We start from the raw sequence: 57,671 nt of genomic DNA on the forward strand, positions 1-57,671 counted from the left end.
TATGAAAATCAACACTTTAAACCAAAAAATAACATAAAAAAATATAAAAAATTTAAGCAAAATAAAAGGGCTGATCATTTTATTTATGATACAGCCCCTTTTTTTTAATATTCTATTGCTTAAGCTTTGTTTTTAGTATCCTGAACTTCCAAACGAATCGCTTGTGCTAAATTTTTTAAATCTTGCATACCTTTACGTATACGAGTTCCAGCTGCACTATTTCCTTTGTTATAAAACTTGTCTGCATCAGCTTCTAAAGCTGCAACCAAACTTTTTACTTCTTCAAATTTTTTCATTTTTTAGGGCTCCTATAATTTTAGGTTTTTAGTTTTAATTTTTTGTAAGTCTAATTTACAAGCGTTTACCTAAAAAAAAAACTTTTTAGAACACAAAAAACGGGCTCCAAACCGCTATTTTTCCACATTATGGGGGTTTATAAACATTAATGTTTGTAAATAAAAAAATAAATAACTGAAAATCAATAAATTAAAAATAACAAAAAACAAAAAAGCCCTTTAATTTATAATTAAAGAGCCTTTTAAAATATTATTAATTAAGCTATAGCGAATTGATTTTCTTTATAGTACCCGTTTTCTAGTTTTTCTGATACTTCACTAAAAGCATCCAATGTGCGTTGTACATCCTCAAGTGTATGAACAGCTGTAGGAATTAAACGTAATTCGATCATACCTTTAGGAATTACAGGATAAACTACGATTGAACAGAAAATACTGTAATTCTCACGTAAATCGAAAGTAATTGCTGTCGCATCTGTTAATTCACCCTTTAAGAAAACTGGTGTTACAACAGAATTTGTTACACCTAAATCGAAACCGCGTTCGCGTAGGCCTTTTTGAAGTGTAGTAGCAATTTCCCAAAGTTTATCCTTTAGTTGTGGTTGGCTTTTTAATAATTCCAAACGCTTTAACAAACCGATAACCATTGGCATTGGTAGTGCTTTGGCAAAAGTTTGAGAACGCATATTATATCTTAGGAAATTCGTAATTTCTTCAGTTGAAGCAACGAAAGCACCAATACCTGCCATAGATTTAGCAAAGGTTCCGAAATAAACATCAATACCTTCAATACAATCTTGCGCTTCGTGTGTTCCTGAACCAGTTTTACCCATAGTACCAAAACCATGCGCATCATCAACCAAAATACGGAATTCGAAATCCTTTTTTAGTTCGACAAGTTCTTTCAATTTACCTTGGGCACCGCTCATTCCGAAAACACCTTCAGTAATTAAAAGAATACCACCACCAGACTCCTTGGTTAACTTTGTAGCGCGTTCTAATTGTTTACGGGCACTATCGATATCATTGTGCTGGTAAACAAATCTTTTACCCATATGTAAGCGTAAACCATCAATAATGCAAGCGTGAGATTCTGCATCGTAAACAATTACATCATTTCTATCTACAAGTGTATCAATAATGGAAACCATACCCTGGTAGCCATAGTTTAATAAAAATGCATCAGGTTTACCTACAAAAACGGCTAGTTCTTGCTCCAATTGTTCGTGATATTTTGAATTCCCGCTCATCATCCTGGCACCCATAGGGTAAGCCATACCAAATTGTGCAGCAGCCTGCTCATCAGCCTTTCTAACTTCCGGGTGATTGGCTAAGCCTAAATAGTTATTTAAACTCCAAACCAAATGCTCTTTTCCTTTGAATTGCATGTGTGGTGCAATCTCTCCCTCTAATTTTGGAAATGAGAAATACCCATGAGACCATTTTTGGTGTTGACCAAGTGGGCCCATGTGCTTTGCTATTTTATCAAATATATCCAATGTATTATGTTTTATTGTACTAAAATTGTTGCGAATTTACGGTTTATTCGGCTTAAAATCAACAGGGTTAATGCTTTGCTTATCAATTAACTTTATTTAACAATCTAATTTTATGCCAAAAAAGCCCCAGATGTATAATCAGGGGCTTTAAAAAATTATATTTGGTTTATTTAATCAACATTATCATGTAAGAAAGAATTGTTTGGTCTGATTTCAGTACCACCATCCTGGTCATTACTTAAGGTAAATCGGCTAACCTGAGACTCTGAAGAATGCTGAACCTGCTGCAATTGCATTTGCTTACGTTTGTAAGCCGGTTCGTTTTCCAATTCTTGCAAGCCATTTGTGGTACGAAGTTTCATACTCAAATCTTTAAGGCGCATAATACGCTCTCTTGATTTTTTAAGCTGTTCTTCTACAGATTCATCGTTTTGATTATCATCTAAACCAACAACAGGCGTTTCTGGTTCTGGCATAGATTGCATTTCTGCAACAGGTGTTTCAAAAACAAATTCTGTTTCTGCAAGTTTAATCTCAAATTCAAATCCTGTTTCTGCAGGCGTTTCAGCTTGAGGCTCTTCTTCTACCAAAGTATGACGAATTACGTCATTTTCTGGCTCAGGATATTTCGGCGCTTCTGTTTTATTAAACATTCCACCAAATAAATCTGCCTGAGGAGTTTCATCTTTTGCCTTCATAACAGGCTCTAAAGACGGTACAGCTTTAGGTTGTATAAAAGAATTTACTGGCTCTACAACCCGAACCAGTGGTGCCTCTTCTGGGGTTAATAATGATATTTTCTTTTTATTTTTTTCTTCGTGAACGCGTTCTTCTGAAGTCTGAAAACCTGTAGCAATTATAGTTACAGATAATTTATCTTCCAAAGACTCATCCGTACAGTTACCCCAGATTAAATCAGCAGATAAACCTGCTTTTTCTTGGATATAATCTGTAATAATAGACACTTCATCCATTGTTACCTCACGTAAACCAGAACTAATGTTTAATAAAATATAACGTGCACCTTCAATTTCATTGTCTTTTAATAAAGGAGATGCCAAAGCGCCTTCAACTGCAAGTAAGGCACGTTCCTCACCATCTGCAGCGAAACTACCCATAATTGCAACGCCACTATCCTTCATTACCGTACGCACATCTTTAAAATCCACGTTTATGTAACCAGGAACAGTAATAATTTCGGCAATACCTTTTGCAGCAGTTGTTAAAATGTCATCGGCCTGCCCAAAAGCAGAGCCTAAAGTTAAGTTTCCGAAAATTTCACGCAATCTGTCGTTAGAAATTACAAGATAAGAATCTACGTATTTCTTCAGTTCTTCCATACCTTCATCAGCTTGCAACCTTCTTCTCTTTCCTTCGAAAGAAAACGGCGTAGTGATAATGGCTACTGTTAAAATGTCAAGCTCTTTAGCGGCTTTTGCAATAATCGGACTAGCACCTGTACCAGTACCTCCACCCATTCCTGCTGTAATAAAAAGCATTTTGGTTGTACTACCTAACATTGCTTTAATATCATCTATATTCTCTATAGCCGAATTTTTACCAACTTCAGGAATCGAACCAGCACCCATCCCCTCGGTTAAACTAGCACCTAATTGTACCTTGTTAGGTATAGGACTAGATTCCAAAGCCTGGGCATCGGTATTACAAATAATAAAATCCACACCAGTAATACCCGACAGGTACATATGGTTCACTGCGTTGCCGCCACCGCCTCCAACACCAATTACTTTGATGATTGATGACTTATCTTTTAACATTTCGAACTGCATATCTTTATGAATCAGTTGTTTAAAAATTCTTAAATTCTGTTCATTACTCAATGTAATATTAACACTTTTTCCACAGACGTTTTCCACAAGTGTTCATAATGTGGAAAACTCAGCTTTTGTGGAAAAAATTTAACTTTTCAAGTAATCTTCATCGCTAACATCCATATCATCCTGGATGAAAATTTTTGTTTTAGCAAGTAACTTATCGAATAAACCAGGGCCACGTTTTTCCTTTTCTTTTTGCGGTTTTGATTTATCAACAATTACAGTTCCTTTCTTAATTTCTACCTCCTGCTCTTCTGCACGTTGAATACCTTTTATTAGTAAACCAACACTGGTTGCATACATTGGACTTTTCAAATCATCGTAAATGGTTTTTGGCATGTCTTCATATTTGGATAAATGCTCGTTTGGATAACCAATACGACAATCTAAACCGGTTACATACTCTACCGCCTGAGATAAGTGTTTTAATAAAGCACCTCCACCAGTAATTACAATACCACCTATTAATTTTTTCTCATAACCTGAAGCTTTAATCTCATAATAAACATGCTCTATGATTTCTTCCATACGAGCCTGAATTACATAAGCAAGATTTTTAACCGAAATCTCTTTGGGCTCTCTACCACGTAGTCCTGGAACACAGATAATTTCATTCTCCTTATTTTCTTCGGCCAAAGCAGAACCGAAACGTGTTTTTAATAACTCAGCCTGGTTACGCATTACCGAACAACCTTCACGGATATCTTCTGTAACACTATTACCTCCGAAAGGAATAACAGCAGTATGACGAATAATCCCCTCGTGAAAAATTGCAATATCAGTTGTGCCACCACCTATATCAACCAAAGCAATACCAGCCTCTTTTTCTTCATCGCTCAACACCGATTCAGAAGAAGCCAAAGGCTCAAGAATTAAATCTTGAGTTTGAAGACCTGCATTGTTTACGCATTTAATAATATTTTTAACAGCCGTTACTTGTCCAGAAATGATGTGGAAGTTCGCTTCAAGACGCACACCAGCCATACCAATTGGATCTTTAATGCCCGGCTCGTTATCAATGGTAAATTCCTGTGGTAAAACATGAATAATCTCTTCTCCAGGAGGCATAACCAGCTTAAACATATCGTCAATTAACTTGTCGATATCCTTTTTTCCGATTTCGTTATTTAATTCTCTTCTGGTTAAAATGCCACGATGCTGCAAACTTTTGATATGCTGCCCCGCAATACCAACGTTAACCACCTGTATTTCTACGTTTGATTGTCCGCTGGCTATTTCTACAGCTTGAGCAATCCCCTGAACAGTTTTCTGAATGTTAGAAACTACCCCGCGGGTTACACCTGCTGATTCGGCTTTACCGATGCCTAAAACTTCGATTTTGCCATGTTGTGTTCTGCGACCTACGATAACACATATTTTTGTAGTACCGATATCCAGGCCGACTACAATTGGAGACTGACTGGTAAATTTTGCCTTGTCCATATTCGTTAATTTTGTTGAGTTATATATTTTGTTGTTGAAAAGGGATCTTATTTATTTTTTTTCTCTGCTGCCGTTTTTTGCTTTAGAGCACGTTCATCTGCCATTCTCTGGGCAAAAGTTTTTTCTTTTTTTTCCGCTGGCTTTTGTTCGGCAGTTTTAGGCTTTTCCTTCTTTGCCACCAGTTTTGATTCCGTTGTTTTTGCAGGCTCTTTCTTTACAGTTGTTTTGGAAGTTTCAGCTTTGGCTTTTTCCTTTTTTACTTCGACTTTTGGAGCAATTACTTTAGGTTTAACTATTGGTGTTGCTGGTTTAGGTTTAGCGGCAATAACAGGCTTTTCATCCCTTTTCTCTGGTTCACGATCATCTCGGATACCATCATTTTTCATTGCATCAGCTATAGAATTACGTATCAGAGAATCAGAAACCTTTCTGGTGATACTTAAACTATCTGCGGCCGAAAGTACTTTTGCATGCTTAGGTATTCCTGAGGAATCTCTTTTTTCGCAAACTATCTGATTTGTGTATTTAATATTAATAGTTCTGTAAGTTTCCCAGCCAACCTGGGGCATCGCTTTCTTATAAAAAATCAAAAGATTTTTCATCTTTTTATCCAACGAATCCGCAGTACCTAAAATAATACGTTGGTTCCCGACTCTCGGTATGAGTTCAATATCATTTTTTGCATCTACAATTATTTGTTCAATTTGGTTATCCCAGAGTGTATCCTTTTTAATATACTGAGCCGTTTTATATAAATCGCGAGCCATTTGTGTTCTCAGGGTATCAACACGTGTTCCGAATACTTCCTGAATATTACCAGTTGCAACAAGTACATTGGCGGTAAAGTTTGGCGAAATCGGCATTTTTAAACCATCATTATCAATATAAAAATCCTGACCCGTTAGATTTAAAACCCTAAGTATTGGCTGACGCTGTTTTATTTCAATATGCAACACACCATCCATATCCACAAAAACCTTAGCAAAGCCTATGTAAGGGTTTGCCTGTAATTTTTTCTCAATCTGATGAATATTGATTTTTTCCAGATTGCGCCCAATTAAAATACCCTGATCTTCTCTTAAAATTTGATCAATTTCTTCCCGTTCTATAAAATTGTCAGCCCCAGGAATTAATATCTTAACATTAGTACACTTTACAGTTTGTTTTTTAACGTTTATAAAACTTAACAGCACTACCAATCCTGCCAGGCTGATTAGCCAGGCAAAGCCAGTAAATATTGCGTTCCAGTTTATTCGTTTAAACATGGTTTAGTGTATTTTTTAAAGGTTCAATTAGTGTATCTATGTCTCCGGCACCAACTGTTAAAATCAATTCGGGTTTTGTTTTATCCACATGCTCAATCACGAAGTCTTTTCCACAAACTCTTTTATTAGTCATTGTTATTTTATCCAATAAAAACTGAGCATTCACCCCCTCTATTGGCAACTCCCTCGCCGGATAAATCTCCAATAACATCAATTCATCTGCTGTACTTAAAACTTTTGCAAATTCATCGGCAAAATCTCTGGTACGGGTAAATAAATGTGGTTGAAAAATAACGGTCAGTTTCTTTTCAGGATACAATTGTCTAACCGCATCAAAACAAGCTTTTAGTTCTTCAGGATGGTGTGCATAATCATCAATATAGATCTGCTTAGTATTATTTACAATGTATTCAAATCTGCGTTTAACGCCTTTAAAGTTTGCTACAGCTTGTTTAATTTTATCAGCATTTATTCCTAATTGCAGCGCTATTGCAATGGCAACAGTTGTATTCTCTACATTATGTTTACCTGGCAACATTAAGTTCAAATCTTTAATTTGAGTTGTACTATCCGCATAATCAAAAACAAATTTTGAACCTTCAACCCTTAAGTTTTCTGCCCTGGCAGTAGCCGTTTTGTTTGCAGCATAACTGATTGCATCTTTTATTGGCAAACCTTCACGAGCATATATCGTACCTTCTGCCTTGAGTTGATCAGCAAAAAGGTGAAAAGATTCTTCAAGCTGACTTTTATCACCATAAATATCGAGATGGTCTGCATCCATTGAGGTGATTACCGCAACATCGGGATGTAGGGTTAGAAACGACCTATCATACTCATCAGCCTCAACTACTACAACATTATTGGCACCAAATAAAACATTGCTATTGTAGTTACTTGTAATACCGCCCAAAAATGCAGTACAATCGTAACCTGTATCTTTTAAAATGTGAGCTATAATGGATGAAGTTGTTGTTTTACCATGAGTGCCAGCCACTGCGATGCAAAACATGCCTTTACTGATGATTCCTAAAACTTCAGAACGTTTTTTTAAGCTAAAATTTTTGTTTTTGAAGTGATTTAAAATTTTTGAATCTTTTGGAATAGCGGGCGTATAAACAATCAGCGTATCATCATGATTATCCAAAAATGCGCAAGGCAAAGTTCCAGGCTCATCCAAATAAGAAATCAAAATACCCTCAGTTTCTAATGTTTCAGTTAAATTGGTTCTGGTTTTATCATAACCACAAACTAACACACCTCTCTTCGCAAAATAACGGGCAAGCGCACTCATACCGATACCACCGATACCCACGAAATACACTCTAATTATTTTACTTAATTCCATTTTTTTAAGTTAAAAGCTGAAAGAGTTAAGCTTAAAGCTTTCCTTTCAACTGTAAATTCTATTTTTCTATATCGTAAAGATTGCTGCAATGACGGTTTGTAATTGCTTTGATCTTTCAGCGCTAGCTTTAAGCTATTATTAGTTTTAAAACTTCATTCGCAATAATTTCATCAGCAGCTGGCAATGCCATCTTTCCAATATTTTCAGAAAGTGTTTCTCCATAAGCCTTATCTTTTAATAATCTTAATGCCTCGGCAACTAAGGTATCTTCAGCAGAACGATCGTTAATTAAAACCGCTGCATTATTTTTTACTAATGCTAAAGCATTTTTAGTTTGATGATCTTCAGCTACATTGGGTGAAGGCACCAAAATAACCGGCTTTTTGATTAAGCAAAGCTCAGCTATTGTTCCAGCTCCTGCCCGGCTGATGATAACATCGGCAGCGGCATAAGCCAAATCCATTTTATTCAAAAACTCCAGAATGCGCACATTTGGGTGATAATCTAAACCCAATCTTTCTATAATTCCCTTATAATAAAACTTACCCGTTTGCCATATAACCTGAACATCCTGCTCAATAATATCTGGCAAATGCTTTTCAATACTTTTATTCAAAGTCCCTGCACCAAGGCTACCACCTGTTACCAGAATAGTTTTCTTTAGCGGATCTAGCTTTAAAAGTTCTGCACCTGAATAGTGTTTGCCTTTTATATCTACAACTTCTTGCCTTACAGGATTTCCTGTTTTTAATATTCTATCTGCGGGAAAAAACTGATCCATATCATCGAAAGCCACACAAATCTTCGATGCTTTTTTACCAAGCCATTTGTTCGTTACCCCGGCATAGGAGTTCTGTTCCTGTATTAAATATGGAATTCCTTTTAAAGAAGCCGCATATAGTAAAGGACCAGAAGCATAACCACCAACACCTACAACCGCATCAGGTTTAAAGTCATTAATCAATTGCATCGCTTTGCGAACACTGCCAAGAACTTTAAAAGGCAAAGCAAGATTCTTAACAATTGATCCGCGTTGAATACCACTGATATTTAAGCCAACAATCTTATATCCGGCCGCCGGAACTTTTTCCATTTCCATGCGACCAATTGCGCCCACAAATAAAATTTCACAGCCAGGCACAATGCGTTTTAATGCATTGGCAATGGCAACGGCGGGAAAAATGTGCCCGCCTGTGCCACCTCCTGATATGATAATTTTTGGGGAATTATTCATTTTATATTTAAGTTTAAAGCTAAAAGACCAAAGTCTAAAGCTTTCTTATTTCGTTTATTAATATTTAATTTTTGCTATGCTTTCAGCTTTAGACTTTAAGCTTTCTATCCCATCGCAGGAATTTCTCCAATAATAACTTTATTAGTTTTTTCTTTATCTGTTATACTTTTTCCAGCTACATTTTCTTCAACATCTCTGCTTACACTCAAAATAATACCAAAAGCAACGCTGGTAAAGATCATCGATGTTCCACCCATACTTACCAAGGGAAGCGGCACACCTGTAACTGGTCCTAGCCCTACAGCTACCGCCATGTTTGCAAAAGCCTGAATTGTTAAACTAAAGCTTAATCCGGCAGCCAGTAAAGCGCCAAATGCCTTTGGCGCTCTGGTTACAATTTTCACACATCGGTATAAAAGCACCAGGTAGAGTACCATAATCACAATTCCTCCAAAAGTTCCCCATTCTTCAATAATAATGGCGAAAATAAAATCAGAATAAGGGTGTGGAAGAAAATTACGCTGGGTACTATTTCCTGGCCCTTTACCGAAAACTCCTCCAGTAGCCAAAGCAATTTTTGCCTGGTCGGCCTGAAAAGTCTTGTCAGAGTGCTGCATCTCCGGATGTAGGAAAGTATTAATACGAGATTTGTAAGTCGCCCTTCTCGGACCTAGAAATCCAACAATTAACAATAAGACAAGGCCGCCCGCACAAACTATTGAAATTTGTTTAATGCTGATTCTTCCTATAATTAAAAGCAGAATACTAACCCCAAAAAGCATTAATGCTGTAGACATATTAGCCAAAGCTATCAACACGAAAACAGAGCATACAGAAGCCATAATAGGAATAAATGATTCCCTTAAATCTTTTATATTTTCTTGCTTCTTCGTTAACATTCGAGCGAGAAAAGTAATTAACGCTAATTTTGCCAAATCGGAAGTTTGAAAAGTTAATCCTATTACCGGTATTTTTACCCAACGTGATGCATCATTTAGGTTTGTTCCGAAAATTAAAGTATAAATTAGCAGTGGTATTGTTATTATCATCAGTATTTTGGATATACCGGCATAATAACGGTAATCCAATAAATGAGAAATATAAATCATCCCGATACCTAATAAAACAAAAATCAGGTGTTTGGTTAATAGTAACTTTTCAACTGCTTCTCCTTTTTTATACGCAAGTGTGCCTGTAGCACTATAAACTGCCATTACAGATATAAGCGAAAGCAGAATGATGATTAACCAAATCCATCTGTCGCCTTTTGTTTTGTTAAGTAAAGCTTGAAACATGTGTTAAACCTCCTTCTATAATTCTTTTACTGCCGCTTTAAACTGGTTACCGCGGTCTTCATAATTTTTAAACAAATCGAAACTTGCACAAGCCGGAGAAAGTAAAACTGCATCTCCGCGTTTTGCTAAATGAAAGGCAATTTGTGTCGCTTCATCAGCAGAGAATGTATTTACAATCACTTCTACATCATCCTCAAATGCATCGTGAATGCGTTTATTATCCTTTCCTAAACAAACAATTGCCTTCACCTTGCTCTTTATCAAATCTTTGAGCATGTTGTAATCATTTCCTTTATCTACTCCACCCATAATCAAAACCACATCACTTGTCATACTCTCCAAGGCATACCATGTAGAATTTACGTTTGTTGCTTTGCTATCATTAATAAAATCGATTCCAGAAATTTTGGCCACATGTTCTAATCTGTGCTCAATATTTTTGAAATTGCCCATGCTCTCGCGAATGGTCTCATTTCTTAACTCTAAAACTTTAGCAACAATGCCCGAAGCCATAGAATTATAAATGTTGTGCTTGCCTTGTAGGGCTAAATCTGAAATAGACATGGTTAGTTCGTTATTTGGTTCTGTGTGAATGTGTATTGTATCGTCTTGTAGGTATGCGCCAATCTCAATTTTTTTTACAATTGAAAAAGGGTATGTTTTTGCCATAGGTGATAAGCCTTTAAGCGCTTTTAAGCTTTCTTCATCATCAGCACAGTAAATAAATACATCTGCCGCTGTTTGATTTTGGATAATGCGCATTTTAGATGCAGCATAGTTTTCCAGCTTGTAATTGTAACGATCTAAATGATCGGGTGTAATATTTAATAAAACGGCTATATCTGCTTTAAACTGAAACATATCATCCAGCATGAAGCTCGAAATTTCTAATACGTACCAATCAAACTCACCATCGGCAACCTGCGCCGCAAAACTTTGCCCGATATTCCCTGCAAGCCCAACATTAACGCCTGCGTTTTTCAGAATATGGTAGGTAAGTAAACTCGTTGTAGATTTACCGTTCGAACCTGTAATACAAACTGTTTTGGCATTTGTATATCTTTTCGCAAACTCAATTTCAGAAATAACCGAAGTACCTTTGGCAATTAATTTTTTTATAATTGGAGCCGTTGCCGGAATTCCAGGGCTTTTTATTACCTCTGTTGCATTTAATATCAGCGCTTCAGTATGTCGCTCAGATTCAAAAGCAACACCCAATTTTTCAAGTGCAGCTTTGTATTTATCAGTTATTACACCATAATCTGAAACAAAAACATCAAAACCTTTTTGCTTGGCTAGCTTGGCCGCACCTACGCCGCTCTCACCTGCACCTAAAATTACTACACGGCTCGCCCCTGCCATTGCTGACTTAGGTTGAATTGGGTTTTGTGTAGTATGATTAGGTTGCATTTTTATTTAAATATTTTGTTATTACCTTAACTTTAAAGTCACTATAGTCATGATAGCTAGCATAATTCCAATAATCCAGAACCGGGTTACGATCTTCGCCTCATGGTATCCCTTTTTTTGATAATGATGATGTAAGGGTGCCATCAATAGAACCCGCTTGCCTTCTCCAAATCTTTTCTTAGTGTATTTGAAATAAGAAACCTGCATAATAACCGATACAAGTTCTACTAAAAATATACCGCATAGAATAGGAATTAAAAGTTCTTTGCGAATCATAATTGCAAACGATGCAATAATTCCGCCGATAGCCAAACTTCCTGTATCGCCCATAAAAACCTGAGCCGGATAGGAGTTGTACCATAAGAAACCTACACAGGCACCAACAAACGCACCAGCAAAAATCATTAGCTCTCCCGAATTCGGGATGTACATAATATTCAGATAATCGGCAAAGCCAACATTACCCGAAACGTATGCCAAAATTCCTAAGGTGGTTCCAATTACGGCCGAAGTTCCGGTAGCCAGTCCATCAATTCCATCTGTTATATTTGCCCCATTTGATACTGCGGTGATAATGAAAACGGTGAAGGCAAGGAAAACCAGAAATGCATATTTCTCATAACCATCACCTAAAAATTTAAGAACTTTAGCATAATCAAATTCATTATTCTTATAGAAAGGAATATTGGTTTTAGTTGATTTTACATCTTGAGTGTAGTAGAAAGTTTCGCCTTTTTGACGTAAAACCATGGGTGCATTAGAGGTCGTTTTCACGTTATCCTGAACTGTTTCTCTAACCACAATATTTGGATTAAAATACATTGTCCAGCCTACAATTAAACCTAAGCCCACCTGACCAACAACTTTGAAACGCCCTGCCAAGCCCTCTTTATTTTTTTTGAATACCTTAATGTAATCATCCAAAAAGCCAATAGCGCCCATCCAGATTGTTGTAATAATCATTAGAATTACATATACATTTGAAATATTAGCAAAAAGCAATGTCGGGATCAAAATGCCAAGCAAAATAATGATACCACCCATTGTTGGTGTACCTTGTTTTTGCATCTGGCCTTCTAAGCCTAAATTCCTCACTGTTTCGCCAACCTGTTTTTTATGTAAATAATCAATTAGTCTACGCCCGTAAACAGTTGTAATTATCAAGGATAAAATAATAGATACCGAGGCACGGAAAGTGATATATTGAAACAACCTTAATCCAGGTATATCATAATGCTTATGCAGGTATTCGAATAATAAATATAACATTAGCTGGCAGGGTTTAATTGTTCAAGTAAAATCTCTTTATCATCAAAATGGTTACGTACACCATTAATTTCCTGGTACTTTTCGTGGCCCTTACCCGCTATAAGAATAATATCTCCGCTTTTCGCTAAATGACAAGCTGTTTTTATAGCTTCTCTTCTATCCAAAATGGATATTGTTTTACGTTTATTTGTTGGTGAAACCCCTGCTTCCATTTCCGAAATAATAACTGCCGGGTCTTCAGTTCGTGGATTATCTGAAGTAAGAATAACTTTATCACTCCAATCGCAGGCTACCTGCGCCATAACCGGACGTTTGGTTTTATCTCTATCGCCCCCACATCCAATTACGGTAATCACTTGTTCAGTTCCTTTTCTGATATCTGCAATTGTTCCAAGCACATTCTGAACCGCATCAGGGGTGTGAGCATAATCTACAATACCAATAACTTTATCAGCCGAAACAATATAGTCAAAACGGCCCTCTGCGCCTGTTAAACGACTTAAAAGCGTTAAAACTTTTAATTTGTCCTGCTCCAAAAGAATAGCTGTACCATAAACAGCAAGTAAATTATATGCGTTAAACGAACCAATTAATTTGAAATAAACATCTTCATTATCGATATCTAGATGCAAGCCACTAAAACCATTTTCTGTAATTTTAGCTTTGAAATCAGCAAGCTGCTTCAATGCATAAGTCTTTTTATAGGCCTTGGTATTCTGCAACATCACCATACCGTTTTTATCATCGATATTAGTTAATGCAAAAGCTGTTTTCGGCAATACATCGAAAAATGCTTTCTTAGCCTTTAGGTAACTATCAAAAGTTTTGTGGAAATCTAAGTGATCATGAGTGAGGTTTGAAAAAACCCCTCCAGAAAAATTAAGCCCCTCAATTCTATGTTGCGACACCGCGTGGGAACTAACTTCCATAAAGCAATAATCACAGCCGGCATCAACCATATCCCTCAATAATGCATTTAATGCTAAAGGATTTGGAGTGGTGTGTGTTGCGGCAACAACAACATTATTTACATAATTTTCTACCGTTGATATTAGACCAGTTTTATAGCCTAAATCTTTAAATAGCTTAAATAAAATTGTTGCAATAGTAGTTTTACCGTTGGTGCCGGTAATTCCAATCAGCTTTAAATCATTAGATGGGTTTCCATAGAAATTGCCAGCCATAATACCTAAAGTAATAGAAGTATTTTCGACTTTTATATAAGTAACATCAAAATCATTAATTTCAGGCAGGTTTTCACAAATAATAGCTTTAGCTCCCTGAACTATAGTTTGTTCGATAAAAAGATGACCATCAGCAACTGTACCTGTTATCGCAAAGAAAACATCATTTTCAGTTACCTTACGCGAATCAAAGTTTAGGGTATTAACTTCCCTATCGGTTCTGCCAACCAACTCTTTTATCGTTACACCATATAGTAAATCCTGTAATTGCATATATTTTATTTTTGAATGAATGTCTTTGTTAATCTATCATCCGTTCAATCTTTAATTCAATAATTCATTTTAATCTAGTTGTATATCAACTGCTAATCCTTTACCCACTTTCGTCCCAGCTTGCACTGATTGCCGTATCACTCTTCCCGAGCCTGTTACTCTTGTTTTTAATCCTGCATTTCCCAATAGATATAGCGCATCCTTTAAACCCATTCCAGCCACATTTGGCATTACCCCTTTACGCTCGTTGTTTTCTTGAAAAATTGTTCCTGCGCTTGTATCTATGGTGTTATAATATTCTGATTTAGACGCAAAAAGTGGCTTAAATCCAAATGCCCTGTAAACTTTTTGGGTAGCCTTACTTTGTCCGGATTTTGTAGGAGGATTTCCTGTATTACCGACCAGTCGTTCAGGTACGTCGTTATACATTTGCATATCGCTAGCGTAAATTCTATCTGCAATCTCTCTGAAAACCGGACCAGAAACCAAAGCACCGTAGTAAGAACCCTTTGGATCATTAATAACTACAATAAGTGAGTACTTTGGCTTATCAGCAGGGAAATAACCCACAAAAGATGCCTGATACTGTTTATTTGCTTTATAGCCTTTGTTTGCATCTGCAACCTGTGCTGTACCTGTTTTACCCGCAATTTTATAAAGCGGATTGTAAACAATTTGCTTACCACTTCCTTCAGTAACCACACCCTCAAGCATCTTTTTAATTTTACTCAAAGTAACATCAGAGCATATTTGTTCGTTAATTACACGTGCTTTAAACTGTTCAATAGGGTTACCCAATCTTCTTATTTCCTTTACAAAAATTGGCGCCACATACTTACCGTTATTCGCAACAGCGTTATAAAATGACAACATTTTAAGCGGTGTAAGTTGCATTTCATAACCATAAGCCATTTGTGGTAAGGTCATATTTTTATTCCAACTTTTATTTTCCGGATTTTTAACAACTGGTTTTGCCTCCCCAGGAATTTGAAGTTGAAGCTTTTCGTTTAAATGCCACTCGTACAAATGATCTGTAAATTTTGATGGATTTTCTTTATAGTTACTATTTATCAGGTAAGCAATAGCGGCATTTGAAGATTGCTCGAATGCTTTTTTTACCGTAACCACCCCAATACTCCCGTGCGAATCCTTAATCAAGTGCCCAGGAATTTGATAATTCCCTGTCGCGACCATTGTATTGGTATCTACCTTTTTATCTTCTAGCAAAGCCATATATGAGGCCAATTTAAAAGTTGAACCAGGATCCTGATTTCCAGCGATGGCATAATTAAACTTTTCTTTATAAACACCTTCTTCCACTTTCGAAAAATTAGCAACTGCCCTGATTTCGCCAGTCGCAACTTCCATTAAAATAGCGGTACCGTGATCAGCTTTACTTGCAATTAATTGCTTTTCTAAAGCACTTTGGGTCAAATCCTGCATATTCACATCAATAGTAGAAATGATATCTGCTCCATCTTTTGGCGCTACTTCCTCTTCTTCATTAACCGGTACATAAACGCCACCAGCAATACGCTGCATTAACCTTCTGCCGGTTTCTCCGTTTATATATTGAGTGTAAGCTCCTTCTAAACCAACTCCATTTGCAACATTCGCATTTTTATAACCTATGGTACGTGCCGCTAAAGCCTTGAAAGGCAGAATGCGCTTATTTTGTTGCACGGCGATTAAACCACCACTAAACTTTCCGATATTATATAATGGAAAGGTTCTGATGGTTTTTAAATCTGCATAATTCACTTTACGTCGAATCAGCAGGTAACGTGCACTATCTTGACGACCACTCCGAAGCATTCTTGAGTACTCTTTTGCCGTTTTATCCTGAAATAACTGGGCAAGTTTAAAAGCCAAAGAATCTACCTTTTCGTTAAAGACCTTATCATCAGCAATACCGCCAGCGAACATATCCATATGCAATTCATATTCCGGAACTGACGTGGCAAGCAAGCTTCCATCATTAGAATAAATGTTTCCACGGGTAGCCTCAACGGCCATATATTTTGTAGAAAGACTATCTGCCATAGCTTTCCACTTATGCCCCTGCACAAACTGCACCTGCCCAAGACGTAAAAATACCGCCAAAGCAAAAAGCACGATTAAGCCAAATGCCAGATATACACGAAGCAATATATTTGCTCTAATATTCATCGCTTTTAACAATTAGTTTTTTTGGTGGTTCAATTAATTCTTTTATTCCAAGAGTATCTACTTTTTTGGCAACTTCGGTTAGTTTACTTTTAAACATCAGGTCTGCCTTTAAGGATTTATACTCCCATCTTAACTCTTTAACTTCTTTATTTAGCTTATCAATTCGGCGAACATTATTCACTGCAAAATGACTATTTGCGATATAAACCATGCACAAAAGCGCCAGAAAGCACAAAAACGGCAATGCATCTGTTGCCGCTTCTTTTGATATTACCCCTTCTGTAAAAAATTTTCCGATAAAAGTTTCACTAAACTTTTTATCATCTTCTGATTTTACTTTTTCAGTTTTAACCCTTTCGGATTTTATCTTCAATTCAGGTTCAGGGCTGAATTCCTCATCATCTATATCTTCTCTGAACTTGTTCATATCTTCTCCGCTATTCTTAATTTCGCACTGCGAGCCCTGTTATTTTGAGCAATCTCTTCATCAGAAGCGATTATTGCTTTGCGTGTAATAACATTAAACGGCTTCTGCTGATTGCCGAAAAAATCCTTTTCAACTTCCCCTTGAAATTTACCTTTCGCCATAAAATTTTTAACTGGTCTATCTTCTAAAGAATGATAAGACATCACCACTAAATGACCACCAGGTTTTAATACATCGGCAGCTTGCTGCAGAAAATCCTCAAGCACTTTTATTTCTGCGTTTACCTCGATTCTTAATGCCTGGAATACCTGTGCTAAATATTTATTCTCTTTTCCCTTTGGGATATATGCTGAAATAGCTGATTTGAAACTATCGATATCCGTGTAAGATTTCTCTAAACGAGCCGTCACCACCGCACGGGCTAAAGATTTTGCATTTTTAACCTCGCCATAGATTCCGAAAATTTTATGCAACTTATCTTCAGAATAAGTATTCAAAACCTCGGCAGCAGTTAAAGAGCCGTTTCTATCCATTCGCATATCTAAATCTGCATTGTGACGAATAGAAAATCCACGTTCGGCAACATCAAATTGATGAGAAGAAACACCTAAATCGGCTAAAATACCATCTACCTGCTTAAATCCTTTTAAACGAAGGTTGTTTTTAAGAAATCCAAAGTTCTGGTCGATAAAGATAAATCTGGGATCGGTAGGGATATTTTTTTGTGCATCCAAATCCTGATCAAAAGCAATCAGTCTGCCGTTTGGACCCAAATGTTTCAAAATTTCTTTCGAATGACCACCGCCACCAAAAGTTACATCAACATAAACACCATCCGGCTTGATATTCAATCCATCAATGCAAGGCTGAAGCATTACTGGTACATGATAATTACTCTCCATCAGTACCTCCTTTTTTAGGAACCATCACTTTTTGAGCTAATGCTGCAAAATTTGCTGGTGTGCTATCTAAAATATCTTCGTAAGCATTTTTATCCCAAACCTCTATACGATCGAGCTGGCAAGCAAGAACAATATCAGAACCTATACCAGCATATTCGCTAAGTGATTTTGGCAACAATACACGACCGGCAGCATCCAGAGAAAGCTCTGAAGCACCACGAGTAAAAGCCCGGATGAATTTTCTATTTTCCTCATCATACACATTAAGTGTACTTAGCTGAACAACAATACCATCCCAAACGCTTTTCGGATAAATAACAAGATTTTTTTCGAAACCCCGGTTTATAACTAAGCCCTCACGCTCAACATCAGGCAATTGTTTCTTAAGCGCAGCAGGTACCATAAGGCGTCCCTTTGCGTCAAGTTTACAATCGAATTCTCCCAAAAGTTGAGTCATAGTGGTATTTACACTTTTTATGTAGTGTAAAAGTAAATAGTTCTACCACTTTTTACCACTTTTTACCACAAAAAAGTTTTCCACATACTTTTTCTCCCACTTGGACTGCAAAAAGATAAGAAAAAAAAATCGTAAGAAATATAAGAAATCAGCTTAAACACTGATAAAAAGCGAGTTATATCAAAAAAATAAAATTTTTAAAAATCTATATCTCACTAAAAAAATAATTTATTCATTACCCAATAAAGAATTCAAATCTAAGCACATTGCATACATTTTAGCCAAAATTTTACTCACATTAGCAGGAATAAGAGCCAGCCGAACTTTTTATGTTATCTGCTAATCAGGATAAACAGATTAGCTATAAAAAAAACCCAAACCACACAAATCTAGTGACCTGCATGGGTTGGGTTTAAAAAAATTATTAAAATTATAGCTAGCCATCAATAAATAGCCGCTAATTTAGAATAGGCTTACCTATTATTCCTACCAGTAAACACTATAAAGCGCAACAATTAAACCTATAATAATTAATGCACCAACGGCAAAGCTTTTTGATGTTTTAAACATTTTAACATCAATTTCTAAGCCTTTCTCATTTACTCCTTTTTTACTCTCTATCATACTTATAATATACATTCCTATTATGCAGAAAATAAATACAAAGCCCATCCTATCAAGAAATGGAATTTCATACAACATCGTGCCGTTTTCTTGCTTAACAAGTTTAGAGAAGCCCATGCCTGATAACCAGGAAAGATCTGTTAGTTTAGGTAAGAACTTTAATAACAACGAGAGACCAAAACCCCCAATTGTGGCAAATAACGCCGCATTTGAAGTTGTTTTTTTCCAGAAAAAGCCCAGAATAAACATGGCAAAAATACCAGGAGAAACGAAACCAGTATATTCTTGAATATATTGAAAGCCGCCTTTTTTATCGATACCTAAATGAGGTGCAATTAACACGCCTAAAACCATGGCTACAACGATGGTAATTTTTCCGGTTAAAACAAGATTCTTCTCAGTCGCATCGGTTTTAAGAACTTTTTTATAAATATCTAAAGTAAAAATAGTTGCAATACTATTGGCTTTACCAGCTAAAGAAGCAACAACCGCTGCAGTTAAAGCTGCAAAAGACAAGCCTTTTAATCCGGCGGGCAATAAATTTAAAAGCACCGGATATGCCCTATCGGGATTTACCGAACCATCCTGCAACATCTCTGCCTGGAATGCACCGTCTTTATATAAAACATAAGCAGCTATACCAGGTAACACGACAATAATCGGCATTAAAAGTTTCAAAAACGCTGCAAATAAGATACCACTACGTGCAGTTTTTAGATCAGCACCTAAGGCCCTTTGAGTTATATACTGATTGCAACCCCAATAGTTTAGATTTACAATCCACATACCACCAACCAAAACACTCAAACCTGGTAAATCGATATAATTTTCGTTATCTGGTTTCAGAATCATGTGAAAATGTTCTGATGCTTTAGAAGTCATCAGGTTATAGCCTTCCAGGACTCCTTTTGTTCCATAATGATCGGAAACCAAATTTAAGGCCAGATAGGTTGTGGCAAGCCCACCTAAAATTAAAAAGAATACTTGTATAACGTCGGTATAGCCAATTACCTTCATTCCACCAAGGGTAATTATAATTGCAAAGCCAGCGATGGCATACATACAGAAATCAATATTGAAGCCTGAAATACTACTAACCGCCAGAGCACCTAAATACAGGATGGAAGTTAAATTTACGACAACATATAACAAAAGCCAGAACACAGCCATTATCATTGCCACGGTACCATTATAGCGCTGATGCAGAAATTGGGGCATTGTCGAAATCTTATTTTTCAGATATACTGGAATAAAAAATACGGCGACCACAATTAGCGTAGCTGCAGCCATCCATTCATAAGTTGCGATTGCCAATCCCATTTTAAAACCAGAGCCACTCATTCCAATAAACTGTTCTGCAGAAATATTTGAAGCAATTAAGGAAGCTCCAATTGCCCACCAGGTTAAAGAACCCTCGGCCAGAAAATAATCTTTTGAACCAGTTGAAGCAGATTTCTTTTTATTGTAAATGTAAAGCCCGTAAGCGGCAACAATGACGAAATACACCAAGAAGACGATGTAATCCTTTGTATCAAGTAAGTTATTTTTCATTAATTTATTTGGTTAGGTTTAATATGCCATATAATCAAATATAGATTATATGGCAATAAAAACTTTATAAAAGTTTTAAATATATCTGTTTATAATGTTCTCCAGATATTCCTGCTTTCCGCTAATCACTTTAGGCTCCCCGTTTTCGGCAGCATAATTTCTTAAATCTTCTAAAGTAAGTTTTCCTTGCTCAAAATTAGCCCCTTTACCACTATCAAATGAAGCATAACGATCTGTTCTTACTTTTTTATAATCTGATTTTTGAAGAATGGCATCGGCAGTAATCAGCGCTCTGGCAAAAATATCCATACCCCCAACATGTGCATAAAATAAATCCTGCGGATCAGTTGAATTACGTCTGATTTTTGCATCAAAATTAACACCACCGCCTTGTAAACCACCACCTTCTAAAATGATAAGCATGGCTTCTGTAAGTTCATTAATATCGTTTGGAAACTGATCAGTATCCCAGCCATTTTGGTAATCGCCACGATTTGCATCAATTGAACCTAATAAACCGCTATCAACAGCAACCTGAAGCTCATGCTGAAAAGTATGTCCAGCTAGCGTTGCATGATTGACCTCAAGATTAAGTTTAAAATCATTTAATAAATCATATTGCTGCAAAAATCCTTTCACTGTAGCCGCATCATAGTCATATTGATGCTTAGATGGCTCGCACGGTTTAGGTTCAATAAAAAAGGTACCCTTGAAACCTTGTTTGCGAGCATAATCTTTGGCGGTATGTAAAAATTTAGCCAAATGCTCTTGCTCGCGTTTCATATTAGTATTCAGCAAACTCATGTATCCTTCTCTGCCTCCCCAAAACACATAATTTTCTCCTCCTAATGCAATTGTTGCATCTAAAGCCGATTTAACCTGGGCAGCACCATGCGCTAATACATGAAAATCGGGGTTTGTAGATGCACCATTCATATATCTTTTATGGCTGAACAAATTTGCTGTTCCCCAAAGTAATTTCACACCACTTTCGGCTTGTTTTTCTTTAGCGTAATCAACCAGCATTTGTAATCTACGCTCGTTTTCTAAAACATTATCCCCATAATCTACAACATCCACATCGTGAAAACAATAATAAGGAATTTGCATTTTGGTAATGAATTCAAATGCAGCATCCATTTTATCTTTGGCACGTTCGACTGCATCTTTCTTTTCATCCCAAGGAAAAACATGAGTAGCACCTCCAAACGGATCGGCACCATTTCCGTTAAAAGAATGCCAATAGGCGCATGCAAATTTAAAATGTTCGGACATGGTTTTTCCTGCCACCGTTTTATCTGCATCATACCATCTGAATGCAAGAGGATTATCGCTTTGCAAACCCTCGAATTGAATCTGTTTTATTCCCTTAAAAAATTCAGTTGTTCCTGTTACTACTTTTGTCATTTTATTATCTTTTGTAATTATTTTAATGCTTTGATTAACAAATTTTTCCAATCGCTATAAACCTGTTCATATTCTAGTGAGTTTTTTGGCTCCAAATAGCGCAATACCTTATGTTGTGAAAATGCTTCCTGATTATTTTTAAAAATACCCGCTCCAATTCCTGCTCCAAGGGCAGCACCTACGCTCCCGTCGTTTTCATATAATTCTACAGGAACTCCTGTTACATCGACAAACGTTTGGGCGAATAAATCACTTAAAAAAAGATTTGCCAAGCCGGCCCGAATCACTTTTGGACGCATGCCATTTTCACGCAGAATATCTAAGCCGTAACGGAAAGAGAAAGCAATTCCTTCCTGAACACTCCGAAAAATATCTGAGCGACTATGCAGATTTAAGTCAATGCCATGCAGCTGTGCACCAGTATATTTATTATTTAACATGCGCTCCGCACCATTACCGAACGGCAACACCTTAATACCTTTACTACCTATGGGTGATGAGGCTGCAAGCTTGTTCAGCTCTGCATAAGATTGATTAGGCGCAAAATTCTCTTTAGCCCAGCGATACATACTGCCCGTTCCATTGATACAAAGTAAAACACCTGTATGTTTATCTTCATTTGAATAGGTGACATGAGCAAAGGTATTTACACGAGATTGCTCATCGTATGTTAATTCATCGCTAACACCGTAAATTACACCAGAAGTTCCGGCTGTTGCAGCAACTTCTCCAGGCTTTAGAACATTTAAAGACAATGCATTATTAGGCTGATCTCCTGACTTATAAGCAACCGGAATACCTTCAGTTAAGCCCAACAATCTGGCTATACCCGCACTTAAATAACCATGTTCAGAAAACAAGGGTTTAATATCGGGGAGGAGATTTTTATCCAGGCCATAAACTTTTAAAACATCCTCAGAAACTTCATTTTTTCTGAAATCCCAAAAAACACCTTCCGAAAGCGCCGCAATACTTGTAGTGATAGCGCCTGTGAACTTCATGGCAATGAAATCGCCAGGCAACATTATTTTATCTATTTTACTAAAGAGTTCGGGTTCGTTATTTTTAACCCAGGCCAGCTTTGATGCGGTAAAATTACCTGGCGAATTTAACAAACTATGTAAACATTTTTCATGTCCGATGGTGTCAAATGCTTTTTCGCCTAGTTCAACAGCCCTACTATCGCACCAAATTATACTATCGCGTAAAACATTCTGTTCTTTATCTACAACAACTAACCCATGCATTTGATAGGCGATGCCGATTGCAGTTATTTCTTTAGGGTTAAAAATTTCCAGGGCATTTAATTTCAATATCGCCTGCTGTGTATTGCGCCACCAATCCATCGGCGATTGCTCTGCCCAGCCAGGCTTAATTGATTTAATTTCGGTTTCAACTTCGGGATACTGAACAGTAGCCAAACACTTTTGCGTACCTGCATCAACAACTGATACTTTAATAGAAGAAGTGCCTATATCGATACCTAATAAATACATATATGGTTTAAATTTTAAATGGTTATGCAAACGGTTGCATAAAGATGGTTATTAATTTATAAACTCCAAATTTTTTATTAAAAAATCAAGAAATACTTTCTGTAGTTTATTCGTTCAGAGGCAAAATACTCACTTAAGCTTCTTCATAAATACTCGACCTTAAGACGAATTTACAAAGAAATAAAGAGCCTATTCGTTTGGTTAATGGCGATTATTAGAGTCTAAGTATATTAAGCTCTAATAAAACAGCAATGAGAATTAACTAGCAACCGATTGCACAAAATATTTTAATTTATGCTTTTAAAATTTTAAAAATGGTGTATTTTTAGCTGCTCAGATTCCATTAAGCTTAAAAAAAATTGATATGAAAATGATTGAAACCATGCGCTGGTATGGTCCCGAAGATATTGTTAGCTTAACCAACATTAAACAGGCAGGCTGTCAAGGCGTAGTAACTGCACTTCACCATGTCCCGGTTGGCGAAATTTGGACAATAACAGAGATTGAGAAAAGAAAAACTGAAATTGAAAAGCATGGTCTATTTTGGAGTGTTGTAGAAAGCTTACCAGTACACGAAGACATTAAAAAACGAGCCGGAGCATATCAAACATGGATAGAAAATTATAAAATTAGTCTTTATAACCTGGCTCATTGCGGGATTAAAGTAATCACTTATAATTTTATGCCTGTGTTAGATTGGATGCGAACAAACTTAAAATACGAAACAGAAACAGGTGCGTTAGCCTTACGCTTTGAAAAAGCTGCCTTTATTGCATTTGACATATTCTTATTAAAAAGAACAAATGCAAAAGATGATTATTCAAATGCAGAAATAGAAAAAGCAACCGCTTACTTTGAAGCCTTAAATGATACGCAACGAAACGAACTAATGGGAAACTGTTTGCAGGGCTTGCCTGGCAGCAAAGACCATTTCACTACCGAACAGGTTTTAACACTGCTCGATGGCTTTAAAGGAATAACTACCGATGTATTAAAAAATAATCTCATTCAATTTCTAAAAGAAATTACACCGGTAGCTGATGAACACGATATGCAAATGGCTATTCACCCAGATGACCCACCCTACCCTATCCTAGGCTTACCAAGAATAATGAGTACAGAAAATGATGCCAATTACATTATTGAACAGGTTCCCAATAAATCTAATGGCTTTTGTTTTTGTAGCGGCTCATTTGGTGCCAGACCAGATAATGATTTACCTGCAATGATGGAAAGATTAGGCTCCAGAATATACTTTCTGCATTTAAGAAGTACACAAAGAGATAGTGAAGGGAATTTTTATGAAGCAAATCATCTCGAAGGAAATGCAAATATGTTTTCTTTGGTTTCTAATGCAGTTAAATTAATGCACAAAGAAAATAGAGCAATACCGATGCGACCAGATCACGGGCATCAAATGCTAGATGATTTAAACAAGAATCCTTATCCGGGATATTCGGCAATTGGACGTTTAAAAGGTTTGGCAGAAATACGAGGACTAGAAATGGGTATAAGAAAAAGCCTTTTTAATGAATAAACTATTAAGTAAGAGATTACTCTTCATTGTCCCTATTGGCAATATTTATTAACCAGGAAGAGTTTTTGAAGTAGATTGTCTTTCAACCACAGTTGGATCTAGTACAATGTGTTCAATATTTTGGTAAGGATTTTCTTGCTGAATCATTTTTAAAAACATTTCTGCACATTCTTTACCAATCTGAGGTGCATGCTGATCTATCGTAGATAAATTAGGTGTAATGTATGCGGAGAACGCTTCGTTGGCAAAGCCTATCACACCAATTTCGGGCGGTGTTTCATCGATTTCTTTAAGCTTTTTAATTACGCCTAAAGCTGTAAAATCATCTCCCGCAACAATTGCATCAGGCTTATTTTCACTCCTCATCAACCGACCAGCACCAAACCTCCCATCTTTTATCGATAAACCACCAAAAATAATATGATCATCTAAAATCGGTAAATTATTTTCTGTTAGACATGCTTTATAGCCTTTAATCCTATCGTTAAAAATCTTTATTTGATGTACTGTAGTAATAAAAGCAATTTTTTTATAACCCCGGTCTATAAGATGTTGGGTGGCCATATAGCCCGCTTTAAAATCATCAAGCGTTACCGTTGGCACAATTAAATCTTCATGAACTCTGTCAAATAAAATTAATGGCTTGTTCTGCTTTACAATTTCGGCAAAATGTGAAACATCTTGCGTTTCCAAAGACATGGATGCCATAATTCCATCAACCTGCGCTTCTAATAAAGTTTTAACGCCATTAATTTCATTTTCCACCGATTCATTAGATTGATATATAATAACCCGATAGCCACTATCTTTTAATCCATCTTCGATACAATGAATAATTGAAGCAAAAAAGTGAGCTTGGACACTAGGCACTATAACGCCGATAATATGGGTTTTACCAGATTTTAATGCGGAAGCGAGTTTGTTAGGACTGTAATTTAGCTTTTTAGCCATCTCAACAACCGCTTTTTTCGTTGCATCGCTTATTGCCGGAAAATCACTAAGTGCTCTTGATACAGTAGAAACTGTAATATTTAACTCCCTCGCAATATCGTATATTGTTGTTTTCTTTTTCAAATTTTGACTTGGTGAATAAAGTTAATTACGAACTTAATAAAAGTTAGATTAACTTAACAAACTGTTCTGGAAATTTAGGGATTTAACTGAAATGATGATATTCTTTTTCCATGAAACGTAAAGGAATGGTTTTAAGATTAGAATAACTATAAAAGGTAAATTTTCTTAATGCAAATATTTATTAATCGCTTCGATTGCCGACGGGAAGATGTACCCATCTCCAAAAGATTGCGCTTTCAGGTTATGGTCAATACCGATAAAGAGTACTTGGCGGGCTTTAGATATATCGTTACCAAATATTTTGGACTATAGTGATATGGGCTACGGCGCCGGATTAACACTAAATTATTAACCTAATTAATCATCACATCATGAAACATACCTATAGAATAAACGGAATGAGCTGTCAGGGCTGCCGAACCAAGGTTGAAAATGCGTTGAATGGAATTGATGGCATTTCTGCGGAGGTCACTCTGGAACCTGCTGAAGCAATCATAACCATGGACAGGCATTTTCCGACTGGAAAGTTGCAGGAGGCATTATCAGCCGCGGGAAATTATGCTATTGAAATGGAAGCTCATGAGCCACAGGAAAATAAACCGATCCAAAACTCGTCCCGTCATTCACATCATGGACAAGGTCATGGTGAAGCTCAGTCAAAGGTGGGAAAGGAATATACCGGTGGGGTTTATTACTGTCCAATGCATTGTGAAGGAGATAAAACGTATAACAAATCTGGGAACTGTCCTGTTTGTGGAATGGATTTAGTAACGCAGCCTGAATTAATCCAGTCCACCCAGTTTACCTGCCCTATGCACCCCGAAATTATCAGGGATCAGCCGGGTGCATGTCCGATATGCGGGATGGATCTGGTGCCGATGGGCGTGAATTTGGAAGCAGAGGATAAAACCTATGGGACATTGGTGCGTAAATTCAAGATCGCGACCATTTTCACTATCCCCATTTTTATCATAGCGATGACGGAGATGATTCCCAATAATCCCATGTTTAATTTAATGGAGCTGAGATATTGGAACTGGGTTCAGTTTGTTTTTTCTATCCCTGTGGTGTTTTATGCAACACGGATGTTCTTTGAGCGTGCATGGCAATCCATAATTACATGGAAACTGAACATGTTTACCCTGATCGGTATCGGTGCGGGGGTGGCCTGGCTTTTTAGCCTTGTCGCCCTGCTTTTTCCCGATATTTTCCCAGATCAGTTCAAGACCCATCATGGTACGGTATATGTGTATTTTGAGGCAGCAACCGTAATCTTGACCCTGGTTCTGCTTGGACAGCTTTTGGAAGCGAGGGCACATGGCAAAACCAATAGCGCCATCAAGGAATTGTTAAAATTGGCCCCAAATACAGCCACAAAGATCGTAGGAGATATAGAAACGACAGTTTCCATAGATCGCATTCAAAAGGGAGATTTGTTGAGGGTGAAACCCGGAGAAAAAATACCTGTTGATGGAAGTATCAAAACAGGAGAAGCCATAATAGATGAATCCATGATCTCTGGGGAACCTGTTCCCATAGAGAAAAAGATCGGAGACAAAGTAAGGTCAGGTACTATTAACGGGAACAAAACCTTTGTCATGCTTGCCGAAAAGGTAGGCTCGGAAACACTGCTTTCACAGATCATTGAAATGGTCAATTCCGCCAGCCGGTCAAAGGCACCGATCCAAAAAATGGCGGATAGGATTTCGGGATATTTCGTTCCGGTAGTGGTGGGGATTTCCATATTGACATTCGTACTCTGGGCGATGTATGGCCCTGATCCTGCGTATGTCTATGCTTTTGTAAATGCTATTGCCGTATTGATCATTGCCTGTCCTTGTGCGCTTGGCCTTGCCACACCAATGTCTGTAATGGTGGGCGTTGGAAAGGGCGCCCAGTCCGGCATACTCATCAAGAATGCAGAATCATTGGAAAAAATGAATACGATTAATGTGGTAATTATTGATAAAACCGGAACGGTTACCGAAGGGAAACCATCAGTTGAAAAGGTTGTTAGTGCAGATCCAGATTTTGATGAAAAGAAAATCCTTGAAGCAATAGTCGCATTGAACAGCAGCAGTGAGCATCCTTTGGCGCAGGCAACACTACGTTACGGAGAAGAAAACAAGGTAAAGGTTCTGGCGATTTCAAATTTCGAGGCCGTAACAGGTAAAGGGGTAACAGGCACTCTAAAAGAGGAAAAGCTTGCTTTAGGCAACCAAAAATTGATGGAACACGTTAAGGCCAAAATCGATCCTGATTTAGAGTCGCAGGTTAGGGCTGCTCAAAAGCAGGGCAAAACAGTTTCTTATCTTGCTGTAGGAAATAAGGCTATTGGGTTTGTGGTTATTTCTGATAAGATTAAGCCATCCAGCGCTGCCGCTATCAAAAAACTTCAGGATGAAGGCTTACAGGTCATCATGTTTACAGGAGATAATGAGGATACGGCAAGGTCAGTAAGTGAAACCCTGAATCTGAATGGCTTCAGAGCTCAAATGTTACCGGAAGATAAACTCAATGAAGTAAAGAAACTGCAAGCCGAAGGAAAAAAGGTGGCGATGGCCGGTGACGGTATTAATGATGCTCCTGCATTATCTCAGGCTGACATAGGAATTGCTATGGGTACCGGAACCGATGTTGCTATTGAAAGTGCATCGATTACCCTGGTAAAAGGAGATTTGAACGGAATTGCAAAGGCTCGCCTGTTAAGCCAGAAGGTAATGGGTAATATTAAAGGTAACTTATTGTTTGCCCTAGGCTATAACATACTGGGAATTCCCCTGGCCGCTGGACTGCTCTATCCAAGTTTTGGCCTTTTGCTTTCCCCTATGGTCGCAGCACTGGCTATGAGCCTGAGCTCTGTATCAGTCATACTAAATTCTTTGAGGTTAAGGACTGCAAAAATTGATTAATACACCATAAGACTGCCCTTGGTTGAAAGTTGATTGCTGTGATGCGAATACAACCCGGGAAAATATTTTCATATTTGTGCAGATTTTATTCTGTTTGTATGGTTTCTAAGGGAACTTTTTGAAGTTTCAGACCTTGAAATTACACCATATCAATCATCACTGTATTTATTCGATCAAATCATATCAGATACATTGCTGAAAAGGAATATGAAATGTTGATAGAGGCAGAAGTAATGGGGGGGGGTGCCATAAAAAAGCAACCAAATGGAGATCATGGACAAAAGATGGTACTGTTTTTTATCCCGTGAGCCGAGATCCGCCATTTGGAGTGAAAAGATCATGCTGACCGGGGAAAGAATCGTCATTTTGGGGAAAGATCAACTGGTAATCGAAATCAGGGCTAACCAGCAGATCTCTCTAGGCTTTGACCTCTATTTCACACAGCAAAAAAAGACAGGGGTGGACCGTGGACTCCATTGAAGATCAAAACAGATTGTTCGGAGATATATCTTCTGATTGATTTTAACGGAATGTCTACCAACAATGAGCTCTGGTACAATTTCATTCAACAGCAAAGGGAGACCAGGTGATGCTATCAACGGCCTGATGACTATTGCAGGTTGATCAGTAATCAGCGATCTTAACACCCCTTAGGGAGGAATAGTTATATCTACAGAATCCTAGCCAACAAAAACAACGGATAATGACCAAAGGAATCATATTATACTATTGCCGCCTTCAGTGCTTTGGGCTTATACGAGACTTGAACAACCAGGAAATCAGCTTCCGCCTCATGCCTGTTTCAAGGATTCCAAAAAAGTTTGAGTTTGGAACTTTAAAAATTTACAATGAGCAGACCGGGTCTTCGTGCAGTTAATGTCAGGCCATGCCGGTTAACCGACGAGGTACTCTAGGTATTGGCCGTAAAAAAAGGAGCGAGCAATTTATCTTCCTTCAAACGCTCAAGATCTTCCTCTTTCAATGGCTTGGACAGATAGTTCAAAACCATATCATTGGAGTCGGCCATTTCAACATCCACCTGATCGATAGAAGAAGATACCATTACAACGTGAATCTTTTCTCTTTTTTGATGAACACTTAACCGTTCCAGCATCTGCCATCCATTTAAAATGGGCATATTTATGTCCAGAAAAATCAAAAAACATGCATCTGAATCTGATTCTGCTGCGATCCTATGGAGTGCGTCACCCGCCGAAAGAAAATATTCTGTTTTGGCAGTCAGGTTGCTCTCTTCTATGACCATCTCATGAATGAACAGTACCATACTGTCGTCGTCAACTACCAGAATTATATTTTTCATTACAGCTCACTTAATTTTTTCAGATTTTTCTGTTATCTCTCTAACTATTGTATCAAGTTCCGCCGTGCAGTGTTCGATATTAGCAATTAGAAAGTTCTGTTTATCCTTGTTCTGCATGGAAGGTTTTGCTAATAGCGTGACAAGTCCCATTAGTTTTGCAAGTGGTGCCCTAACCACATGGGACTGAATCCAGGAAATTTCTTTCAAGACCTTATTCTGTTTCTCCATTGCATTAAAATATTTCAACCGGTCTGTAATGTCATGTACTACGACCACTTTCGCGTTTCTTCCCTTGAAATCAATGATGTTGCTCTTGATCTCTACATCAATAACCTCTCCGTTCTTTTTGTTGTGCCGGAACAACCCTTGGTAAAAGTGGTAGCCTTTCTCCCTAGTTAACCTCACAGTTTCTTCCATAGCCGGAATTTCTTCTGCTGGCCTGATATCCTTTAGAGTCATATCCATAAACTCTTCGTAACCATAACCGTAATGCGACATTGCCGTTTGGTTTACATCCAGAAATTTTAGGGTATCACAATCATAAACCCACATAGGTAATGGGCTCAGATGAAAGAGCTCACTGTACCTTTTTTCTGACTCCTCAAGATATCTGAGAACCGATTCAGCTTCTAATTCAGCCCTTTTCCTTGCATCGATATCCTGGAAACTACCGAATATCCGAATGCACTTACCATCGAGCATCTCCGCCTGTCCTATCGTTCTGATCCATTTCGGATTTCCCTTAAAAGTTAGTATCTCCAGCTCTTCGTCCCAGGGAATACCGTTTGCAATGCATTCGTCCACCCTTTTCCTGATTGTTAGTCTTTCATTTTCACTTCTAAAGTAAGATATACCAGTGTCAATATCTGGTTCAAAATCAGGCTCAACCTCCCTGATCTCTTTTGTCACATCAGACCAGTAGACCGTACCCGCCACAACGTCAATCTCCCAGCTTCCTACCCGGGCAAGACTATTGGTTCTATGCAGGAGATCCTCCAGGTTTTTACGCTCGGTAATATCCTTGCCGACAGAAAAAATCAGTCCCCTATCTTCCATTATTTGTGAAGTCCAGGCTAGCCATTTGAGTTTTCCTGTTCGCGTAATATACCTTTCCTCGATAAAATAGACAGACCCCGCAGCTCGTTGGGCTTTTATTCTGTCAATAGCTCCCCTTTTCTCTTCAGGATGAAGAAAATCAGTAAACGGTTTGGAAATAAGTTCTACATCTGTATAACCGAGAATAGTGCTAGCTGCAGGATTTATTTTCTTGAAATAGCCTTCAAAGTCCGAAATGGCAATAATATCTGGGGCAAAATCAAAGAGCTGTTCAAGTTCCTGCTCAAGCTGTTTTCGTCTGATTTCTGCACCAAGATGCAGCCCAAGGCGTTCAAGAGTGGCTTCCGAATCCCATTTAATTTTTCGTCCCTGAGCACCAAAAACAAGTACCCCTATAATTTCCTTATCATCAAAAAGTGGAATACCGCAGACCTGATATATTAGATCATTGGAAGGGTTTTTCTTGCTAATAAAATCTCCACTGATGCCCGCAATATTCCCAAACTGTATGCTACTGGTTTTCCACACCATTCCAGCAAAACCCTTTGACCGCTTTAACTTGCGGATTGTGTCCGTATGGGTTTCTGTATTTTCCTGATTACTGTCTGGCGCTAGCCTGCCCATTAGACTCATTTGCAGTCCGTCGTGGTCGAGCATCCAGATTTCTGAATATTCATATTTTCCGGATCTGGCTAGCAGTTTCATTGTTTTCTCAATCGCTTCCATTAAACCACGGTTTCTGCTGAATATCTGACTAACCGATGACATGATTTTTTCCTGTTGCTGTAAATTCATAAGCCCGGTTATATCACGCCCAATTGATATAAGATGAATAATCGAACCGTCTTTATCGGCTACAGGGCTGACCGAAAAACTGTTCCAAAACTCTTCGCCATTCTTTTTGTAGTTAACAACAGAGATCTGACAGGATTCTCCACGCTTTAAACAATTTGCTAATTTATCAAGCTCCTTCCTGTCCGTTTTTTTGCCCTGCAGTAAGCTGGGTGATCTGCCTAGCAGTTCTGTGGCGCTATACCCCGTAGTGTGGCAAAACGAGTCATTTACATAAATAATTTTTGCGTCTTGGTAATTCGCATCGGTGATCATGACTAAATCACTCGTCTGGGTGACCACCGATTCCAGCAGTTTTAGTTGATGTTCCTCTTTACGCTGCTTGGTAACATCCTTTATGGCACCAACCATCCTAATTGCACTTCCATTATCATCTCTAACGATAAACCCCTTATCCATAACAATAGAAAATTCGCCATCTCCCCTTTTTAACCGATATTCGTCGGACCACTGATTTTCCGAGGATTCCAAAAGTAGGTCAAGTTTACTGTTTACCCGGGCAAAATCATCTGGATGAACAAGATTTGCCCAGGCACCAATATCGGAGCTAAGCTGATGTGAATCCCAAAAGAATAGCCTTTGAAGGCCATCACCCCAATAAATCTTATTTGTTTCGATGTCCCAGTCCCATATCGCATCGGAAGTTGCTTTGGTAGCAAATCTATATCTTTCATTAATACGCAAAATTGCTTTTTGCGTGTCTATCCTGTCGGTTATATCCCTTGAATTTGCAACAACACCTTTAACCGCTGGCTCATCGATAAGGTTGGTAATAACTGTTTCCATCCATCTCCAGCTACCGTCATGGTGTCTGAAACGAAAAGGCGGAAGGGCAATTTTACGGTCGGTACCTAGCCTGTGAAATCCGGCCATAGTGGCATCTCTGTCTTCCGGATGTATAAACTCGAAAGCATTCTTGCCGATGTATTCATCTGGCGGTGTTTCCAATACGGACTGTGAGGTCGGGCTGACATACATGTAGTCCCCATTAACATCTAGAATCGCAATAAGATCTGAACCGTCCTGTACTAGGGCTTTGAACCGCTGCTCACTCATCATAAGTTTTTCCTGAGCCAGCTGTTTTTCTGTTCCGTCCTTTGCTACTGCAAAGATTATCTGATCTTTATCATCCCAGCGCATGGACCAAACCAACGTGATATATGTTCTGTCAGAACGTCGCATCCTATTCTCTATTTGAATACTTTCCCCTCCCTGAACGATTTCATCAAGCACTTTCTTCATCGCTTTTTTATCCTCAATATGCAGAAAATCCCCTATGGACCTGCCCACGAGTGATTCGGGTGGATAGCCCCACATAAGTTTCGAGGCAGCACTCAAACTTATAAAATTCCCGAACATGTCCAGAGTGGATATGACATCTGGAGAGGCTTCCAAAATCCTGGAAAGCTTTCGGTTTGTTGACTCCATCTCTTTTTCAAGTTCTCTGTGATGGGTGATGTCATGGATAGATCCGATCAGTTTCTCGCACTTCCCAACATTGTCGAAGACAGGTGTTACGGTTATGATGACTGTCCTCTCCCCTGTAGGATAGAGTACTGCTTCTTCCCGGCTAATCGGAATCCCAGTTGAAATACATTCTTTATAGTGCGAAAGGGTTGCATTGAGATGTGTTTCAGGTATCACCTCCTCGATCAGGCTATTTAAAACTTCCGCCTCGGAAAGACCGGTAATCCTTAGAAAAGCCTTGTTGACTGTTCTAAACCTGAAGGCATTGTCATGGCAAACATCGACTACAAAAATCGCATCCTGCAGGTTGTCGTATATAATTTCAAGATCTCTTTCGTTGTCCAAAAGTTGTTTTTCCGTTTGAAGCTGTAGCGTAATATCCTTCGCGGAAACAAAAACACCTTCAACCGTTTCAGAAGAGCCGACTATAGGCTTGAAGATGAGCTGAAGTTTCTTAAGTAGATTTGCTGTCACCTGGGCGGTAATCTCGGACTGCGCAGACTCGCCTCCCAGTACCTTCTTGTATATTTCTGCTACTATTTGGCGTCTGTTCTCCTGGGCGTATTCTAGAATATGGCGCCCTACCTCAATGGATTTTCCATAATACTCCTTATATAAAGAATAAAATTTGTTGTTAAAAAATGTGATCCTAAGTTCCCTGTCCAAAAGCACGAAAGGTTCTTCTGTGCCCTGGGCGACGGAGTGCAAAATGGCGCAATTATCTGCACGGTGACTGAACATGGGAAAAAGAGTTTTTCCCGAAACGGGATCGCTGACAAGAATTTCATTTACCGTTTGAAGGATATAAATGGAGTTTTCTGAACGGGAGGCAAGTAGAATACTCTTGACCTCATATTCTGGGCGGTGACCATGTGGTAGAGAAGATTTATTGGAATAGTCTGCAAGGCATTGACTTGCTTCAGAATTACTGCCCTTTAGACCATTCAGTACGTTCCACATCCTGGTTGCATCCTCGGTCCGAAGGGATAAAACCCCAAAAAGATCCAACCCCAGCAATTTTTTTTCGGTAAAGCCCAATAGATCGCAGTAACTTTCGTTTGCAGCCTGTATATGGAAGGTGCCAGAAACAGGGCTAAGGATCACCGCTGGCTCCCTTATCCCCGCAAGAAACTTAAGTAACAGTTTGTCTTTTATCATCATCTCCTCCTCGTCAATAAAATAGTCTATCGCGTGATACCTTTTGTTCTTTCTGTGCAGCATCTCGACAGGTGAAATATAAGAACAATTATGGAATTCAGAAACCCATGTAGCTGTAATATTATTCAGCATACTGACAAATCACCGCCATAGTTGATTGATCCGAGTTTCAATCGTCGTCAAAAGCAATAATATAAAGGTTTTTTATCTAATCCCGCTTTCCCAGCCAGCGGATCCAACCGTCAATACGCAATTAAACTAATAGAATAAATCATACGCAAGAAGCATCCTTACTAATACTACATAACTCCTCTAAATTGTAAGGAAATGGAAAGATCTGACTGAATTAATATGTTAGGTTTATATGTTTGATCAATCCAGCGCAAATTATGTCCCGATTTTTGTCTTCAGGGGAATGAGAATGCAATTGCATTCACAAAAGCTTTTTATTACATCACATTACCTCCTCACACGAGAATGGCCATTATAGATCCTAAAAAAAAGAATCATGAGCTAAAACAACTACTGGTGAAGGTAAAGCAGCTCAGAGGATTTGGAGACATGGATACCTATCGTCTCGCAAGCACACCGGAAATATACCAGAACTCAGGGGCTGCGAACATACGGGACAAAATAATAGAGGAGTTTTCAGACCCTATAACCTATAGTCAGGCCAGGAAACGGCTGATCGTGGAAATAGAATCGCAGATCGGCACATCCGGTTAAGGTTTCGGGAAGATTAAACCATAACCCTCGAAGGCTGGGGTTCTATTGGATTTGGCTTGAGATTGGACGAAATTTAAGGTCAACCAGAAAGGCGATAAAATGCTTCTCTCTCATCAGAAAGTTTAAATATCCAATGAGGCTATCAGTACTGGCTAAGATGGACAGGAGAATCTATTTCAGAACTACGCTCTAGGTTCTCGGTTCATCTGGAAAACACTTTTCGCTGGAACTGGACTTAGTTTAAACACCAGTAATTAACAGAGGGCATAACATGATTGGTAATGATAGGCATTTAAGGCAGACGGACTATTGCCAACGCCGATAAATATAAAAAAACAGGGTGGTTTTGGATGATGATATAGCCTTTTTTCTGTTTATATTTTAACAAAATTAGGGAGCAGAAAAAACAAAAGGAAAAATATCCAAATGAAAACATTTTTTTTTATCGACGCATTTTTATGTTTTAACAGCGCCGAAGCTGTTGGACTCGCACCTAACCCCTTACCTCATCAGTATGAGAAACTATTCCAGCATGCCAGTCTCGAAATTAAGGCCGATCAACATTTTGGAAACTGTAAGGATCCAGCACTTTCGGCCGTCAAATTAAATCCAGGCTCACGGTTTGGATGATCAACACCGACAGCCAACTAACCCCAAAACCGAACGTGGCCGGAATTAATTTTTGATACTTTCAATAGCCATGTGTCAAGTTCTTTTTGACGTATCTGGTTTTTCCTGCCCGTTAAAGTTTCGAGATTTTACAGAAATTGGAAGACTGACTGATCTGTATATTACAGGTTGATAAAGCCCTCCCCGAACTAAATATTTATAATAAGAAAAGTAGGAATCATGATGAGTAATCCGAATATTCACTTGCATCTAATCTGAAATCAGGGATATCCTCTCTTCAATGTACCCAATTGAATACAGTTTGATAAAAAATTCCTTGGTATTTCCCAATGACGACAGGGATTATCCAGAATCTACTTCCATTGATCTACTTCCATATCGGGTATTGAGTATCTTCAAACATAGCCAACTGTGTTAATGGCCACCCCAACTTAGGAAATCCCCGGTTAGTTTCCTAATGACTGTCGGATGCGACTTTCGTTCTTTTCTCCGCTTATTGCGCTTATCTTTTTGTGCAGATATGGCCATACATTCTTTTTCAACCCAGAGATAATACTCGTAACCGGTAATGAATCCAAAGTTTACCCAGATCAAGGGGTAATCGGCTTTGTCGTATTGTCTTGATGTATAAGCGAAGATGTTTTATTGAGCTCCTATATGTTTTAAGTGTATTTTTACAGTAGCCATTTCCGATAAGTTCCGCTACTTTTTCATTGTGTTCCTGAAAAATTGCAAGAATGGTTGCAGATTGTTTCCCAATCGACCTGCTCGTCATGAGCTATCATACCGGTATGGATTTTTCGGGTTTCTGTGGCAATCCTACTCATATAATCGTTTTTAACACGGCTTTCCTGCCCGGTCCCTCTAACATTGTTGCGATGGGGATCCCATTGATGAGGATGAACCTCCCGCCCGATTGAGATCTCTTAACGCTTACCACCTACACTAAAGACTTATTTCCAAGGAGAGATTCATGCCCTGAAAAACCAAAAAGTAAATAATTTGTTATTTTAATTAGTATAGAGGAAAAGGAACACGCTCTAGTAAATATTATTGATACTTTTGGATCCCTAAACAAATTCAAGCTTTGCATCCCTTTTTTTTTACCGTTATTGGCGCAATATTTATCCTCTCCTTAGTCATCGTACAACTTTCATTGTATGGTCGTGCTAAAAAATACCTCAACCTTTTATTAGTCATTGCTATTTTCGGAATCGTCTGGTATGCCTTTATGTACTTGATGACCAATTCTGGATACATCAGAAATTACCCTCTATTATTTAATAAGGGACTCCCACTATATTATCTTATTGCTCCATGTTTTTACCTGTACGTTAGAGGCTCGCTTAATCATGTCTATTCTAAATTTAGAAAAGTTGATTTATTTCACTTTTTAATCATTATTCCAGCAGTTATCTCAGTTTTACCATATAATTTGCTCGATTATTCCAGACAGCAGGAAATTGTAAATAAAATTGCCTCGGATATTCATTTTGCATTTTCCAGTAATAAATATATTGTACAACCCTGGCACTGGTTTACTTTTCCCTTGTCGGCATTAATTTATTCCCTTTTACAATTCCGGCTTGCAAGACAAGCTGTTAAGAAAAGACTTAATTCCAAGACCATCAGGTGGGTATATTTATTTACCAGTATTTGTACCCTCATATTCGTTGGAATGCTTGTTATTAATATTTCGATATTAAAAGACATGAATAATGCATGGTTTATTCTACACCAAAGCAAACTAATCCTATTAATGTGCTTTTGTCTGTTGATATTTAGCTTATCATTTTTCATCAATCCAGAACTTATTTTTGGATTTACCAAAACTGTGGAATCGGGCGAACATTTGCCACTAGTGGATAGTTTAAAAAATAATAATACAATTCACACAGTAGGAAGTTCAACAATTGAAAGAGCAAAGCATAAAATTATTGATGAAAATTTGGTTCATCAAGTAGAGCTATTTATGATTGAAAAAGAAATTTTCAGGCAAAACGGGCTTACCCTTAGCGATCTTGCTTCTTTGCTGAATGTCCCAAGTCATAAGCTATCCGATTTATTCAACAATTACTATCAGCTAAACTTCAATACGTATATTAATAATCTTCGGATAACTTACATCAAAAACAGGCTTGATAGAGGAGACTGGAAACAATTAACTTTGGAAGCTATTGCAACGGACGCTGGCTTCGCATCTAGAAATACCTTTTTTGTTGCTTTTAAAAAAGCAATGGACAAAACCCCCTCAGCCTATCTTTCAGACCTTAAAAATGCTTAAATATGTAATGATTTATGATATCAGTACATAATAATTCCATTGGAATGGTGGTGTTAAGGCATAAATAGTGAATTTTTGTAAGTGCTTTATAATTGAATTAGTTTAAAGTCCTTATGAAGAATTATCGTCCCCGCTGAACCAAACTAATACTTACAAAATGCTTAACTCGAAGAAAAAAACCTTGATGGTTTTTAAAATCGCACCAGATAAATTTACGGAGCTAGCCAGTTTTGTAGATTGTGATAAAGAATCTCTTATCGTATTAACACCCGTTGAGCAAGTATCAAGCGGTGCTGTTTTTCTGGAAAAGTCGATTTTAGAAACATTGTTTGAAGAGTTTGAGAATGCCTCTTAATCCCTCAATTTGCTTTCCGATCCAAAAGCAATAAATAGTTTTTAAACACATCATAGTGTTTAAAATTAAATCTTTTAATTAGTTCTCATCCATAATGAAAAAACCTGGAATACTATGTAAACCAGGTTTTCTTTTATAAATACAAAAAAGAGAGGAACTGTGTAATAATTATAAAATTTGTCATTCTGAGCATAGCCGAAGAACCTTTAAATTAAGGCATTTCGGCAGGCTGAATGAGACAAGTTTTTCGAATAACTATACTATCATACACCCGTGTTAATTAATTTTTTGGTATTTGTTACAACTCAAAACATGATTATTCTTTAGTCATTAATTGCTTTAACACCTGGCAATTCTTTACCTTCCATATATTCGAGCAATGCGCCACCGCCAGTAGAAACGTAGCTAACAGCATCTTCCATACCAAACTTAGCAATTGCCGCAGCCGAATCGCCACCGCCAATTAAAGAGAAGGCACCGTTGTCTTTAGTTGCTGCAACTACTGCTTCAGCAACAGCTTTTGTACCAACTTCAAAGCTTTCCATTTCGAAAACGCCCATAGGTCCGTTCCAAAGTAAAGTTTTAGAATTTTTAATTACATCCTGAAATAAAGCTGCTGATTTAGGACCAATATCAAGTCCCATCCAATCTGCAGGAATCTGACCAGAATCTACATCTTTTTTATTGGCATCGTTTGCAAATTTATCTGCAATAACGGTATCGACCGGAAGGATCAGATTAACACCCTTTGCTTTAGCCTTTTCAATTAATTCTAAAGAAAGTGCTTGTTTATCTGCCTCTAACAATGATGTACCGATTTCACCGCCCTGAGCTTTTGCAAAAGTATAAGCCATACCTCCACCAATGATGATATTATCTACTTTATCCAATAATTTTTCAATTAAAAGAATTTTATCTGAAACCTTTGCTCCACCCATAATCGCTGTGAATGGTCGTTCTGCATGATTTAATATTTTCTCTGCGTTCTCTAATTCGGATGCCATTAAGTAACCGAAGTATTTAGCGTTAGGGAAAAACTGAGCAATAATTGAAGTAGAAGCATGTGCACGGTGAGCTGTACCAAAAGCATCGTTCACATACACATCACCCAAAGCTGCTAATTTTTCAGCGAAACTGGCATCCCCTTTTTCCTCTTCTTTATAAAAACGAAGATTCTCTAATAACAAAACCTGACCTGGAAATAAATTTTTAGCCTGATTTACAGCAGATTCACCAATACAATCGTCAGCAAATTTCACTTCTAAATCGAGCATACGAGACAAATCTCCAAGAATATGCTTTAAAGAATATTTATCTGTTGGTCCATCTTTTGGGCGACCTAAATGCGACATCAGAATAACTGATCCACCATCATTTAATATTTTTTCGATGGTTGGTAAAGCAGCACGCATTCGCTTATCATCCGTTATTTTAAATTCATCATCCAGAGGAACGTTGAAGTCTACACGAATAAGTGCTTTTTTATCTTTAAAGTTAAGCTGGTCTATTGTTTTCATGCTCTATTATTTTTGATTTAAGTTTAATTTCATTTCATAATGGAACCCAATTCCCGGAATATCAAATTCGGGTGATTCGGTTGTAAATCCAATTTTTTTGTAAAATGCCGCCGCAGTAGAACGGGCGTTGCACCACAAATAACTGGTTTGATACTCTTTTAAATATTCTATAGCAAAACGGATTAGTGCAGCTCCATAACCTTTCCCTCCGTAATCGGGATGAGTAGCCATACCCCTTAGTTGGTAACCCTCCCCTTCTCCTTCAAAGAAATCGTTACGCATAAATGTAGCTATCGAAAGGATTTCGCCATCTAATTCAAATCCCAGGTGAAATGTATCATAAGCGTCATCTCCATCAAAAAGACAATGCTCAAAAGATTTACCGTTTCTCAGAACCAGACTTCTTAAGGGAAGTACCTCTTCTTTGGAGATGAATTTTACCATAATTATTTTTAAATGGGCAAAAATTACTTTATGCAAACGTTCCCGTAATTTACCAAAGGCTATCTATTCTTTGGCTTCTAATAAAGCTATTTTTTTTATTAAATCAACCAATCGGCTGCTATAACCAAATTCGTTATCGTACCAGCCTACTACTTTCACCAAATCGCCCACAATGGAGGTAAGTTGTGCATCAAATATACAAGAATGTGGGTTATCAATAATATCTACCGAAACAATTGGATCCTCGGTGTATTCAAGAACGTGTTTAAAATCGCCTTCAGCCGCATTTTTAAAAGCAGCGTTTATTTCTTCGATTGTTGTCTTTTTCCTTAAAATACAAGTAAAATCGGTTAACGAACCATTTAAAACAGGCACCCTGATTCCGGCACCACCTAAACGACCATCTAACTCCGGAAAGATGTGTGTAATTGCTTTTGCAGCACCAGTAGTTGTTGGAATAATAGATGCTGAAGCAGCCCTTGCCCGGCGTAAATCTTTATGATTACTGTCATGCAAATTCTGATCCCCGGTCATAGAGTGAATTGTAGTGATATACCCTTCTTCAACGCCCCAGTTATCGTTTAAAATTTTAATCATTGGAGCAATGTTGTTGGTTGTACAACTGGCATTTGAAAGCACTTTACTCCTTAAATCTATTTCCTCTTCATTAACACCAAGTACCACCATCGGAATATCATCAGCTGCAGGTGCAGAAATAATTACCTGCTTTGCACCAGATGCCAAATGACCTTCAGCATCTTCCAAGCTTAAATTTTTACCGGTACAATCAACCACAATATCAACTTTCAAAGCAGACCAAGGTAACTGAATTGGGTGTTTAATTGAAAATACCGGAATTGAAATATTATCGATAACTAATGCATCGGGCTTTGCTGAAACCTCCCCCTTAAACACACCATGAACGGTATCATATTTAAAAAGATGAGCCATTGTTTTTGGGTCAGACAAATCGTTAATCGCCACAACTTCAAAACCCTCCGCAAGTGCTAAACGTAAAAAAGTTCTTCCTATCCTTCCAAACCCATTTATCGCGATTCTCATTTATTAAAATTAGAGCGCAAAATTACTGTTTATTTTGAGATTGAGGAAGATAAAATAAGGCTTTGACAATAGAACGATTATTAAGAATTTCAGGAGTTATCCTGCTTCGATGTTTTGTTACAAATAAAATTAAATTGATCAACGTTTTGGAACACCGCCAAAAAGCTTTTACACATGCTAAAAAGGATGCGGCAACAAGCAATTTGAAACAGGCCAAAAATGGGTTTCACTTTTCTATTACAACAATGGTTTTCAATGGGTGAGCAAATTACCAAAGCTGATATTTATGATAAAACCAGTACAACCAAAAGTTAGTCAAAAAGTTTAAATCATCACGCATGCACTCGCCCAAAGCCTTTGCATTTTTACCAGGTTTTTACGGCTAAAAAAAATCAATGGCAGACATTGATCCAGCTACTTCAAACGCTGGAGCAGCATAGTAATGAAAAGGATGCAAAGGCTATACGTTATTCATCTTTGGTGCTTGTTAGCTTCGGAAGTTTACAAGTAATCTACCTGTAAAACAAGTCACTTGCAGACAGCAAATATCACCTTGCCATATGCAAAGATTACCAAAAAGATAGACTTCCCGCAAGGAAGCATTTTAAGTGTTAAAAAGGGCTAAATGCCAAGATAATTATCTTGAGCCAAATTCATCTTCTTATTTTTCCCTAACTCATAAGAAAATAAATCTGAAGAAGAATTGTTTTATTCGCTCATGGTATCGAAATATGGACTAAGTTAAATCGTTTAAAATTAACTTTATCAGGAAGCGTGTTGAAACTTTCCAAAGCCGCTATTGCGGCTTTTCATGCTTAAAAACAATCTATTTTACCTACCTTAGCAGAATACCCATCGAAATTCATTAGTATTTTTTTAACAAAAATTTTATTGCCAAAGCAAGTTTGATAAACAATTAAGCTCTACCTTGGCATCAACGCTATGTATTTTTTGAACTTTCTGGTTAGTACCACGTGCTTTTTTTTACTCTTATTTGCAGTACATCTGTTTTTTGCTAAAAAAGGTAATAAAACAAATAACATCCTGCTTTCACTTTTATTTTTTGCTCGTTTTGGTCAAATTTTAACTTCGTTAATAATCACATCTAACCAACAACAAGCGCTATCCATACTTTTTCAATTTTTTACGCCTTTATACTTTGCAGCTCCTGCCTGTCTTTATCTTTATGTTACGGGCTTTCTTACCGATAGAAAAGGCTTACACAAAAATGACTGGCTTCATTTCATCCCGGGGTTATTGGCAATTATCCATGTTATACCCTGGCCAGGGACGGAAGTGCTTAATTGGCAGATAATAGCTAAGCAACTTGCAGAAAACGGATACCTTTCCTTATTTGCAAAAAGCGGATTATTCCCCTCTTATTTCCACAACTTAGGCAGAACTATATTAATTTTAGTTTACCTTTTTCTGTGCTGGCGAGCCATCAGCAAATCCAAAATTAGAACACAAACCAGTACTGAAAACCCCGGTAAAGACTGGATATTTTTTTTACTCGGCGTAGCAACACTCTTTCAATTAATGGGCATGTTGCCCATAATACTCCGAACATTTAGTATTCCATTCTACCATAGTTCTTTTATTAGTCTCAACTGCATTGTACTCCTTGGTATCTTATCGTATGCAATACATAAGCCTAAAATGTTTTATGGATACTTGTTGGTTGCAATTGACTGGGATAAAAAAACTGTAGCAACACCTGTTTTATTGGATCAAGAAATTGCATCTACACAACCAACTATTACCCCAAAAAAGAGTTTCCCATCACTAAAAAAGAATAATCTTTCTCCAGAACTGTTGTTGCAATATACCAACCTAATTAAAAGGATAATGGAGGATGAGCAGATCTACCTTAAACAGGATTTACAAATTATTGACTTGGCAACGAAACTAAATATTCCAGTTCATCACTGCTCTTACGTACTTAATAATGAAATTGGCAAAAACTTTCGAGATTGGATCAATAGTTATAGAATAGAATATTTTTTAAAACAGTATCCTATTTTAGGGGGTAAAATTACCATAGAAGCCGTAGCACAAGAATCTGGATTTAAAAATTTAGCAACTTTTTACAATGCATTTAAAAAAGAAAAAGGCGTGCTACCAACTGATTATTTCGCAAGAAACAACTCATAATATCACTAAAAGGCTTTTTTTGGTCTAACCGTTGAATGGTTAGGGTTAAGATTTTACATTAAACATTATTTTTAAAGAATCACTTATAATTTTGGGCAAGCTTTGCAACGCTCCAAGGTCGAATTAAGTCGATCTCTAAATTCCTTTCTAACTAATATGATAACAGATCCCGAAAATCGCTTGTTAATGCAACCGCTCTTTAATTTCCTTGGACAGTTTCATCCCTTATCTGAAGGCTTTATCAATTACCATTTAGAAAACTGTAAATTTATTGATGTCAAAAAGAATAAGTTTATCTTATCTCCTATTGATAATAATAATTACATGTACTTCTTACTTAAGGGAGTAGTTAGGGGTTTTGTAAGGGAAGGTAAAAAGGATATTAGTACCTGGTTTAGTTTCGAAAACGAGCTTATCGCTGCCATTCGCCACCCTAACCAACAATCAAAACATTCTAAAGAGTATCTTCAGGCAGTAGAAGACTGCAAACTGATTTGTATTCCATACCACAACGTAGATTTACTCTCTATTCGTTACCCGGAAACCAGTTTAATTAGTCGGAAACTTTTAGAAATGCAGTATCATGCGGCTTCAGAAAGGTCGATTCTGGCCAGAATACCATCAGCACTTGAAAGGTACATTAAGCTCGAAAGTAGTCCGCTTAATATCAACAGAATTCCACTTCGCTTTCTTGCAAGCTATCTGGGTATACGCTTAGAAACATTAAGCAGACTACGCCATAAATCGGTTATAGCTGTTCACTAACATGTAATTGCTTTTGAATATTTAGGTTAAAGCCAACTAGATTTTCAATAAACATCCGTCTTTAAGGCCGAAAATAAGGATAAGAGGATATTGGTTCATTAATACAAGTTTGGCATTTTAAAAAAGAATTATGACTTAAAATCTTATATAACACCTACACGAACATTTTTTTTCGTAAATTGCTTATAACCAATATATAGAAGTCATGAGCGCAATAAAAAAAATTCAGGATTGGGGCGATAGCCATCACCCTGCCTGGTTAGACTTTTTCAGAATCGCATTAGGAATTACACTGGTTTGGAAAGGCGTAGCCTTTTGGACTAACATGGAAGCTTTTAACAGCTTAATGAGGGGTGAGCAATTAGGCACCGCTGTTTCCATCAGTATATTGGCCCACCTGATTATCCTTTTACACATCATTGGTGGGCTCGCAATTGCGCTGGGTACGCATACAAGAACCTTTTGTTTGTTGAATCTTCCAATCCTTTTAGTAGCCACTTTTTTAATCAACCTTTCTGGTGGAATTTTCCGCCCTTACTCGGAATTCTGGTTTTCTTTTTCGGTATTGCTTGGCTTGATCTGTTTTTTAATTCAAGGAAACGGCGTATTTTCTGTAGAAAGACTGTCCGAAAAGACTCAAAGTACATAACAACTACAGATACCAGTGCCCGATTTCAAAACCGGGCACTTTTTACCTAAACCCTTATAAATCAATGCGTTTTTTTTACTAGATTTAAATATCTAATAAAAGAATTATGAAAACGCTCAAAATTATTCTGATCCTACTGGGATTTGTCTGCCTGTTAGCATTTGCTGCAGGCACTTATGTAAAGGTCGCACTACCTAACGTAGGACCAGCGCCAGACTTAAAAATTGTATCCAAACCATCTCGGCTCGAAAACGGAAAATACCTGGCCAACCACGTTAGCGTATGTATGGATTGCCATAGCTCAAGAGACTGGACAAAGTTTGCAGGCCCGATGCAGGATAAGGGCTTTGGCGCAGGTGGCGAAGTATTTAATCAAAAAATGGGTTTCCCTGGAAACTACATCGCCCCTAACCTAACACCATATAGCCTGAGAAACTGGACAGATGGTGAAATCTTCAGGGCAATAACCACCGGGGTTAACAAAGATGGCAAGGCCCTGTTTCCGGTTATGGCTGCGCATCGCTTTGGAACAATGGACAAGCAGGACATTTATGATATCATTGTTTATTTAAGAACATTAAAGGCGGTGAAGCATGATGTAGCTAAGTCGGAATCTGATTTTCCAGTAAACTTCCTGATCAATACGATGCCGAAAAAGGCAAACTTTCAACAGAAGCCAAACCCCGCAGACTCTATAAAGTATGGTGCATATCTGGTTAATGCTGCAGGTTGTGTGGATTGCCACAGTAAGACCGACAAAGGCGCAATCATCAAAGGAACCGAGTTTGGCGGCGGAATGGAATTCGGCTTACCTACAGGCATTGTTCGCTCGAGTAATATCACACCAGATGAAAGCACTGGTATCGGGCAGTGGAACAAAATAGCATTTATTGCCCGGTTTAAAAACTTTGAGGCTGGAAAACATACACCCGTAGTAGTCAAAGAGGGCATGAATACACCCATGCCATGGACAATGTACGCAGGAATGAATGAAAAAGACCTGGGCGCAATTTATACTTACCTACAAAGCTTGAAACCAATAAAGAATCAGGTGGAAAGATTCACACTTTCCTCACCCAAGCAAGATAAGTAGAATTCATGAGTTTCACTTCGAGCTGGCACTGATCAGCTCTTTTAAGTTCTTAAAGATTGCAATTAAGGAGTATTAATTATAACAATCATTTCATTGAAAAACTAACGTATAAGAATAAATACCATGAACTAGAAGGCGCTAAATAGATTAAAACAACAATTCAACAATGGTTACACAATCGAAACGGAATACCGTTCAATTTCCGAAATTTCTGATTCTAATGCCCTCATTTGCAGTATTTAGTTTAATATTCCTGACACTGCTTTTTGATGACAAACCGATCTGGGAACCACTAGCTAATTAATAATTAAAGGCTTAAAATTTAAATTTTCAATAACACAAGAAATCTAAATATTTATTTCAAGATGACTGAGTTTTTAATAAACGTTCTGTTAAGAACTGACTATAAACCTCTTAAATACGAATAGTTTTCAATGTAATATTCTTCACAATGTAGTCTCTAAAATAACACTAATCAAAAAACCTTTCCTTATAATAAGGTACCGAATATCGAACTTACCGAAAAACAGATTTCAGGGAGGGTGCTAACCCTGCAGATCAGATATAGTGATATCCTTTGTGCGGACAAGCTGTAAGCTTTTTAAAGTTGATTTTGTTGAGACCTAAATATATAAATATATGCTAAAAATAAGTCTTTACCGCAAACCTGAACTGTTCAATAAATATTTTCTTAAAGACGCTGATGTTATTCTGTTCATAGAATACAAGCATCGCTTTTTTATATTCTACAGAGTCAATTGTCCTGAAAGAAATCGGGCAATGTTGGTTAGCGATAAGGATAGCATTACCTACAATCCGGGCTGTCCTTTTATTTCCATCATTGAATGCCTGTATATAAGACAATAGAACCAATGCCAGTAACGACTTCTCAAATATATTTTCCTTGAGATTGATTAATCGGCACATATCCTCCAACGCTTCCCTTATCTGATGCTCGTTGTCCAAGGGTCTATAGTTAGTCCCAGAAATACCTACCCTCCGCTGGCGGATGTTTCGTTCAACCTGAAGATTCTTAATGAGGATACTGTGAATATCTTCTATCAGTGCAATAGTTAAAGGGACAACATAATCTGGATTCTCAATTATAAAGTTGAGTGCCTCCTTGTGGTTTAAGAGCATGGTAGCATCATCCTTGGGTTTTCCTGCGGCAGTTTCTTTGTCTTTTAGCAGTCGTTCAGTCTCCAGCAATGAATAGGTATTACCTTCGATTTGGGACGATTTCCAGCTTAGGTCGATTGCAAGTCTTTCCATTTCCTTACTGTAGGCAGCTTCGCTCATGTGAGCTACATTTGATCTGAACTCTTCCTGTAGTCGTTGTAATTGGGTAATTTCCTCTTCGGTAAAGATGCTGACGTTCATAAGCACCTCATTAATTAGCTGAAAATTGAAACCTTCCTGGATTTCACGTTCATCAATTTCCCTTTGGAAATAAGCCGATATATCTATCTGGCCTAAAACCTGATTTACCGAACTTATCTGATACCGAGTTGCACGGCGTTGTCCTGTAGCCTGTAGTTGTCCATTCGCCAATAAGATGGCTATTGCCCTTTTAACGGTGGCATATGAACCTTTGGATATACCCTTGTGAATTTCAGGAGAAGAACTTTGAGGGTTGTCCCGTAAAAAATTAATAATGTCTATGTCAAGTTGCGCCATTTATAAGCTCATTATATCTAATAATAAGCTCAAATATAGTCGATTTTGAGCTTATTATAAAGGAAAAATGAGCCTATTTTTTAATAAGCTCAATTATCTGGCGTTATGGGCTCAAATACTTGATATTTTGACCCCAAATGTGAATATTTGTGAGCTCATCATCATAACCTAAAGCATTCGCAATCAAGTTAATACACACAAATATTTTTTTTACGGAAAGAAACAAAAGAACACAGACAGTACACCGGTTCCTACAATTTAGCATCTATTTGTCGGTCCTGATCGAAATCTTCCTGTTTTTTCGCATTTTCTGGTATTTCCGATACTTCTTTACTAGGGCGGCACCCTGACCACTGGCAATCTAAGTCTAACCTGTGTTTGCCCAGAATCCACAACCGGAAATAGTTCAGTACCTATCAACATAAAAAATAGAACCACCAGCCCTAATGACAGGGTTACAAACAATAAGGTAACACGACTGGTATGTTTAAAACACGGGCAATATTGCGCTCGTACCAAGCTTTAAATTTATCGAATTTCTTTCCAGATGAGGATTTCAATTAATTCTTTTTTATTAGTGTGCATAATATAATAATCTAATAAGTGACATTTATACCTCTGCCATATCCCCTATCACTGCCATCTAAATTTTTCAATATCCGCAACCTCTATGTCTATCGTCTAAAACTCTTGTTGAACTAACCACTCAACATATTGAGGTAAACAAGTTCCCGTGTAATATGGCAGGTTTAGTAGCAAGTATGGCTTTTGACTAGGGGTAATTGCTCTTTCTAATTTAAAGACACCTCCATAAATCCTAATTGCATAATGATGCGCTGAAGTATCGATAAATTGATGGAGAGACTTAAGACTTCCAGTTGCACCCGATTTAATCTCGATAGGAATAACCAAATTTTTATATACATAAAGCAGGTCAACTTCGGCACTGGACTGAGATTTTTCCCTAACCCAGAAATATGGTTTGTGAGAAGAAATTTGTTCAAGTGATATCAGTTCCTGAGTAACCAGGTGCGGTATTAGTGCTCCCTTAAAGCTACTGCTCAGATCACTCATACCCAGCAACTCAGTTTGTATTCCAAGAGCATAATTAACCAGCCCGGTATCCAGAAACTGTAGTCGGGGTGACTTCTTTAGATCGGCTTTAAGTGGAACATCTTGATCGGTAGTTGGATAAATCAAACGAACAATTTTAGCATCGTCCAGGGTTCTGAATGCTTCCCCAACTTCCCTGGACTTGTAATTGGAATTACCAAAACCCTGAAATTTTACACGCTCATCCAGATAGAGGGGTGCAGTATCCATTAGGTGCTTTATAACTTTTCTTTCTGTCTGGTTGGAAGTATATTTCTCAACATCATTCTTATATGTTCCCCATATGCTTTCGTAAATTTTTGGCAGATCCGAAAGTTTATTTTGTTTGGCATCCGTTTTCACAACTTCAGGCATCCCCCCAACAATTGCATATCTGTTAAACTCATCCATTAGCAATTGATGAGCAATATTATTTACTGGCACTATTTTAAGCTGGCTTAAAAGTTGTCCCTTGCCTACTGCATTAAGATATTCCTGAAAATTCAAGGGATGTAAATACACAAATTCTACCCTACCCACTGGAAAGCTTTGCACGTGCCTCATAGCAAACTCCAGAAGCGACCCAGCACTAATAACATGTAGGTCTGGTATTTCTTCATAAAAATAACGCAACAACTGGATTGCTCTGGGACTTTCCTGTATCTCGTCGATAAATAGAAGTGTATTATTTATTTCTGCAGATGGAATATTGTGCCCCAACAACAAAGCCTCAAGGATACTTTGCACATCCTCATAACTATCGAAATATCGAAGATCACCTTCTTTTTCTAAATTTAGGAAAATTTTGTGACGATAAGTATTCGCAAAATTCTTGATGAAAGTTGTCTTCCCTACCTGTCTGGCACCTCTCACAATTAGTGGCTTACGTGAGGAACTTATTTTCCAATCATTAAGATATTTTTCTAGACTTCTTTTAAACGGCATACCGATGTTTGTAACAAAACAAACCCAAATTTATCAATTATTTGTAACAAAACAAACCCAAATTTATCAATTATTTGTAACAAAACAAACCCAATTAGCGGAAACCATCACAAACTTAAAATATCAATGTACTATAATAACTATGCGGCCTTCTTTGGTCAGTAGGCTTAATTAACAATTAGGATTGGAATTATTTGTTCAACTGAACAAAAGGGGTCTTCTCTCATCACCGGATACAGGCACAAAATATTTTGCTTTATGTTATGCTGTGTCAGTAATACCTCCTTTCAGACTAAGCGGATATCGCAGTTTCAACCGGCAGATAATCTCTTTCAAAATTCCCGATATTTTAAAAGAAAGCGAACTTTTCCTAAGCTATGAGTGTTGTTTAGTAATTAAGCACTGATTATGATTACAGATGAGTTCATTTACATTCCCTTCACTGGATCTAACTGGAATAATTTACAGGAAAGCAAGCGGTTGGCGTGGGATTGTCCCATGTTCAAACCCACGTAAATGCAGGTAAAGAAACATTAATAATAAACTGTAAAAATCAAGTTCTGGTTTCGATTATCCTCAATGGAGCTTAGCAGATAATCACTAAAATATCTGAAAGTGATTTGACAAAGAAAATCTTTGATACGCTAACCATTCCATTAGAACAAAGCTTTTAGCAGCTAACTGATTCATGAATAACCTTATTTAAAAAAACCTACTATGATTATTAAAAAAGAACTTCTTTCGGAAAACCTAAAAGACTACATGGATTATTCTATGGAAATGATGAAAAGTCTGGATGGGGCTCCAGAGCATACACAAGAAGAAACGGCTTCGGTTAATGAGCAGTTTACCAACTTACAACAGTACCTTGAAAACCTTAGGACATCTTACAATGAAACTGCTCCAGCCGGCAATTCCGCAACCGATCAGGGGAAGCTAACAGACATCATACTTTAGAGAACCGGAAACTTTGAGACTGGTAATACGTGAATAGGCAATAAATTCAATAGTAACCTTAAAAAACAGCAAGATGAACAAGGAAAAAAAGACAGAAGAAGAAAAAAAGAACCCGGATCAACCTGCCTACGCGAAGGAGGAGATTCCTTTTGCAGATGGCGAAGGGACTAAGCTTGATCAGGAGAGTGATAAATCTAAATCAAAGGAAAATGAGTCTAAAAACGAGGGTTAATGCCTTTGACCTCTAGACTAATAACCACCTAAAAAAAATTGAGTTATACAAAAATCCCTACCGGAAAGATTTATCATCTTTCCGGTAGGGATAACTGCTTTAAGCATCCAATACTTCAAAACTGCCATACATAGCCATTTCAGCACTATGGGATATAGTTAGCCTCAAACTTAATCTTTGGATAACCTCATTAGCATAGGTGATGCCCCTGTGTATATCCTTAATTCCCCTTACCTCAATTCCCCGGGAAAGCATTTTAAATTTAGCAGGCTCATAAGATTTAATAAATTTTTGAATATCGCTCGTATTTTTATCAGACATAATATTTTCTTTCCAACACAACCCATTTAAAATGAATTTGTTTAATATAATGCATATCTCTATTACCCTAATGTTATAACAAGGCAACCGAAGGTCAGTAAAAGAATAAGTAATTTTTTTTTATTTTCAGAAAAGATCAAATTTTGCTTATCTCAAAAACACAACATTTATCCAGTGGTACTTTTAAATGAAATTACATGCCCAGGTAGCTGCAGCGCGCCATTTATAACCAAAAGAAACTAAACGCTCCTGGTGCTCGTTAAGGGAATAAAACAAGGTGGAAAGCACTAAAATTATCTTTTCATCCTGGCATTATTATCCTGCTGTTGTTCCTGCTGGTTTACAGGAACAGCAAACCCTGTTGTTATATTTTGGTTTGTATCCTCGTTGGGAAATATTCGCTCGTTTCTTATCGTCTCCATGCGCTCATTAAACACATTCAGGGCTTTATACTCCGGATCAGCCGAAAGGTACACAGGCATTATCTTATCTTCTACTTCCATTTTCAGAGAAATCAGGTTGCCAAACTTTAATGCTTTTATTGCCGATTCCCGCTTCTCTGAATCTTGCATATCCGCTATGGGATACCTGTCAAAGGTCTTTTCTAAATCAAAACCATACTCCGGGAAAAATAATTTCATCGGATGTTCACCATCTTTACCCGTGACTTTTAGATCAAGCTTATGCCATACTGGTACTCGTTTATTTTTATTTCCTTCCAGATCATCTAAATCCAAAACGAAAATCTCTTTCTGGAAGCTTTGACCACAAAGGAGCTTATAGGCCTGAAGCGCAGAGATCCGGTTTTGCTTATCCATCTCAAAGGTTTTTTGAATGGGAACACTGCTGTTATAGCGAGTGAGTTTCGCCACCATAGAACTTAGAAAATATACTTCACTGGTCTTTGATTTGTTGAGATAAATCTCAAAGTGCATCTGATCGACTCCCGCGCCCTGATTTGACTTAAATTCCGATGGAATGTACCGCTGGTTAAAGCCTATGGAGAAGGAAATACTTTGTTTATTTATTCCTTCCATTAAAACCTGATTTAAGTGTGTTCCAAAGCCTAGATAATCAAGTGATTTCTTCAAGTATTCAAAATTTTTTTCGTCCATAATCTTTGTTTTTTATATTTATAAATAGCTTTAACCTTACCTACCCATTCCCCGCCCTTGCGGTTGAACCTGCAGCTCAGGGCTTATAAATTCGCGTTGTTTAAGCACCTTACTGCCTTCCATTTCCAAGAGTGCAGCATTAAATGCTGGTGTTTTGTGATCCCGCTGTTCTTGCGTTCCACTTAGAGAGTTGATGCCCCGCAGTAACAGGTAGCTGATACCTCCGTCGAGTAACACCGAGAGCACGAGTGCTTTCCGGTCGGAAAGCATACCCTTGGGCTCAGTTGCACGGTGCTGCAACTTGGTTCCATCAGAAAGCTCTAATAATTCGCCACGCTGAAAGGCCGATTTTTCTTCTTCGCTAAGCAGCATCCCATTCACCCTTTCAGGCGCCTGCACCTTGGATACATAATAGCCTACAAAATCGCGGGTGCTTTGGTCGTACTCAATATTATACATCGCAGCCACTCCCTCTTCCCTTTCCACTGCCTTTCCGATGAAAGATTTGGAGCCAGAGATCAACTCCTGCATTTCCTGGTTATTGAGCAGCGGGTGCGCGCGAGCGTTCCTATAAATCGGATGGATCAGCAGCTCTACTGCTCCAGTAGGCTGTCGATGAAGTGAAAGTCTTGCATCAAGTCTTTCTATGCTAAAATCTGCTCCTTTGAGCTCATGTAGGGAAATCAGGGTCGTTCTTCTTCCAGAAAGCAAGGTGCTGATTTCTTCAGGCTCCAATAGAAGCTGCCTATCTCGATAGATCCCGAGCGCTTCAAATTGACTTAAAGGAAGTTCACTCAGGTTAAATTGGGTTTTCATAGTTCATCGCTTTAAAGGTTGATAAATGTTTTTTTCTGTTTTATGGTCTATTGATTCACAAAGACCTGGGGCTTGATTAAGCTTTTGTGCCAGCAAAACGGCATAAAGAGGATCCGTACTGGAGAGTGAAAACTGAATTCCCGAGGGCATCTGCGACATTCGAAGCCTTCCTTGTTTTAAATGTCCCTCAACCCTGTATATGCTATCCTCATATAAGAACTCATCCCCGGTTGATAAAAATTTGAGCTGTTTTCCATTAATGGTCGTGAGCTGTAGATCAGAGGGAATATCGATTGACCTTTTTCTTTCGATTTCCATCAGAAAATCAAATATTTTTTCGGCATCTGCCGCAGCTGCATGGATTTCCAGAGGCGCATCTTTTAGTATCGATACCCAACTCTCCACATAGGATGCATGCTGGTCTGGGTCATGACCAATGCCCACTTCTGCCCCAATGATCATAGATGCAATTTCAGCGCGCAATTCTTCCTTGCTGTAGGCAATCATGCCTTGAGTCAATAGCGAAGCTCTATCTAAGCGCGTGGGGTGGCCAGTCCAGTGCGAGAGTTCGTGAAGCACTGTGGCATAATACTTATCTGCGGCAGAAAACTGGGAACGCTCCGGCAGGGTAATGGTATCATAGCGCACATCATAATAAGCGCTATCGATATAGCAGTGATTAATTTCAGCGCCAGAGGCGGTTAGAAGATTTTCTGCCCGGGATAGCGGATCCCAGGCGGTTTGCAGTGATTCAGGCTTTCTTAACGGGGGAAGACCACTCACCTGCTCGGCGTTGAAAACCCATGCTGAAGAAACGATTGGTCTGCTTAGTGGCAGCAGCTCACTCACCGGTTTTCCGGTCTCATCAAAAAGGAGCCGACCTTTATCATCCCGCAGACTCTTTTGCTGGTGTGTTTTCACAAATTGAATAAAGGTACCTTTTTCTCCCTTGTTGATGGTAGCCTCAATGGATTCGGCCTGTTTGAAAGTAAGCCATCGGGGATCTTCGTGCCCCTTCAGCAAAAGATTCATCACATTTATACCCCTGTAACGCTTTGATGAGATCACATTGAAGGGGAGCTGAGGAATACCATCACTACTCCAGGGCTTAAGCCAGGGAGCGGTACCCTTTTCCAACTGCTCGATAAGCATGCTTGCCACTTGCTGGTATAGCGGAATATTTTTAGAATCCATCATCCCCTCCTTCCTCTTCAATCGGCAGCTCATCAGCCTGATCTACGCCATACTCCCTGGCCTGAGTTTCAGAGAGCGAGATGCTTCCTCTTTCAGCCAGCAAGTATAAGATTGCGGCCAGGGAGAGCTTGTCATTTTCAATTGTTGAATAGGTGTCCATATGCTTAGTTAGTGTTGAGGCCAGCAGCACTTTTATCACTGCCAGCGGGTTAAAGAATTTTCCCGAGATTTTTATTGAAAGATGAAGGTGAGGGCCAGTGGAGCGGCCAGAGCTCCCGGAAACCGCAATGATTTGTCCACTGTGGAGAGTATCTCCCTTGCCCACCCAAACCGAGGATAAATGCCCATAGATGCTTTGCATGCCGCCATGGTCTATTTTTACATATTTTCCGATGATCTCATCCTCGCCGGTAGCATTTACCACTCCTGAAAGGATTGCATATACTGGCTCATAGCGCGCAGAGAGATCGATACCGGAATGAAACTGCTTAGATCCACTAATGGGGTGAATACGAAACCCAAAAGGGCTAGTCATTTGGATTTTTTCTAGCGGCAAGCTAACTTGAGCCTTGAGGGTTAAGGGGATACAGGAGCAAAAGAAAAATATAGAAATATAGAGACTAAAAAAGCCGCTCACCTTGATGGAGTATTTGCCTGATGCCCGGTGTGCCTGGATTGCAGGCGTTCGCTAAGCGGCTCTGTAGCCAGGGTGAGCGCTGATGGGGAAGATTTTAGCAGCTGACAGGCGGAAATGTGTGAGGATGAATCTCCCCTATCCTGAAGCATGCTAACCTGAAAAAGAAGTTTAAAATCCCCAAGCGGAATTTTTTCCGGGGAGGATAGCAGAAAGGTATATAATTCGGCCTTGTCTTTTAAAAGCAGTATATCCTTACTTGCAAACCTGGCTGAACTTGAATCAGCAAAGGCGAGTTGGGCAAATAATGAGCTGTCATCTATCGAGGTGATTACACCAATGCGCATCACAGATAAATATTCATCGATTTGGTCCTTGACCAGAGCGATGCTTCCTTTAAAGTTTTCCATATTATTTTTCTCACTTTTATTGAGTTTTCCCAAAGCGGGCAATGATTCCAGAAACCTCATCGTTTATCTTTTTAAAATTTGCAAGGAGTACTGCCTGTTTTTTATCCCCGAAATCATAAAATACAGGCATTGGAGAATAGGCGGCTTCCTCTTTGGCGATGGCAGGCAAATCCAGATTTATTTTGCAGTTAACCGCTGAGGAAAAAAACCTCCCATTGTAATCTGCCCGAGGTTCCCGGGCTAAAATACCAACCACCTCTCCGGTATTCAGTGAGGCGATTTTTCCAGATGGAATTAAATTTTCTAAGCGTTCAGATAATGAAATCGAAGTTTTAGAGCGGTCAATAGAGATGCTCTGGGATTCCTGCTTTACCTTCCCAAAGAGTTTTTCTAACCAATCCAAAGTCTCCTTTGCTCGCACCGAGCCAGATAATACATTGCCTATCACCGCGCAAATGGTGTTTGCCACCTCCTTTCCATAGTGCTGATGAAACTGAGGGAGTTCTTGTAGTCCCATCAGCACGGCAACCTTATTGGACCTGGCGGTAGCGATGAGGTTTTCAATACGGTGAACAAAAATGGTTGGCAGTTCATCCAGAATTAGTGCGCTGGGCAGGTTTCCTTTAGAATTAATGAGCCGTGTTAACCGGTTCAGCACCACTGAATAACAGGCTGAATTGATATTTTGAGTAGAGGGATCATTAGCCAGCACCAGTATCGAGGGACTAGCTGGGTCACTTATTTTTAGCGGGAAATCATCTGCTGAAAATACCCAAAAGGTTTCCAGAGTGGCCAGCCTGGAGATGAAAATTTTCAATGTCCCCACCTGTCCTTCAAGCTGATCAAAAGCTTTTGCCTGGTATGCACTCTTGAAGGGGGAAAGTAGCGACGAGAGTTCCGGATTACTCATCAGAGAATCAAATATTTCCTGGTAAGAATGATTCAAAAAGGCCAGCACGTGCGGAAGAGTAGAGAACTGCCCGGACTGATAGCGTGAAAAAAAATAAATGCAGGCAGAAAGAAAATTTACAGCACTTTGGGTAAAAAACTGGTCGCTACCCGCTGACTTATCCCCTTTCTTTAAAGCTTCAACCAGCGCTTCCGCGGTCTCAGAAGCGTCCGCCAGGGAGGGGATATATTCACTTTTAAAAACATTCACTCGCCTTGAAAGCTCTACATTATTTAGGTTAATGACATGAAAAGCTAATTTTGTCTTCCCCAATTTTTTAGCTTTTAGATAGCGGGTGTATGCAAGGCTGGCCAGATCAGGAAACTTAAAATCATATAGACAGATACAAAACTGCTTATCTATGAGCTGGCGGATAAAGGGCATCACCACACCAAAGGATTTCCCTGAACCCGGAGTGCCGATGAGCAGGGTTCCACGAAAAATATTTTCAATATTTATGAATCCCTTTCTGATGCGCTTTTGATAATAAAAAAGCATTGGAATGCTCACCGCCAGAGGAGCCCTGGATAAGCTGGTTTCCTGCTCAAAGGATTCTGCCTCTATGTTCCATTTGTCCTTTCCAAACTTTGAACTAATGATTTTGGAAACATTGTCCAGAGCGCTATGCAGTAAAACCGCGCCCGATAACAGCATGAGGGTGTATGGAATTATCGGATAAAAAATAAGTCCAAAGACCAGCACAGGTTTTGAGGTAAAAAAAATCAACCCTAAAAAGAAAAGCATTAGCCCGGAAGCCAGCGGAAAAAGTATTTGCCTGCTTACCGATATGTTGCGCTGTTTTTTGCTGAGCGTTCCAATCGAGCTCAGGCATATCAATACTAAAATAAAAAGCCTGCTCGATAATGGTGAGCTATAAATAATTATTCTG

44 protein-coding genes (1 of these 44 running past the window's edge) are annotated in these 57,671 nt (G+C 38.2%); 11 read left to right on the forward strand and 33 right to left on the reverse strand.

Going from position 1 to position 57,671, the window contains the following annotated elements; genetic code table 11:
- Nucleotides 1-119 precede the first annotated feature (119 nt).
- The 18 genes from ACFOUY_RS17110 to ACFOUY_RS17195 form a co-directional block, all read right to left on the reverse strand.
- Nucleotides 120-296 carry a hypothetical protein gene (locus ACFOUY_RS17110; RefSeq protein WP_056871440.1) on the reverse strand — a complete coding sequence of 59 codons (177 nt, stop codon included), beginning with the start codon at nucleotides 294-296 and terminating at the stop codon, nucleotides 120-122.
- A 257-nt stretch (nucleotides 297-553) separates the two neighbouring features.
- Nucleotides 554-1,795, reverse strand: a complete 1,242-nt coding sequence (locus ACFOUY_RS17115) for an aminotransferase class I/II-fold pyridoxal phosphate-dependent enzyme (protein WP_378962418.1) — start codon at nucleotides 1,793-1,795, stop codon at nucleotides 554-556.
- Between the two features lie 170 nt (nucleotides 1,796-1,965).
- Nucleotides 1,966-3,585, reverse strand: coding sequence for a cell division protein FtsZ (gene ftsZ / locus ACFOUY_RS17120; protein ID WP_378962503.1), 1,620 nt, complete (start codon nucleotides 3,583-3,585; stop codon nucleotides 1,966-1,968).
- Nucleotides 3,586-3,714: 129 nt separating this feature from the next.
- The gene (ftsA, locus tag ACFOUY_RS17125) at nucleotides 3,715-5,073 is read right to left on the reverse strand and encodes a cell division protein FtsA (protein ID WP_378962419.1); all 1,359 of its coding nucleotides are present in this window, start codon (nucleotides 5,071-5,073) and stop codon (nucleotides 3,715-3,717) included.
- 47 nt (nucleotides 5,074-5,120) lie between these two features.
- Complete coding sequence (locus tag ACFOUY_RS17130) at nucleotides 5,121-6,338, reverse strand: cell division protein FtsQ/DivIB (protein WP_378962420.1); 1,218 nt, start codon at nucleotides 6,336-6,338, stop codon at nucleotides 5,121-5,123.
- A complete protein-coding gene (gene murC, locus ACFOUY_RS17135; protein ID WP_378962421.1) occupies nucleotides 6,331-7,686 on the reverse strand; it encodes a UDP-N-acetylmuramate--L-alanine ligase in 1,356 nt (451 codons plus the stop codon). Before murC ends, ACFOUY_RS17130 begins: the two co-directional genes overlap by 8 nt.
- Before the next feature lie 127 nt (nucleotides 7,687-7,813).
- Complete coding sequence (murG, locus tag ACFOUY_RS17140) at nucleotides 7,814-8,920, reverse strand: undecaprenyldiphospho-muramoylpentapeptide beta-N-acetylglucosaminyltransferase (protein ID WP_378962423.1); 1,107 nt, start codon at nucleotides 8,918-8,920, stop codon at nucleotides 7,814-7,816.
- A 104-nt stretch (nucleotides 8,921-9,024) separates the two neighbouring features.
- A complete protein-coding gene (locus ACFOUY_RS17145; RefSeq protein ID WP_378962424.1) occupies nucleotides 9,025-10,215 on the reverse strand; it encodes an FtsW/RodA/SpoVE family cell cycle protein in 1,191 nt (396 codons plus the stop codon).
- Nucleotides 10,216-10,230: 15 nt separating this feature from the next.
- Nucleotides 10,231-11,577, reverse strand: coding sequence for a UDP-N-acetylmuramoyl-L-alanine--D-glutamate ligase (gene murD, locus ACFOUY_RS17150; RefSeq protein ID WP_378962504.1), 1,347 nt, complete (start codon nucleotides 11,575-11,577; stop codon nucleotides 10,231-10,233).
- A 69-nt stretch (nucleotides 11,578-11,646) separates the two neighbouring features.
- A complete protein-coding gene (mraY, locus tag ACFOUY_RS17155) occupies nucleotides 11,647-12,894 on the reverse strand; it encodes a phospho-N-acetylmuramoyl-pentapeptide-transferase (RefSeq protein WP_378962425.1) in 1,248 nt (415 codons plus the stop codon).
- On the reverse strand, nucleotides 12,894-14,351 hold the full coding sequence (locus tag ACFOUY_RS17160; protein WP_378962426.1) for a UDP-N-acetylmuramoyl-L-alanyl-D-glutamate--2,6-diaminopimelate ligase: 1,458 nt from the start codon (nucleotides 14,349-14,351) through the stop codon (nucleotides 12,894-12,896). The genes mraY and ACFOUY_RS17160 overlap by 1 nt, the downstream gene beginning before the upstream one ends.
- A 69-nt stretch (nucleotides 14,352-14,420) precedes the next feature.
- Complete coding sequence (locus tag ACFOUY_RS17165; RefSeq protein ID WP_378962428.1) at nucleotides 14,421-16,520, reverse strand: penicillin-binding protein; 2,100 nt, start codon at nucleotides 16,518-16,520, stop codon at nucleotides 14,421-14,423.
- Nucleotides 16,510-16,947 carry an FtsL-like putative cell division protein gene (locus ACFOUY_RS17170; RefSeq protein WP_378962429.1) on the reverse strand — a complete coding sequence of 146 codons (438 nt, stop codon included), beginning with the start codon at nucleotides 16,945-16,947 and terminating at the stop codon, nucleotides 16,510-16,512. The genes ACFOUY_RS17165 and ACFOUY_RS17170 overlap by 11 nt, the downstream gene beginning before the upstream one ends.
- Nucleotides 16,944-17,849 carry a 16S rRNA (cytosine(1402)-N(4))-methyltransferase RsmH gene (rsmH, locus tag ACFOUY_RS17175; RefSeq protein WP_378962430.1) on the reverse strand — a complete coding sequence of 302 codons (906 nt, stop codon included), beginning with the start codon at nucleotides 17,847-17,849 and terminating at the stop codon, nucleotides 16,944-16,946. Before rsmH ends, ACFOUY_RS17170 begins: the two co-directional genes overlap by 4 nt.
- Nucleotides 17,839-18,306, reverse strand: a complete 468-nt coding sequence (mraZ, locus tag ACFOUY_RS17180) for a division/cell wall cluster transcriptional repressor MraZ (RefSeq protein WP_378962432.1) — start codon at nucleotides 18,304-18,306, stop codon at nucleotides 17,839-17,841. Before mraZ ends, rsmH begins: the two co-directional genes overlap by 11 nt.
- 486 nt (nucleotides 18,307-18,792) lie before the next feature.
- Nucleotides 18,793-20,481 carry a sodium/sugar symporter gene (locus ACFOUY_RS17185; RefSeq protein ID WP_378962433.1) on the reverse strand — a complete coding sequence of 563 codons (1,689 nt, stop codon included), beginning with the start codon at nucleotides 20,479-20,481 and terminating at the stop codon, nucleotides 18,793-18,795.
- A gap of 75 nt (nucleotides 20,482-20,556) precedes the next feature.
- Entirely contained in the window at nucleotides 20,557-21,888 is a 1,332-nt protein-coding gene (gene xylA, locus ACFOUY_RS17190) for a xylose isomerase (RefSeq protein WP_378962434.1), read from the reverse strand.
- 17 nt (nucleotides 21,889-21,905) lie between these two features.
- Nucleotides 21,906-23,384, reverse strand: a complete 1,479-nt coding sequence (locus ACFOUY_RS17195) for a xylulokinase (protein ID WP_378962436.1) — start codon at nucleotides 23,382-23,384, stop codon at nucleotides 21,906-21,908.
- A gap of 364 nt (nucleotides 23,385-23,748) precedes the next feature.
- Here ACFOUY_RS17195 and uxuA point away from each other — a divergent pair, with 364 nt between their 5' ends.
- On the forward strand, nucleotides 23,749-24,921 hold the full coding sequence (uxuA, locus tag ACFOUY_RS17200; protein WP_378962437.1) for a mannonate dehydratase: 1,173 nt from the start codon (nucleotides 23,749-23,751) through the stop codon (nucleotides 24,919-24,921).
- 48 nt (nucleotides 24,922-24,969) lie between these two features.
- Here the strand turns inward: uxuA and ACFOUY_RS17205 are convergent, their stop codons facing one another.
- The gene (locus tag ACFOUY_RS17205) at nucleotides 24,970-25,995 is read right to left on the reverse strand and encodes a LacI family DNA-binding transcriptional regulator (protein WP_378962438.1); all 1,026 of its coding nucleotides are present in this window, start codon (nucleotides 25,993-25,995) and stop codon (nucleotides 24,970-24,972) included.
- A gap of 371 nt (nucleotides 25,996-26,366) precedes the next feature.
- Between ACFOUY_RS17205 and ACFOUY_RS17210 the strand changes: the two genes are divergently transcribed.
- Nucleotides 26,367-28,907, forward strand: coding sequence for a heavy metal translocating P-type ATPase (locus tag ACFOUY_RS17210; protein WP_378962439.1), 2,541 nt, complete (start codon nucleotides 26,367-26,369; stop codon nucleotides 28,905-28,907).
- A 910-nt stretch (nucleotides 28,908-29,817) separates the two neighbouring features.
- Here ACFOUY_RS17210 and ACFOUY_RS17215 read toward each other — a convergent pair.
- Nucleotides 29,818-30,228 carry a response regulator gene (locus ACFOUY_RS17215; protein WP_378962440.1) on the reverse strand — a complete coding sequence of 137 codons (411 nt, stop codon included), beginning with the start codon at nucleotides 30,226-30,228 and terminating at the stop codon, nucleotides 29,818-29,820.
- A 6-nt stretch (nucleotides 30,229-30,234) separates the two neighbouring features.
- Entirely contained in the window at nucleotides 30,235-34,893 is a 4,659-nt protein-coding gene (locus ACFOUY_RS17220; RefSeq protein WP_378962441.1) for a PAS domain S-box protein, read from the reverse strand.
- Between the two features lie 345 nt (nucleotides 34,894-35,238).
- On the opposite strand from ACFOUY_RS17220, the gene ACFOUY_RS17225 reads away from it, so the two are divergent.
- From ACFOUY_RS17225 to ACFOUY_RS17235, 3 genes are all read left to right on the forward strand, one after another.
- Complete coding sequence (locus tag ACFOUY_RS17225) at nucleotides 35,239-35,487, forward strand: hypothetical protein (RefSeq protein ID WP_378962442.1); 249 nt, start codon at nucleotides 35,239-35,241, stop codon at nucleotides 35,485-35,487.
- Between the two features lie 1,717 nt (nucleotides 35,488-37,204).
- Nucleotides 37,205-38,401, forward strand: coding sequence for a helix-turn-helix domain-containing protein (locus tag ACFOUY_RS17230; RefSeq protein ID WP_378962443.1), 1,197 nt, complete (start codon nucleotides 37,205-37,207; stop codon nucleotides 38,399-38,401).
- Between the two features lie 157 nt (nucleotides 38,402-38,558).
- Entirely contained in the window at nucleotides 38,559-38,756 is a 198-nt protein-coding gene (locus tag ACFOUY_RS17235) for a hypothetical protein (RefSeq protein ID WP_378962444.1), read from the forward strand.
- Nucleotides 38,757-39,079: 323 nt separating this feature from the next.
- On the opposite strand, the gene ACFOUY_RS17240 is transcribed toward ACFOUY_RS17235, so the two are convergent.
- The 3 genes from ACFOUY_RS17240 to gap form a co-directional block, all read right to left on the reverse strand.
- Nucleotides 39,080-40,273, reverse strand: coding sequence for a phosphoglycerate kinase (locus tag ACFOUY_RS17240; protein WP_378962445.1), 1,194 nt, complete (start codon nucleotides 40,271-40,273; stop codon nucleotides 39,080-39,082).
- Between the two features lie 6 nt (nucleotides 40,274-40,279).
- Nucleotides 40,280-40,717, reverse strand: a complete 438-nt coding sequence (locus ACFOUY_RS17245; protein WP_378962446.1) for a GNAT family N-acetyltransferase — start codon at nucleotides 40,715-40,717, stop codon at nucleotides 40,280-40,282.
- Between the two features lie 63 nt (nucleotides 40,718-40,780).
- A complete protein-coding gene (gene gap, locus ACFOUY_RS17250) occupies nucleotides 40,781-41,779 on the reverse strand; it encodes a type I glyceraldehyde-3-phosphate dehydrogenase (RefSeq protein WP_378962447.1) in 999 nt (332 codons plus the stop codon).
- Nucleotides 41,780-42,721: 942 nt separating this feature from the next.
- Between gap and ACFOUY_RS17255 the strand changes: the two genes are divergently transcribed.
- The 4 genes from ACFOUY_RS17255 (at nucleotide 42,722) to ACFOUY_RS17270 (ending at nucleotide 46,440) form a co-directional block, all read left to right on the forward strand.
- Nucleotides 42,722-43,933 (forward strand): helix-turn-helix domain-containing protein, encoded by a 1,212-nt coding sequence (locus ACFOUY_RS17255; RefSeq protein ID WP_378962449.1) that lies wholly within the window; start codon nucleotides 42,722-42,724, stop codon nucleotides 43,931-43,933.
- A gap of 186 nt (nucleotides 43,934-44,119) precedes the next feature.
- Nucleotides 44,120-44,698, forward strand: a complete 579-nt coding sequence (locus ACFOUY_RS17260; protein WP_378962450.1) for a Crp/Fnr family transcriptional regulator — start codon at nucleotides 44,120-44,122, stop codon at nucleotides 44,696-44,698.
- Nucleotides 44,699-44,903: 205 nt separating this feature from the next.
- Entirely contained in the window at nucleotides 44,904-45,347 is a 444-nt protein-coding gene (locus ACFOUY_RS17265) for a DoxX family protein (RefSeq protein ID WP_378962451.1), read from the forward strand.
- Between the two features lie 106 nt (nucleotides 45,348-45,453).
- On the forward strand, nucleotides 45,454-46,440 hold the full coding sequence (locus ACFOUY_RS17270; RefSeq protein ID WP_378962452.1) for a c-type cytochrome: 987 nt from the start codon (nucleotides 45,454-45,456) through the stop codon (nucleotides 46,438-46,440).
- 642 nt (nucleotides 46,441-47,082) lie between these two features.
- Here the strand turns inward: ACFOUY_RS17270 and ACFOUY_RS17275 are convergent.
- Both ACFOUY_RS17275 and ACFOUY_RS17280 read right to left on the reverse strand, forming a co-directional pair.
- The gene (locus ACFOUY_RS17275) at nucleotides 47,083-48,117 is read right to left on the reverse strand and encodes a Fic family protein (protein WP_378962453.1); all 1,035 of its coding nucleotides are present in this window, start codon (nucleotides 48,115-48,117) and stop codon (nucleotides 47,083-47,085) included.
- Nucleotides 48,118-48,798: 681 nt separating this feature from the next.
- Nucleotides 48,799-50,154, reverse strand: coding sequence for an ATP-binding protein (locus ACFOUY_RS17280; protein ID WP_378962454.1), 1,356 nt, complete (start codon nucleotides 50,152-50,154; stop codon nucleotides 48,799-48,801).
- A gap of 717 nt (nucleotides 50,155-50,871) precedes the next feature.
- Here ACFOUY_RS17280 and ACFOUY_RS17285 point away from each other — a divergent pair.
- Together ACFOUY_RS17285 and ACFOUY_RS17290 are read left to right on the forward strand one after the other, a co-directional pair.
- Complete coding sequence (locus ACFOUY_RS17285) at nucleotides 50,872-51,111, forward strand: hypothetical protein (RefSeq protein WP_378962455.1); 240 nt, start codon at nucleotides 50,872-50,874, stop codon at nucleotides 51,109-51,111.
- Between the two features lie 73 nt (nucleotides 51,112-51,184).
- Nucleotides 51,185-51,343: a hypothetical protein gene (locus ACFOUY_RS17290; RefSeq protein WP_378962457.1), complete on the forward strand. Its 159-nt coding sequence runs from the start codon at nucleotides 51,185-51,187 to the stop codon at nucleotides 51,341-51,343.
- Nucleotides 51,344-51,442: 99 nt separating this feature from the next.
- Here ACFOUY_RS17290 and ACFOUY_RS17295 read toward each other — a convergent pair whose 3' ends face one another.
- The 7 genes from ACFOUY_RS17295 to ACFOUY_RS17325 all read right to left on the reverse strand — a co-directional run.
- Nucleotides 51,443-51,664: a hypothetical protein gene (locus tag ACFOUY_RS17295; protein ID WP_378962458.1), complete on the reverse strand. Its 222-nt coding sequence runs from the start codon at nucleotides 51,662-51,664 to the stop codon at nucleotides 51,443-51,445.
- A 293-nt stretch (nucleotides 51,665-51,957) separates the two neighbouring features.
- Nucleotides 51,958-52,779 carry a hypothetical protein gene (locus ACFOUY_RS17300; RefSeq protein WP_378962459.1) on the reverse strand — a complete coding sequence of 274 codons (822 nt, stop codon included), beginning with the start codon at nucleotides 52,777-52,779 and terminating at the stop codon, nucleotides 51,958-51,960.
- 36 nt (nucleotides 52,780-52,815) lie between these two features.
- On the reverse strand, nucleotides 52,816-53,595 hold the full coding sequence (locus ACFOUY_RS17305) for a DUF4099 domain-containing protein (RefSeq protein ID WP_378962460.1): 780 nt from the start codon (nucleotides 53,593-53,595) through the stop codon (nucleotides 52,816-52,818).
- Between the two features lie 3 nt (nucleotides 53,596-53,598).
- Nucleotides 53,599-54,792 carry an ArdC family protein gene (locus ACFOUY_RS17310; protein ID WP_378962461.1) on the reverse strand — a complete coding sequence of 398 codons (1,194 nt, stop codon included), beginning with the start codon at nucleotides 54,790-54,792 and terminating at the stop codon, nucleotides 53,599-53,601.
- Nucleotides 54,779-55,426 (reverse strand): M23 family metallopeptidase, encoded by a 648-nt coding sequence (locus tag ACFOUY_RS17315; RefSeq protein ID WP_378962462.1) that lies wholly within the window; start codon nucleotides 55,424-55,426, stop codon nucleotides 54,779-54,781. Before ACFOUY_RS17315 ends, ACFOUY_RS17310 begins: the two co-directional genes overlap by 14 nt.
- Nucleotides 55,423-55,893, reverse strand: a complete 471-nt coding sequence (locus tag ACFOUY_RS17320; protein ID WP_378962463.1) for a hypothetical protein — start codon at nucleotides 55,891-55,893, stop codon at nucleotides 55,423-55,425. The genes ACFOUY_RS17315 and ACFOUY_RS17320 overlap by 4 nt, the downstream gene beginning before the upstream one ends.
- On the reverse strand, nucleotides 55,850-57,671 hold the 3' portion of the coding sequence (locus ACFOUY_RS17325; RefSeq protein WP_378962464.1) for a type IV secretion system DNA-binding domain-containing protein. The gene runs 161 nt beyond the window's last position; 1,822 of the gene's 1,983 nt are visible here — the last part of the coding sequence; its start codon lies off the right edge, out of view — the gene reads right to left on this strand; the stop codon is at nucleotides 55,850-55,852. Before ACFOUY_RS17325 ends, ACFOUY_RS17320 begins: the two co-directional genes overlap by 44 nt.

Source organism: Pedobacter jamesrossensis (assembly GCF_042650905.1).
Classification (GTDB): domain Bacteria; phylum Bacteroidota; class Bacteroidia; order Sphingobacteriales; family Sphingobacteriaceae; genus Pedobacter; species Pedobacter jamesrossensis.

Excerpts from the sequence above, each read along its gene's own strand:
- ACFOUY_RS17265 (WP_378962451.1), top strand. The coding sequence starts at position 44,904 with ATGAGCGCAATAAAAAAAATTCAGGATTGGGGCGATAGCCATCACCCT.
- ACFOUY_RS17130 (WP_378962420.1), bottom strand. The coding sequence starts at position 6,338 with ATGTTTAAACGAATAAACTGGAACGCAATATTTACTGGCTTTGCCTGG.
- ACFOUY_RS17280 (WP_378962454.1), bottom strand. The coding sequence starts at position 50,154 with ATGCCGTTTAAAAGAAGTCTAGAAAAATATCTTAATGATTGGAAAATA.
- ACFOUY_RS17255 (WP_378962449.1), top strand. The coding sequence starts at position 42,722 with ATGTATTTTTTGAACTTTCTGGTTAGTACCACGTGCTTTTTTTTACTC.
- gap (WP_378962447.1), bottom strand. The coding sequence starts at position 41,779 with ATGAGAATCGCGATAAATGGGTTTGGAAGGATAGGAAGAACTTTTTTA.
- mraZ (WP_378962432.1), bottom strand. The coding sequence starts at position 18,306 with ATGACTCAACTTTTGGGAGAATTCGATTGTAAACTTGACGCAAAGGGA.
- uxuA (WP_378962437.1), top strand. The coding sequence starts at position 23,749 with ATGAAAATGATTGAAACCATGCGCTGGTATGGTCCCGAAGATATTGTT.
- rsmH (WP_378962430.1), bottom strand. The coding sequence starts at position 17,849 with ATGGAGAGTAATTATCATGTACCAGTAATGCTTCAGCCTTGCATTGAT.
- ACFOUY_RS17185 (WP_378962433.1), bottom strand. The coding sequence starts at position 20,481 with ATGAAAAATAACTTACTTGATACAAAGGATTACATCGTCTTCTTGGTG.
- ACFOUY_RS17170 (WP_378962429.1), bottom strand. The coding sequence starts at position 16,947 with ATGAACAAGTTCAGAGAAGATATAGATGATGAGGAATTCAGCCCTGAA.
- murD (WP_378962504.1), bottom strand. The coding sequence starts at position 11,577 with ATGGCAGGGGCGAGCCGTGTAGTAATTTTAGGTGCAGGTGAGAGCGGC.
- ACFOUY_RS17195 (WP_378962436.1), bottom strand. The coding sequence starts at position 23,384 with ATGTATTTATTAGGTATCGATATAGGCACTTCTTCTATTAAAGTATCA.
- ACFOUY_RS17275 (WP_378962453.1), bottom strand. The coding sequence starts at position 48,117 with ATGGCGCAACTTGACATAGACATTATTAATTTTTTACGGGACAACCCT.
- xylA (WP_378962434.1), bottom strand. The coding sequence starts at position 21,888 with ATGACAAAAGTAGTAACAGGAACAACTGAATTTTTTAAGGGAATAAAA.
- ACFOUY_RS17210 (WP_378962439.1), top strand. The coding sequence starts at position 26,367 with ATGAAACATACCTATAGAATAAACGGAATGAGCTGTCAGGGCTGCCGA.
- ACFOUY_RS17235 (WP_378962444.1), top strand. The coding sequence starts at position 38,559 with ATGCTTAACTCGAAGAAAAAAACCTTGATGGTTTTTAAAATCGCACCA.
- murC (WP_378962421.1), bottom strand. The coding sequence starts at position 7,686 with ATGGAATTAAGTAAAATAATTAGAGTGTATTTCGTGGGTATCGGTGGT.
- ACFOUY_RS17240 (WP_378962445.1), bottom strand. The coding sequence starts at position 40,273 with ATGAAAACAATAGACCAGCTTAACTTTAAAGATAAAAAAGCACTTATT.
- ACFOUY_RS17225 (WP_378962442.1), top strand. The coding sequence starts at position 35,239 with ATGGCCATTATAGATCCTAAAAAAAAGAATCATGAGCTAAAACAACTA.
- ACFOUY_RS17310 (WP_378962461.1), bottom strand. The coding sequence starts at position 54,792 with ATGATGGATTCTAAAAATATTCCGCTATACCAGCAAGTGGCAAGCATG.
- mraY (WP_378962425.1), bottom strand. The coding sequence starts at position 12,894 with ATGTTATATTTATTATTCGAATACCTGCATAAGCATTATGATATACCT.
- ACFOUY_RS17220 (WP_378962441.1), bottom strand. The coding sequence starts at position 34,893 with ATGCTGAATAATATTACAGCTACATGGGTTTCTGAATTCCATAATTGT.
- ACFOUY_RS17290 (WP_378962457.1), top strand. The coding sequence starts at position 51,185 with ATGAACAAGGAAAAAAAGACAGAAGAAGAAAAAAAGAACCCGGATCAA.
- ACFOUY_RS17300 (WP_378962459.1), bottom strand. The coding sequence starts at position 52,779 with ATGGACGAAAAAAATTTTGAATACTTGAAGAAATCACTTGATTATCTA.
- ftsZ (WP_378962503.1), bottom strand. The coding sequence starts at position 3,585 with ATGCAGTTCGAAATGTTAAAAGATAAGTCATCAATCATCAAAGTAATT.
- ACFOUY_RS17160 (WP_378962426.1), bottom strand. The coding sequence starts at position 14,351 with ATGCAATTACAGGATTTACTATATGGTGTAACGATAAAAGAGTTGGTT.
- ACFOUY_RS17145 (WP_378962424.1), bottom strand. The coding sequence starts at position 10,215 with ATGTTTCAAGCTTTACTTAACAAAACAAAAGGCGACAGATGGATTTGG.
- murG (WP_378962423.1), bottom strand. The coding sequence starts at position 8,920 with ATGAATAATTCCCCAAAAATTATCATATCAGGAGGTGGCACAGGCGGG.
- ACFOUY_RS17165 (WP_378962428.1), bottom strand. The coding sequence starts at position 16,520 with ATGAATATTAGAGCAAATATATTGCTTCGTGTATATCTGGCATTTGGC.
- ACFOUY_RS17305 (WP_378962460.1), bottom strand. The coding sequence starts at position 53,595 with ATGAAAACCCAATTTAACCTGAGTGAACTTCCTTTAAGTCAATTTGAA.
- ACFOUY_RS17320 (WP_378962463.1), bottom strand. The coding sequence starts at position 55,893 with ATGAGGTTTCTGGAATCATTGCCCGCTTTGGGAAAACTCAATAAAAGT.
- ACFOUY_RS17260 (WP_378962450.1), top strand. The coding sequence starts at position 44,120 with ATGCAACCGCTCTTTAATTTCCTTGGACAGTTTCATCCCTTATCTGAA.
- ACFOUY_RS17110 (WP_056871440.1), bottom strand. The coding sequence starts at position 296 with ATGAAAAAATTTGAAGAAGTAAAAAGTTTGGTTGCAGCTTTAGAAGCT.
- ftsA (WP_378962419.1), bottom strand. The coding sequence starts at position 5,073 with ATGGACAAGGCAAAATTTACCAGTCAGTCTCCAATTGTAGTCGGCCTG.
- ACFOUY_RS17245 (WP_378962446.1), bottom strand. The coding sequence starts at position 40,717 with ATGGTAAAATTCATCTCCAAAGAAGAGGTACTTCCCTTAAGAAGTCTG.
- ACFOUY_RS17295 (WP_378962458.1), bottom strand. The coding sequence starts at position 51,664 with ATGTCTGATAAAAATACGAGCGATATTCAAAAATTTATTAAATCTTAT.
- ACFOUY_RS17285 (WP_378962455.1), top strand. The coding sequence starts at position 50,872 with ATGATTATTAAAAAAGAACTTCTTTCGGAAAACCTAAAAGACTACATG.
- ACFOUY_RS17270 (WP_378962452.1), top strand. The coding sequence starts at position 45,454 with ATGAAAACGCTCAAAATTATTCTGATCCTACTGGGATTTGTCTGCCTG.
- ACFOUY_RS17215 (WP_378962440.1), bottom strand. The coding sequence starts at position 30,228 with ATGAAAAATATAATTCTGGTAGTTGACGACGACAGTATGGTACTGTTC.